Consider the following 57,671-nt stretch of genomic DNA (forward strand, 5'->3'; position numbering starts at 1 on the left):
AAATCATTGCGTCCAGCAGCGACCGGGCCAGGCAGTATGTGGCCAGTCTTTTAGAAACCTCTGTGGGTGCGGATGAAGCATTTGAAAGTGCCTCCCTGCCTGATGTGATTGATGAACTCTGCCGAAACATACAGCCTGTTGCCGAGCGCCGGAATGTCTGTCTGCAGGTACAGAACCACCTTAAGGGGACTGCAGTGATCCAGAAAAGCCACTTACTGCGCGCTTTAGGTAATGTGGTACAAAATGCCATCGAGCACACCCCGGAAGGTGGAAACGTGTATCTGGATGGCGGGATGGAAAGCCATACAAAAGACAATCAGGAAGCCAATATAGGAAATTCTAAATGGCAGATTGTTGTGCGTGATGAAGGGCCGGGATTTAGCAAGGCGGCTTTATACCACGCAACAGAACGCCTGTGGCGCGATGATTCCTCTCGCGGCAGTGACGGGCATAACGGCCTGGGTCTCTGGTTTGCGGCGCAAGTCGTTCAAAACCATGGCGGAGAGCTTGAACTGCACAGCCTGGAATCCGGCGGGATGGTAACGATCCGGTTTCCGATGACTTCGACTTGACGCAGAGCAAAATAAATATGACATTCGTCCAGATGCTAAAATATTTTCGGGATTAGAAAGGGGCTGTAAAAAAACAGCCCCTTTCTAATCCCGTATTCTTTACGCTTCATCAATCGCTTTCCCGATGTCATGACGCATATATTTATTCTCAAACTGCACCCACTCGGTTGCTGCATAAGCATTCGCGCGTGCTTCTTTTAAGTCTTTTCCTTTTGCGGTCACGCCAAGAACGCGTCCGCCATTGGTCACGATCTGATCTCCATCGAACTTCGTTCCGGCATGGAAGCAGTAATATCCCTCATGCTTCTTGAACTCTTCCAGTCCCTTGATCGGGAATCCCTTCTCGTACTTCACCGGATATCCGTCCGAAGCCAGGACAACGCAGACTGCCGCATTATCTTCAAACTGCAGATCTACCTGATCCAGAGTTCCGTCGATGCATGCCTCCACGACCTCGATTAAGTCGTTCTTCATACGCGGCAGCACCACCTGTGCCTCCGGGTCGCCGAAGCGGGCATTGTATTCCAGTACCTTCGGCCCGTCTTCGGTCAGCATCAGTCCGAAGAAGATGATTCCCTTGAATTCTCTTCCCTCTGCTGCCATGGCATCCACTGTAGCCTGGTACACATATTTATTGCAGAAGTCTTCCACTTCCTTTGTATAGAACGGACTTGGAGAAAAAGTTCCCATGCCGCCTGTATTCAGCCCGGTATCTCCGTCCCCTGCACGTTTATGATCCTGTGCGGAGGTCATCGTCTTGATGGTCTTTCCGTCTACGAAAGACAGAACAGAAACCTCACGTCCGGTCATGAATTCCTCAATGACCATCTCGTTTCCCGCGCTGCCGAACTTCTTATCCAGCATGATCGTCTTGACGCCGTCTTTTGCCTCCTCAAGGGTATTACAGATCAACACACCTTTTCCCAGAGCCAGGCCGTCAGCCTTCAGTACGATCGGGAACTTTGCTGTTTCCAGATATTGAAGTGCCGCATCCGGGTCCGTAAAGTTTTCATAGCCTGCTGTCGGTATATTGTATTTTTTCATCAGATCCTTAGAAAATGCCTTGGAGCCTTCCAGGATCGCCGCATTCCTGCGCGGTCCGAAGGTACGGATGCCTGCTGCCTCCATCTCATCGACCAGGCCTCCCACCAACGGGTCGTCCATGCCCACGATCACGAGGTCGATTTCCTTTTCCTTTGCAAAAGCAACCAGCTTTTCAAACTCCATTGCCCCGATCTCTACGCATTCTGCATATTCTGCGATCCCCGCATTCCCGGGTGCACAGTACATCTTCTCAACCTTGTCACTCTTTGCAGCGCTCTCTGCGATCGCATGTTCTCTTCCGCCGCTTCCTACAATTAATACCTTCATGGCAGCCTCCTCTACTTTTTATCTTTATTCTGTAATTTTCGCTTTTCCATCTTCCACCGTAACTTTCCTGTTCGCGATCAGGTCAATGGCACGGGGCAGGATCTTCCACTCCGCCTGTTCCATGACTCTTCGCTGTAAGACTTCCGGGGTATCCCCCGCTTCTACTTCCACAGCCTTCTGCAGGATGATCGGTCCTGTATCAGTCCCCTCATCCACAAAATGTACGGTCGCGCCGACCACCTTCACACCGCGTGCAAGAGCCGCCTCATGCACCTTTAATCCATAGTATCCTTTCCCGCAGAAGGAAGGGATCAGGGATGGGTGGATGTTGATCATACGGTTCCTGTATTTCTCTATCATAGCCGGAGGGATCACAACAAGAAATCCAGCTAAAACGATCAGGTCCGGCGCATAGGCATCCACAGCCTCCAAAAACTTCTCGTTAAAGATCTCTCTGGATTCATAATCCTTCGGTGAGACACAGACTCCCGGAATTCCATTCTCCTTCGCACGCTCAAGTGCATAAGCATTCTTATTGTTACTGATGACTCCTGCGATCTCGGTGTTGGAAATAGTTCCTGCCTTTACACCGTCGATGATTGCCTGCAGGTTCGTGCCTCCTCCGGAAACAAGAACGACTATTCTTAGCATAAGGTTACTCCTTTTTCACCTGCTTCGATCTGTCCGACTACATATGGTTCCTCACCGGCCTCTTTGATCGCAGCCATGGTCTTCTCTACATCCGCTTCGTCAACTGCAAGGATCATTCCCAGTCCCATATTAAATGTGTTGTACATCATCTGCTCCTCGATGTCTCCGTCTACAGATAACATCTTGAAGATCGGCGGGATCGGGTAGCTGTCCTTCTTGATCACAGCATGTGTGCCGTCCTTGAGCATACGAGGTACATTCTCATAGAAACCGCCGCCTGTGATATGGCTGCAGGCTTTAATCGTAACACCAGCCTCTTTTACGCTGCGAAGAGCTTTCACGTAGATCTTCGTCGGCGCCAGGAGTGCCTCTCCTAATGTGCAGCCTAAGCTGTCATAATATGTATCGAGTGCTTCTCTCTTCATGTTGAATACTTTTCTGACAAGGGAGAAACCGTTGCTGTGTACACCGGAGGAAGCCATACCGATCAGCACGTCTCCTGCCTTTAAGTCTTTTCCTGTGATCAGGTCTTTCTCATCCACTACACCGACTGCAAATCCGGCAAGGTCATACTCGTCCACCGGATAGAATCCCGGCATCTCTGCTGTCTCGCCGCCGATCAGGGCCGCATTGGACTGCTTACATCCGTCTGCAACACCGCTTACGATGGTAGCGATCTTCTCCGGCTCATTCTTTCCGCATGCGATGTAGTCGAGGAAGAATAAAGGTTCCCCGCCTGCACATGCGATATCATTGACACACATTGCAACACAGTCAATACCGATGGTATCATGCTTGTCCAGAATGAATGCCAGCTTTAACTTTGTGCCCACACCGTCTGTTCCTGATACCAGGGTAGGCTTCTCCATCCCTTTGAACTTCTCCATAGAAAATGCACCGGAAAATCCTCCCAGATTCGTCAGTACCTCCGGTCTCATGGTCTCCTGTACATGCTTCTTCATCAATTCTACTGATTTATAACCTGCTTCTATATCAACGCCTGCGTTCTTATAATCCATACCTGTTCTCCCATTCACTCTTATTTCTGTGCAAGATAAGCTTCGTATCCGATTTCCTCTAATTTTGCTGCTTTGCCCTGAACCGTCTCCTTCATCTCTACAGAGTATGCTTTTAACTTTTCTAAAAGCTCTGCATCAGATGTTGCCAGGATCTTTGCTGCCAGGATCGCAGCATTCATGCCTCCGTCGATGGCAACTGTTGCTACAGGGATTCCAGGCGGCATCTGTACGATTGAAAACAGTGCATCTTCACCGGCCAGGTTCTTACCTGACATCGGTACGCCCACGACCGGCATCGGGAACAATGCTGCACACATTCCCGGCAGATGTGCTGCCATACCGGCTCCCGCGATGATTACCTTAATTCCTTTTCCTTCTGCTGCCTTTGCCCACTCGAAAAATACGTCCGGCTCACGGTGTGCGGAGATGATCGTCATCTCATAGTCGATCCCCAGTTTTTCCAGCATGCTTGCGGCTTTGCTCATAACCTTAAGGTCAGAGTCGCTTCCCATTACAATTCCTACTCTTGGCATGTTTTATCCACCTTTCTCTTTTGGTCATTCTTTACACACCAGTACAGCGCCGTTTGACGCTGCACTGATTCTTCATTTACAAGTAATGTCTGTTACGCTATTCATGGAAAGGTTCATTCAGGACTTCTGTCCCTTCTAATACAAACCTTCCGTCCTTCAATAGTATAATATTTTTTCCCTCTTTTGTCACTACACTTATTTCTTCTAACTCTTCATAAGGTATGGTTATATCTGTATGGCACTGGAAGTATGCTTTTGCCACATCTTCCTTCCGTAAAATGGACACAGAGTTGTCTCTTGCCACGATTTCTTTTCCGTTCGGATTATAGACCTTAATGTCCTCACTCCAGCTGTAACAGGTATCTCCCACCGCAAAGTGGGGGCCCATCTTCTCCGCGATCAGGATCGGCATCTTATCCTCGATCCCGTATTTCTTTGCTGTTACATAAGCCGTCGTGTTCGTTCCGATGGCAAATTCTCCGAGAGGAAGTGTCGGATGGTTATGGAGTACATTTTCATAGACGTACTTCCGGTTGTCCTCCTCCTGTTCGAAATTGGTACAGGTATAATCCTCGATCATCCCGTCTTTGAATACGATCTTTAAATTCTGATACTGCAGTTCATTGAGATAGACCTTACTCACATGCAGCACGCCATCTGTCCCCTCCAGAACCGGTGAAGTAAATACCTCGCCCACCGGAATATTGACATCTGCCACACAGTTCTCAAAGATCGTCTCCTTCTCAGGGTCTCTCAAACGGTACAGCTGCACCTTTAAGTCCGTCTGGTTCTCTCCTTTTCCGAGGATGTGCACATAGTCCCCCTGATCCAGTGCATCAATGATCGTCTGCTGGACCTTCTCGTAAAGCTTTGCGTCCAGCGTGTTGATACGGATCACCTCGTCAAAAATAGCGGCATAATCGTCTCCGATCTCCGGCACCGGATAGGCAATGATCGTAAAGCTGCGCTCCTCGCCTTTGATATACTGGTTGGTCAGCTGTCCCGACTTACTGTCATAAAGAAGTGATAAGGAACGCTGTGCCTCACTGTAAGAAACAGCTTCCGGCTTTACCTTTGGTGAAAACGGACGCTCCCCGAAAATCTCCATCACAGCCGGTCCTGCAAATAAAGCCGCCTGCTCTTTATTTTTCTCATAGACATTGCGAAGTACATCCAGCTTCCGCTCAATATAGCGTTTGTCCATGAACAATGCCTGGTCCGATCGGTGGTCATACTCATACTGCTTATTCGCTATGGCACCGTAATATCCGACCTTGTACTGCTCCCTCTTTGTGATGACGCTGGAAGCGGCCCGGTAGATCACCGGCTTTAGTCCCATTTTTTCAAAATTCTCGATCGCCAGCTTTACGACTCTTTCAAAGCCAAGGCAGTAGCGGATATTGACGACCGATTTTTTCGACAGATCCTTTCCGGTATTGATAAAGCCGATCCGGTAGCCTTCTGTATAGACATCCGCCATCTTCTGGATCGTCTCCTTGGGAAGACTTCTCAGATGTCTTGCCGTGTGAAGCTCATTCTGCGTGATATATTCTCCGAAACGATACAGGTACCTGTCATCCTCAAGATCTGCACTGCAGATCAATTCTGCCGCAAAGGAATCCTCAGGATAGAGCTGCTCCTCGATCCTGTCTGCTAAAAACACATCGCAGTAATCACTGGCATACCAGTAGACGATCTCCTTTAATGCCTTGTACTCCGGCACTGTCTCCGCCTCAAAACAGTTGTAGATCTCGATAAATAACTCGTTTAAAATCGTCAGATAGTCCACCCTGTTTTCAAAAACATACGGGATCCCGCTCCGCATCTCCGCATAGAGAAAGCTCAGAAGCCGTCCATACTCTTCCCCGAGCAGCTTCACTGCATAAGCCGGGTTAGCGTAGCTTGTTTCATAATGCTCATCCAGGATATCCAAATAGAGGATATAATTAAATTCCTCCATCTCCTTTCTCTTAAGCCGTTCCCAGTCCCCGTTTTCCACTTTTCTGCGCACGGCTTCCAGTTCCAGCAAAAAAGCCGATACAGCCTGGAAAAATGGCTGAAATCTTTCTTCAACCGTATCCTCTGTTGCAATCCTCTTGATCCTGTCTACGGAAAGCTCATGCCTTTCCTGATACTGCTCATTTCTTTCTGACTGCCATTCTTGAAACGCCATCTACTTAAGACCTCCTATGAATATTGTCAGCAGCCCCAGCAGAAGGATGATGTTTCCTGCCAGCCCTGCCTTACAGGTAATATAATTTTTTTCTCTCTCCCGCATCCCTTTTACAGATGCCCGAATTCCAAGTACCGCAAAAACGACCGACAGAAGTCCCATGCCGCCGACAAATCCCCATGTATTTCCCCGCAGGACAAATGCGATCAGGATACAGGTGAGGATCAGTGCAAAAGCGCAGCCTGCGTATACGCAGGAGTAGATTCCCATCCGGGAGTGTTTCATCTTCGCCTGGCCGTATTTTCTGGAACCGCGCTTCTTACGTTCCTTTTCAAGCTCTTTCTGCCTTTGCTTAGCGTCTTTTTTTCCTGCGCCCATTATGCCGTCTCCTTATCATATTGCAAATTGAGAATAAAATATACCCCAGCACGCCTCCGATCGTGTTTAAAAGAAGGTCATCCACGTCAAAGCTCCCCACTTTTGTCAGGATCTGGAATACCTCCACGCAGAGGCTCAAACCAAAGCTGTAAAATAGTGTCATGAAGAATCCCCTGGCCGTACTCGCCATGGAGATAAAAAAACCAAATGGCACAAAAATCAGGATATTCCCGAATAAATTAGTGAATACCGCGAAGGCTCCCAGATCTTCCCGGTATTCTATGAATCGCTTTATCTCTTTAAACAGTACTAGATTATACCGGTATTCTGAAGAAACACCGGTGCGCCCGTACCAGTCTGAAAATATCAGGAAATACAGGAGGAAGAAAATGTAAAGTACAAACATGATCTTCCCCATGGTACGGAGCTTTTTTACTTCTCTCTGGCTCAAATTACTACCCCTTTTTACTCACCCTGGAATGTACCAAAGTTTCTTTCATTCAAATACGCTGCACGCAGTCTACAGCCGCTCCGGTTAAAATGTGATCTCGTGTTTATGTCTGAGCAGACGCGCTCCGTTGATGACTGTGATGATACCGGCAGCGATACCGGTCACAATCATGATGATCCCCAGCACAATGTTTGCCGCTCCGGCACTTGACATTGTCTTATATGCCTTTTCCATTTGACTTTCCCCCTATTTTACGCCGTATTGTTCGTAATATGCATCAATCGCTGCTTTTAATGTATCGTCAATGATCACCTTTCCTTTGTATGGTCTGTTATACAGATGTTCTACAACCTCTGCCATCGTAACGATCGCAGTGGTTTCAAGGCCGTACTTCTCCTGGATCTCGCTCAATGCACTCTTCTCGCCCTGCCCGCGTTCCATTCTGTCTACTGATACGACCAGTCCGATCGGGGACACATCTCCCTGCGCCTTGATGATCGGCAGAGTCTCCTGGATCGAGGTTCCTGCTGTCGTTACGTCTTCGATGATGACTACCTTATCACCGTCCTGGATCGGACTTCCAAGAAGGATTCCCTTGTCTCCGTGATCCTTCACTTCTTTTCTGTTAGAGCAGTACCTGATGTCTTTTCCGTAGAATTCGCTGATCGCCATTGTTGCTGCTACAGTCAGCGGGATTCCCTTGTATGCCGGTCCGAATAAAACGTCAAAATCAAATCCGAATTTCTGGTCGATCGCTTTGGCATAATATTCTCCCAGTTTCCTAAGCTGTGCACCTGTGCGGTAGAAACCTGTGTTTACAAAAAACGGGGTCTTTCTTCCGCTTTTTGTCACGAAATCTCCAAATTTTAAAACCTCGCAGTCGATCATAAATTCAATAAATTCCTGTTTATACTGTTCCATGATAATCCTCCTTCTGTTGTTCCTGTAAATATCCATCCAAACCATTCGGCCCGAGAGCCACCTGATATCTCCGCTTTCACGGCATATCTGCAGCCTTCACTTACTTTACGAGTCCGACCATGTCCTGTATGTTCTCAAAATGGTATCTTTCCATGTATTTTTCAATTCCTTCAACGATCTCTACTGTTGCTGCGGGATTGAAGAAGTTTGCCGTGCCAACGGAAACCGCTGTTGCACCGGCAAGAATAAACTCAACTGCATCCTCATAGGTTGAAATACCGCCCATACCGATGATCGGCAGATTCACTGCATTTGCCACCTGATATACCATACGCACCGCGATCGGTTTTACCGCAGGGCCGGATACCCCGCCTGTTTTATTCGCCAGTGCAAAGGTCTGTCTGTTGATGTCGATCTTCATCCCCGTCAGTGTGTTGATCAGGGACAACACATCTGCACCGCCGGCTTCGGCTGCTTTTGCAGTCTCTGTGATATCTGTAACATTCGGACTTAACTTCATGATAACCGGCTGCCTGGCGTGCTTTTTGATCTCCCTTGTGATATCTTCCACAGCCTTCGGATTCTGGCCGAATGCGATCCCGCCCTCTTTGACATTCGGACAGGAAATATTGATCTCAAGCAGGTCGACCGGTTCGTCTGCCAGGCGGTCGACCACCTCACAGTACTCCTCTGTTGTCTTTCCGCAGACATTTACGATGATCTTCGTATCATACTTTTTCAAAAATGGGATGTCCCGTTCACAAAAAACATCGATCCCCGGATTCTGCAGACCGATGGCATTCATCATCCCGCCGTAAGTCTCTGCGATCCTCGGGGTCGGATTGCCGGGCCATGGGATGTTCGCCACGCCTTTTGTCACGACCGCACCCAGACGGTTTAAGTCTACAAATTCACTGTACTCTTCACCGGAGCCAAATGTCCCGGAGGCTGTCATGACCGGGTTCTTTAATTCTACACCCGCCAAATTTACTGTTGTATTCATTAGATCTCCACCTCCGTTGACAGAAATACCGGACCGTCCTTGCAGACACGTTTATTGTGTACATGACTGTGTCCGTCCACCTCTTTGGACTGACAGACACAAGCCAGGCACGCACCGATCCCACAGGCCATCCGCTCTTCCATAGATATATAGCATACAATATTTTTTTCTTCGGCATACTGCTTGATAGCACGGAGCATTGGAGCCGGACCGCAGGCATAGATAAGGTCTACTGTTAACCCGTTTGCAGCGATCGCATCCATGACATTCCCTTTCGTTCCTGCACTGCCGTCTTCCGTTGCAACATAGAGATCGCCCTGTGCACCAAGCTCCTCTGAGAGGAACTGCTCATCACGGTAGCCCATCACAAGTACCTTCTTAGTGTCAAGCTGCTTTGCCAGCTCCAGCATCGGAGGGACACCGATCCCGCCGCCTATCAGCATTGCCTTCTTTCCCTTGGCAGCATCCAGCGGGAAGCCATTTCCCAGAGGTCCTAAGATATCGATCCAGTCCCCTTTTGTCAGTTCAGAAAACTGCTCTGTCCCGGTTCCTTCTCCTGTGACACGGTATACGACACGGATCAGCTTCTTTTCTCTATTGATCTCACACAGGCTGATCGGGCGCGGAAGCAGCTTGCTGCCATCCTTTGTATACATGGAAATAAACTGTCCCGGCACTGCCAGGGATGCAATCTTTTCTGTCTGGATCCACATACTATAGATATCAGCTGCGATACATTCCTGGGATACGATCATCGCAGATTCTTTTCGCTTATTAGACATGGTCTTTCTCCTTTTTCCTATGTTCTCTTTATCTTCCCTCTAATGCCCCGCGGATGTCGCTGACCATGGCTTCCACAGCCGCCCTGGATGCATCTGCGAAATTCTCCGGTCCAAACTGTGCATAGGCATCCTGCTTGTATGCTGCAATAATACCTCTGGAAGAATTTACGATGGCACCGAGTCCGTCTTCATTAAAGAAATGGACAAGATCTTTTCCTTTTCCTCCCTGGGCGCCATAACCCGGAACCAAGATGTAAGACTTCGGCATTACCTTACGGAGTACTTTTCCCATCTCAGGATAGGTCGCACCGACTACCGCTCCGATATAGCTGTATTCCTCGCCCATGCATGTTTCTCCCCACTGGGCAACCTTCTCGCCGACCAGCTCATAGAGCGGCCTGCCGTCGATCAGCTGATCCTGGAACTCACCGCTTGACGGATTGGAGGTCTTCACAAGGATGAACAGACCTTTCTTCTCAGCCTTACACACATCGATAAATGGATTCACGCCGTCAGAACCGAGATACGGGTTTACAGTTGCAAAGTCTTCATCGAAAGGAATATACTCCTTGCTTCCTACCTTCACCTTTCCAAGATGACCTACTGCATAAGCAGCAGATGTGGAACCGATATCCCCTCTCTTGATATCACCGATCACAACCAGGTCTTTCTCCTTACAGTAATCAACTGTCTTCTTAAATGCCATCAGCCCAGGTACGCCAAACTGCTCGTACATCGCGATCTGCGGCTTCACAGCCGGGATCAGATCATATGTCTTATCCACGATTTCCTTATTAAACTGCCAGATAGCCTCTGCTGCTCCCTCCAGAGTCTCCCCAAATTCTCCGTAAGCCTTCTGCTGGATATGCTCCGGAATATAGTTCAGCATCGGGTCCAAACCTACAACGATCGGCGCCCCTGTCTTCTTAATCTTATTTACTAATTTGTTGATCATAAAAAACCTCCTCAATTATCTGAATGTTCTGACAATGGTTTGCAAAAGGGTCAGACCCCTTTGCAAACCATTTTTTATCTTGTATATACAATTCGCCCATCTACGATGGTACAGCATACTTCCCCTTTGACCGGATAACCGTCAAATGGTGTGTTCTTTCCTTTAGAAAGGAATGTGTTCTTATCGATCCTGTATTCTTTTGATGGATCAAATATCATCAGGTCAGCAGTCTTGCCCTCTGATACGGAGCCTTTGTCATCCAGTCCCAGGATCCGGGCAGGATTATAACTCATCTTTTCTGCCATCTGCATCGGGGTCAGTACCCCTTTCTCTACCAGCTGTGTATATGTCAGGCTGGCGGATGTCTCCAGGCCGACGATCCCGAAGGCTGCCTGCTCCATTGGAAGATTTTTTTCCTCCTCGGCATGCGGAGCATGGTCGGTTGAGATCACATCCATAATACCGCTCTTTAAGCCCTCTCTGAGCGCTTCCACATCCGCCTTCGAGCGAAGCGGCGGATTCATCTTATACTGTCCGTTATTCTCATTGATATCCTCATCGGACAGGATAAAGTGGTGAGGACACACTTCCCCGGTCACCGGAAGTCCTGCCTTTTTGGCAGCCTCGATCATCCTCACGCTGTCTGCGGTGGAACAGTGGCACAGATGCAGCCTCACCCCGGTCTCCTTTGCAAGCAGGATGTCCCTTGCTACAATGACATCCTCCACAGAATTCGTGATTCCCTTCACTCCAAGAGCTTCTGCCTTAGCCCCCGCGTTCATCACGCCTCCCTCTACCATATTGATATCTTCACAGTGTGCAAACACAGAAATATTACATTCCTTCGCAAGCTTCATCCCTTTCCGGTACAAAGCCGCATTCATCACTGACTTTCCATCCTCGCTGATGGCATGGCAGCCTGCCTTGGCCATCCCTCTGATATCAGCCAGCTCCTCTCCCTTTTCACCTTTCGTAACGGCTCCAAGCTGGATCACATGGATCGGGGATTCCACGGCTGCCCTTCTGTGCAGCTTATCCACCATCTCCGCTGTATCCGTGACCGGCTTAGTATTTGGCATCGCACAGACGGTTGTCACACCTCCGCGTGCCGCAGCTCTGCCGCCGCTTTCCAGCGTCTCTTTATGGGTCAGGCCCGGATCACGCAGATGCACGTGCAGATCGATCAGTCCCGGCATTACATAGCAGCCGGCGGCATCGATGGTCTGGTCCGCCTCCTCGTGAATCTCTTTTGCAACCTTCACGATCTTAGTCCCCTCCACCAGGACATCGCTGATATCATCCAGCCCTGTCAGTGGATCTAACACATGTCCGTTTTGTATTAAAAGCTTCATATTGTTAATCCTTCCTCTTTCAGATTACATGCCTTCTAAAAAGGGCATGCCAGAAGTAGTATACATAGAATTATAATACCACAAACAGTACAGGTAATACAATCCAAAATCAAAGCCCTAAATCGGCCGATTTCCGTCAAAAAATATATAAAAAACCCTTATACATGGAACTTTTTATGCATCTCTTCCCTGAACTCTTTTCCCTTAAATATCACCAGTGCAGCCAGGAATAAAAAGCACACCACCACACACAGGGTACTCAATGGCATAAACTTCACAACACCTGTTAAAAGCAGGATCAGCGGCAGGATCACTCCATACCCGCCCGCCATCACAAAATAGATCATATATTCACGGGCCGTATTCTTCTGTACCTTTGTGATGATAATCATAGAAAGCAGGATCACCATGCAGACGGCCGGCAGCACAAAATCTACAGACCAGCCCCGCCATCCGGTAAAAATATCCCATAGGATACACCCTGCCGTCACGATGATCAGCTGCCACATAGCATTTTTCATCAGATTATACCGTTTGACAAATCCAATGGCCAGTGCCAGCCACATGCTGCCGATCCCCGCCGCAGTAAATAAGGTCCAGCGTATCTTCGGATGCAGGTTAAAATCTGCAGCCACAAAGCCGGCCACTGCTGCAAGACATAAAAAGGAAACAAACTTAAATACTTTTATTTCCAGTTCACTGGGCACATCCGGCTCCGGGAATTCCGGTTCGATCTTCTCCACCTGGACCCCCTGCTGTTTCAGGATCCGGTAAAAGTTTCTCTGGATATTCACTGTATCAAACCTGGACGTAAATCCAAGGGAAAGCTTATCCCCAAAGGAACACATGCACAGCTCCATCTTGGGAGTACTCGTGTAGACTCCAAAACGCTCGATATAAGGCTCATACTCCGCAGGCATCTTCACTGCACTCATATTAGAAAAAATCGCAGTCACATCCCGCTCCGCATATCTTGCCCCGGCCTTTATCCCCAGATTCTTAAGCTCCAGCGGAGCGAGTCTTAAGATCGGATGCATCTCCAGCTCGATCAATTCATTCATATGCTCCGCTACACGTTCCGTTGTCAGCTCTTCCGCAAAATATTCCTTCACATGCTCCAGGACATCCCCGAAGCTTCCATCACCTTTTCCAAAATGATAACCAGGCTCGATCCAGTTAAAGAAATTCAGCATAGACTCTGACGGGAAGAACTTTCTCAGATTGACCGGCACCATCAAAACCACCGGATGCTTTTCCTGCTGCTTTGTCATTTCCTGATGGATCGCCAAAAGATACACGGTTGTTAAAAATACGGTCATGGATACCCCCAGCTCCCTGGAGCGTGCCAGTACCTCCTTAACAGACAGGACCGCCTCATTCACCTGCAGCCTCCCGATCTCCTTGCGCGGCTTCCTGAGCTGAAATGCCTTCGGCTTCTTTTTCTTTTTCTTCTTCACTTTCGTATAATACTGAGAAAAACTGTCATTCTCCTGATCCTGTATCGTCACATTTTCATCCAGCAGTGCCACATCTGTAAGGCCCTCGTCTCTATGGACCAGAAACAGGTAATTCTTTACCAGCTCACGCAGGAATTCTGTGGCTCCTGTTCCGTCCGTCAGCGCATGGAATACTTCAAAATTAATCCTTCTCCCATAATACGTGACTTCAAACAAAAGCTCCTTCTTATCTCTGATATACAGAGTACTGCACGGCTCCTTACATTCGCGGCGCACCACCGGACGCAGCCTGCTCTTCTCCAGATAATGCCAGAACAGACCTTTTCTCATCACAGATAAGAATACCGGATATGTGACCACCGTTTTATCCAGGGCTTCCTGAAGCACCTCTGGGTCTACTTCCTCTTTTAGTACACAAAAAAAACGAAAAACTCTCGTATCTTTTTTATTGCTGGTCGCTGAAAACAGCTTGGCCGCATTATCCAGTTTTCTCCAATATGCTCTCTTCTGCTGCAAAACTTACACCTCCTGAACAAACTCTTTTTCCAGGAATTTATTAATATGATCGAAGCTCTCCTGCACATAAAAGTTCTTGATCCCCAATGCAAAATATCCGTGTAATGCATCCTTGATCCGGCAGATCTCTACTTTATTTCCTGCCTCTTTCAATCTTTCCCCATATGCCTCCCCTTCATCCCTTAAAGGATCATATTCCGCAGTAAGGATCAGTGTATCCGGCTGGTTTGACAGATCCTTCGCAAGGATCGGTGCAAAATAAGGATTCTGTTTATCCTCCTCACAGCTGGCATAGAGCTCGATATAATCCCGCATCTTTCCCGCGGTGAGAAGATAATCCGTCCCATTCTCCCGTACAGAGGCAAAGGGAGAGTTCTCCGTATAGTCACTGCTGACAGCCGGATAGATCAGGATCTGCCGTTTGGGAAGAAATTCCCCTCTGTCCCTGGCCATAAGTGACAGCGCTGCCGCCAGGTTCCCCCCCGCACTGTCACCGATCAGAGTGATATCCTCCGGCTCCACATTCAGGATAAAACGGTTCATGAAAAGTGCCTTTGCCGCCGCGTAACAATCCTCCAGCCCGCTTGGAAACTTATTCTCCGGTGCAAGCCTGTAGTCGATGGCAACCACAACGTGTTCCGTTGCATTAGCCAGACGTGCGCAGATCCTCTCATAGTTGTCCACACTCTCAGTCACCCAGCCGCCTCCGTGAATGAGCAGCATCACCCGGTGCTGGTTTGGTCCCCGGTTCTCAAACGCCTTCTCATTGGGGAAAAATATCCTCGTGGGTACCTCGTGCTCCTCATTATATATCTTATAATCAATCGTTTTGTGAAAAATCTTCATCGGGTCCAGTCTCTTTAAATCTGCCAGATGCCGGGATGCCTCCACTTCTATCCCGTCAAAAGAAAGTGCTTTCAGTATCATCCTGGTCGTACTATTAATTGCCATAAATTCTCCTATCTCATGAATCGGATCTGGTTTATATTCATATCCTTCCACTTCATTGTTGGTCTCCAGGGCACATAAATTATGTGTCCTTACTCATGATACCATAAATACGAACCTCATGAAAACTAAAAGATGCCTCTTTTAGAATGCTTTTTGGACATTTCAGTCTGTCTGCATATCTAAAAGGGCATCTTTCTTATGATAATTCAAAGGCGCCTGTATAAAGCTGATAGTATTTTCCACGTTTTGCTATCAGGTCCTCATGACTTCCTCTTTCAATGATCTCCCCTAATTCCAGGACCATGATCACATCTGAGTTCTGCACGGTGGAAAGCCTGTGTGCAATAACAAAAACAGTTCTTCCCTTCATCAAAGCATCCATGCCGCGCTGTACGATGGACTCTGTCCTTGTATCAATGGAGGAGGTTGCCTCATCCAGTATCATAACAGGCGGGTCCGCTACCGCAGCCCTGGCAATCGAGATCAGCTGCCGCTGCCCCTGTGAAAGGCCGCTGCCGTCTCCTGAAAGGACAGTTTCATAGCCATCCGGCAGCATTCGGATAAATCCATCTGCATTGGCACGTTTCGCCGCCGCAATGCACTCCTCATCTGTCGCGTCTAACTTCCCGTATCTTAAATTTTCCATTACTGTCCCGGTGAACAGATTGACATCCTGAAGCACGATTCCCAAAGAACGCCGCAGATCCGCTTTCTTGATCTTGTTGATATTGATCCCGTCGTAACGGATCTTTCCGTCCGCAATATCGTAAAATCGGTTGATCAAATTCGTGATCGTAGTTTTCCCTGCCCCCGTAGCACCCACAAAAGCAACCTTCTGTCCCGGCTCTGCGTAAAGCGTGATGTTATGAAGCACCACCTTATCCTCCTCATAGCCGAAGTCCACGTCAAACATGCGCACCTCGCCTTTCAACTTAGTATAGGTCACAGTCCCATCCTCATGGGGGTGTTTCCATGCCCACAGCCCGGTGCGTTCCGGTGTTTCTGTCAGCACATCGTTCTCATATTTTGCATTGACCAGGGTGACATATCCTTCGTCCGTCTCGCTTTGCTCATCGATCAGTCCGAAAATCCGCTTTGCTCCGGCAAGAGCCATGATGATCGCACTTAACTGCTGCGATACCTGTCCCAGCGGCTGGATAAAGCTTCTGGAAAGCTGCAAAAAGGAGGCGATCATCCCCAGGGAAATAACATCTACCCCGGTCAGACTGATATTGGTCACTCCGCTGATGGCAAGCCCCCCGCCGACGATGGCTACCAGGACATACAGGACATATCCGAAGTTATTCATAACCGGCATGAGCACATTGGCAAAGGTATTCGCCTGTGCCGCTTCGTTGAATAGTTTCTCATTCTTTTTATCAAAGTTCTCTTTTGCCTTCTCTTCATGGCAGAATACCTTAACGACCTTTTGTCCGTTGATCATCTCCTCAATATATCCGTTCACATCACCGATGGAGGCCTGCTGTCTGACAAAATATTTTCCGCTGTTGCCGGCGATCTTTTTTACCACCTGCAGGATTAGGACAATAAAAATCAGTACAAACAGGGTCAGCCACACGCTGAGTGAAAGCATTGCAAAGAAGACTGACACGATCGTCACGATCGAGGAAAACAGCTGCGGGATACTCTGGGAGATCATCTGCCTCAGGGTATCCGTATCATTGGTATAGTGGCTCATGATGTCTCCATGGGAGTGGGTGTCAAAATATTTGATCGGAAGGGTCTGCATGTGGGAAAACATCTCATCCCTGATCCTTTTCAGTGTTCCCTGTGAAATCACAGCCATCGTCCGGTTATAGAGTAAGGTTGCCATGACGCCGATCAGATACACTCCCGCAAGCAGAATGACTGCCCGGAGCAGTCCGCTAAAATCCGGAACCGACTGCACAAGCAGCGGAGTGATATAATCGTCGATCAGCACCTGCAAAAATAAGGATGCCATGACACTTGCACCTGCACTTAACAGAATACAGATCAGAACAAAGATAAAACGGCCCTTATATTCTTCCAGGTATTTTATGATACGCTTTAAGGTCTGCATATCAAGCTTCTGCATCTTCTTTGTTTCATTCATTTTATTCATCTTCACTGCCTCCCTTCTTCTGGGATTCATATACTTCTCTGTAGATTGCATTTGTCTTCAATAATTCTTCATGGGTTCCGATCCCGTTGATCTTCCCATCGTCCAGGACGATCACCTGGTCTGCATCCTCTACAGACGAAACTCTCTGTGCGATAATGATTTTTGTTGTATCTGGTATCGCCTCACGAAATGCCTTCCGGATCATTGCATCGGTCCTTGTATCGACTGCACTTGTGGAATCATCCAAGATCAGGATCTTTGGCTTTTTCAAAAGTGCCCGGGCTATACACAGTCTCTGCTTCTGCCCCCCTGACACATTGCTGCCGCCCTGTTCGATGTAAGTATCATATCCCTTTGGAAAACGCTGTACAAAATCGTCTGCCTGTGCCAGCTCACATGCATGGACCAGCTCCTCATCCGATGCCTGCTCATTCCCCCAGCGCAGATTCTCCTTGATGGTGCCGGAGAACAGCTCATTCTTTTGAAGCACCATTGCCACCTGGTTACGGAGCACCTCAATATCATAATCCCGGACATCAATACCGCCCACCTTTAAGGAACCTTCTGTTACATCATAGAGCCTTGGGATCAGCTGTACTAATGTGGACTTTGAAGAACCGGTTCCTCCGATGATACCGATCGTCTCCCCGGAACGGATATCCAGATTCACATGATCCAGACACTTTTTATGCGCTTTATCAGAATAGCTAAAAGAAACGTCCTCAAAACGGATGGACCCATCCGGCACCTCCATCACCGGGTCTTCGCCGTCCTTAAGATCACTGACTTCCGTCAGCACTTCATAGATACGTTCCACAGATGCCTTTGACATCGTGATCATGACAAAGACCATGGACAGCATCATCAGACTCATCAACACCTGCATAACATAGGTGATCAGACTCATCAGTTCTCCCGTTGTAAAACCGCTTCCCGGACTGCCGCCGCTTAACACGATGGCTCTTGCCCCAAACCAGGAAAAGAAAAGCATACAGCCATACATACAGAACTGCATAAGTGGCATATTAAATGCAAGCGTCTTTTCCGCTTTTGAAAAATCCTTGTAGATCATTTGGGAAATATTTTGAAACTTTTTCCGTTCATAATCCTCCCTTACGAATGATTTGACAACCCGGATTCCCCGCACATTCTCCTGTACAACATTATTCAACTTATCGTAGGTCTTAAAAACTCTCCGAAAGATCGGATGTACTTTTGACATGATCACAAAGAGCCCGATCCCCAGAACCGGCACACATAGTAAGAAAATCATAGACAAACGTGCATTCACCCGGAATGCGCAAACCAAAGAAAAGATCAGCATCAGAGGGGATCTCATGGCTGTACGGATGATCATCTGGTAGGCATTCTGCACATTTGTCACATCTGTTGTCATTCTCGTCACAAGGCTGGATGTGGAGAACTTATCAATATTCGAAAAAGAGAAATTCTGTACATTATAATACATATCTTTTCTCAGGTTCTTCGCAAGCCCTGCCGATGCATATGCCGCTGTTTTTCCTGCAGCTGCACCGAAAAACAGGGAAAGAAATGCCGCGATCAAAAGGACAACGCCCACCTTCCAGATATGTTCCATATTTCCTTTATCAATACCATAATCGATCAGATTTGCCATCATCAGTGGGATCAGGACTTCCATTATGACCTCCAGTGAAACCAGGATGGGCGTCAAAATGGAGTCTTTTTTATACTCTCTGATACTTTTTGCTAACGTTTTTACCATCTCTTAACCTCCTTCTGTTTTTGTCCGACATCAAACAAATTGGAGAAAATTGAAGCCGGCATTCCGCCGGCTTACCCTTCACTTACATTTTTCTTGATCCGTTCTATATAGGAATAAAACTGTTCCAGCTCTTCTTCTGTAAAGCCTTTCACGATCCGTGCTTCCACGATCTCTCTGTTACGCTCCATTTCTTTCCCCAGCTCAACTGCTTTAGGTGTCAATGTCAGCTTTTTAAGCCTCGCATCCTCCGGCACACTCTCACGTCTTATCAGACCCTTTTCTTCCATCAGATTGACTACCTTGGAGGCTGTAGAGCGGGTGATATTGAACTCCGCTTCCAGATCCTTCTGATACACCGGCCTGCTTGAATGATCTCTTAGATAACCAATGATCCATCCGTTCGAGCCTGTGATCCTATTGATCTTAGTTGAATTCATCTGATTATCAATAAAACGCTTGATCAGATTATCCAATACCCGAAGCTCTCTTCCTACATACCGTTTTTTTTCCATTTCCGCCCCTCTGTTTGTTTGATACCTTATTGTTGTACATCCAACTGTTTGACATCTAACATTTTAACATTTGGTTTTTATCTTGTCAATACAAACCAGGAACATTTCTCTATATCCGCTTTTCCAGCGCCTTGAACGCTCCATTGATGACCAGCGCCAGTCCGGCAGACAATACACTCCCGGCGATGATCTTATAGATATTCATGGTCCTAAGTCCGTCAAACAGGATCTTTCCCAGTCCTCCGGCATTGATCATCGCTGCGATCGTCGCTATCCCGATCGTGGATATGACTGACAGCTGAATCCCCGTAAAGAATGCCTTTTTAGACAAAGGCAGACGTACTTTCCAAAGGACCTGCATCCTTCGCATCCCCATCCCTTCTGCTGCTTCGATCACTGCAGAATCCACCTGATACAAACCAGAAATAAAATTGCGCAGAAGAAGATACTGATTATAGGCGACCAGCACGATCTCTGCTGTCGTCGTCCCCAGCCCGGTAACCGGGATCAATAAGGCAAACAGGGCTAAACTCGGTACAGAATACAACACCGAAAATACATGGATCATGACTTCTCCTGCTTTCCTTGAGTACACACCCAGCACAGTCAGTATCGCTGCTATCAACAGGGAAAAGACCAAAGTGACCGCCACCAGTTCCAAATGCTGCAGAAGTGCCTCCAGCAGGTCATCATAATGTTTGCCCAGATATGCTGTCATACCACTCATACATATCCCTCCCAAAGCTTCTCCTGCTCCCTGGCTGACCGGATCAAAGCAGAGGTAAACTCATCTGCCGGATCATGGATGATATTCGCCGGTGTGTCAAACTGGCAGATCCTTCCCTCATTCATGATCATGACCTTTGTTCCCAGTTTAAACGCCTCATGAATATCATGAGTAACAAGCAGAAAGGTTCTCTTAAGCCCGCTGTGTATCCGTAAAAGCTCCTCCTGCAGCCCGATCCTGGTAATCGCATCCACTGCCCCGAAGGGCTCATCCATCAGCATGATCTTCGGTTCTACTGCTAACGCTCTTGCCAGACCTACTCTCTGCTGCTGCCCGCCTGAAAGCTGGGATGGATAACGCTTCTTGAATTCCTCTGGCTTTAGGCCTACCATCTTAAGCAGCTCGTCCACCCTGGCATCGATTTTTGCCTTCTCCCACTTTAAGAGCTTCGGGACGGTTGCGACATTATCAGCAATTGTCATATGGGGAAACAGCCCGGTCTGCTGGATCACATACCCGATCCGCCTCCGGAGCTTTACCACATCCACGGTGGAGGTATCTTCCCCGAACAGGAGGATGCTGCCTTCGTCAGGCTCATACAGACGGTTAACCATCTTTAACAGCGTGGTCTTACCGCAGCCGGATGATCCTAAGATCGTAATGAACTCACCCTCTTCTATAGAAAAGGAAACATGGTCCACCGCATAATATCCGGATCCGTTAAATGTCTTGCTCACTTCCCTGAACTCTATTGCCGGCACTGACATTGATGTGCCCTCCTTCCTGCCTTAACCTTCCAGTCTCACTCCCTATGTCTAAACTGCTTTGTACCCATATCCCCGACTGGATCTTCATCTCTTTCTTACTTAATGGAATCGTAATATTCCTTAGCAACATCCTCGTACTCTTCTTTATCTACATCTACCTTTGCATTCAAAGCCGTGATTGACTCGGTATCCATCTTGGCACTGATTCCATTCAGGATATCTGCAATATCCGGATGAGCTTCTAATACATTGTCGCGTACGACCGGTGCCAGATTATACGGAGGCCATACCTGCTTGTCATCCTCAAGAAGCGTGAACTTCTCCTTGTCAGCAAGGGGCCCTTCAGTCGTATAAGCCGGTGTCACGTCAGCCTCATCATTGGAGAGGACCTCATATTTTAGTCCGCCGTCGTAGACCTTGGAAGACTTCCAGTCAAACTTCCCATACGCCTTTTCCAGGGCCGGGATGCCGTCTTCTCTCTCATTGAACTCTCCCTGTGAAGCAAATCTGAGCTCTGAGGCATGCTTCTGCAGATCAGAAATCGTCTTGATCCCCAGCTTTTCTGACAGATCGGTACGGATAACCAGCCCCTGTCCGTCATTCGCCTGAGAATAATCAAGCCATGTAAGCTGAAACTGCTTTTCATATTCATCCTTAACCGTATCATAGACCTCCTGAGGGTCTGTAATCAGATCCATCCCTAAAACAGAGAGAAGACCTGTGCCTGTATATTCCGGATACAGATCGATCTCATCATTCACGATGGATGTGTGGATCACAGAACCTGCAATATCAAACACACGCTCTACCTCATACCCTGCATCCTCCAGCGCAAGAGCATAGATCTCGGATACGATCATCCCTTCCGTAAAATCCTTGGATCCAACACGTATCACACTGCCTGCAGCATCCCCTGACTTTCCTTTTTCATCCTTCTTACCTCCGCACGCCGTAAGCGAAACAAGCATCACTGCACACAGACACGCTGCTGCGATTCTCTTCATCTTTGATCTCATCTTCTTTTCTCCTTTTCCTGTATACTTATACTTCATGAATATCCTTTCCAGCAGATTAAAAATCACACCTGTCAGGATCGACAAAAGTGCAACTGAGACCCCGCCTGCCAAAAGCAGGTCCGTCCTGTTCAGGCCCAAACCGGTAAAAATGATCCCGCCCAGACCTCCTGCACCGATCTTTGCCGCGATCGTCGCACTGGCTATGATCTCGATCATAGCCGTCCTTGCTCCGGTCAAAATGGATGGGGCCGCAAGCGGCACCTTTACCTTCCAAAATATCTGTCTTAGTGTCATCCCCATCCCGGCTGCCGTCTCCAGCATAAACTCCGGGACCGCCTCGAAACCATCCGCCGTATTCATCAGGATCGCAGGCACAGCAAGCAGTATAAGCGCAGTCATTGCCGGCCTGACGCCCGTCCCCATAATGGGAATCAAAAGGATCAGGACCGCCAGGCTTGGAATGATCCTCAGCACTTGAAAGATCCCGACGATCCATCTCTTCGTCTTTCCATACCTAACACACAGATACCCGAGAGGAATCCCGATCAGAGCAGCCACAAGCAGTGATAAAAGACTGATACTGATATGTTCACCCAGGCTGGTCAGATACTCATCCATACTGTTGGCAAAATACGACTGCATCTTGATCAAAACTTCATTCATTGACCTCTCCCATTCCTCTCTCTTTCTTTTGTCTTAACACCGACATGATTATTATGTGTATTAATATCAGTATAATGCAAAACCGCCCTGAAAGCAAGAACGTTTTCGAATATATGTTCGTTTTTACCTTTCTATTGTAGTTTAAGAACAGCATCTACAGGACAGACATCCCTGCATGCCCCGCAGTGCAGACAGTGCTCTGCCTGTATAATAAATGGTGAACCTTCTGTGATGCATTCCTGCGGACAGACCTTTCTGCATTCACCGCAGCCTATACAGGAGTCCCTGATCAAAAATCCTGCTTTTTCTTCTTCCGTCCCATAGGAAAAAGCTTCCCTGTTAATAGGATGGTGAAGCAGGTCGAACCATTCTCCGCACCCCTCATAAATCAGAAATACATCTAATATCAACCTTGTCTCTCCCGGATAAACCTCATTCATTCCCGGGTTGTCCCTGAATACTTTTTCAAGCCATTCCTTTCCCGCCATCTTTACCTTTCCGTTAAATTTCAGTGACTGGCAGTTTGGACACATCGCACTTAATGCGATCTCTCCTGTCTCCACCAGCTGTTCATAAAACGGTTTTCCCTTTGATGTGACAATATACATTCCCTCATCAGATGCAATCATGATATTAATGATCCGGCTGTGGGGATGTCCCTCTTTATCCACCGTTGCCGCCGATGCTATCTTCACCTGCCGAAACATATCTACATATTTTCTTGCCTTTTCATTCATATGTCTTCCCACCTTTCCCAGCTTTTTATACTCTGCTTCCGGCTTCCCTGAAAACAGGCCTTCCTTATACAGATATCATATCTTCCCAGGTTCTAAACGTAAAGTACGCACAAAAAAGTGTCCTGGTATCTTTTAGAAACTATACTACTTTATTGTAACTGCTTTTCTTTTGCAGATCCAAGGTATATAATTGTCCCATAGTCACCCAAAAATATTTACTGTTTTTTGGATACCATTTCTTATTTATATGAAGTACAAGGAGGACAGCAATTATGGAAACCATAACTAGAATTCCTGAGTGCCCTGTTGAAATGACACTTCAGCTCATCGGAGACAAGTGGAAGGTTCTGATCATCCGGGATCTCCTTAGCGGAACAAAACGCTTCAACGAACTCATGCGCTCCGTCGGCGGGATCAGCCAAAAGGTGCTCACCAGTAACTTAAGGTCACTGGAGGCCTCCGGTCTGGTTAATCGGAAAGTTTACCCGGAAGTCCCTCCCAGAGTTGAATACTCACTTACAGAAACAGGGATAAGTTTAAAACCGATCCTGGATTCTATGATCGAGTGGGGTACAGCCTATAAAAAAAAGATTGGTAAATAGCCAATCTTTTTTACTTCTGCCGCACCTCCCGCGGTGAACACCCGTAGATCTCATGGAACATCCGGTTGAACAGCTTATAATTCGTAAAACCGTGCTTCTCTGCCAGCTCCATGATCCCGTCTCCGGTGTTACAGATATCATAGTAAATGTGCATCAGACGGACCTGATTCACATATCTGGAAAAGGTCACTCCCATGTTTTTCTTAAAAAAGCGGCTGAAGTATTCCCTGCTCAGGAAAAAATGCGATGCAATACTTTCCAGTGAAATACTCTCGGTATGGTGCTCTTCTATATAATCCGTGATCTCCCCCAGGCGTTCCAGGCTCGTCTCTTTCTCGGCGATCCCCGTTTCTTCTCCCCGTATGGAAAAGCTGCTGAGCATTTCAAAAAATATTTCCATTGCCACTGCCTGATTCTGCAGTTGGTATCCCAGCGGCTGTGTCACATAGAGAGGCGGCAGCCTTTTCAGCAGATTACAGACTTCCAGATACTTTCCAACCCTTTCCTTATCCAGCGTTTCCCGGGAGCACTCAAACCTGAATTCGTCAATCTCCTCAAGATAGGTCTTCATTCTGTTTCTGGAATAGTGGATGACCACCATCATGGATGCCTTGGCACATTTCAATTCATGAATCTGGTTAGAGTCCACGATCACAAACTCCCCTGCCACCATCGTATGGTCCTTCCCCTCAAAGATAACATTTCCGACTCCATTCAATATATAGATCAGCTCCACCGCAGCATGCCAGTGTGCAGGAATGTACTGGCCCTTATTGGTGTAATACTGAATATCGATTCCTGTTTTCTCCAGCTTATAAAGCGGTTCATAAAGCATTTTTCGGTTCCTCCTTCCCCTTTTTATTCTTTCTTATAAAATCAATCTAAAGGAGCATGTGTTGCGGGGTGCCCTTTGGGTATACCTTACTCCGCAGCTTATGCTGCGGACCCGCCCGGAGGGCATGTGTTGCGGGATGCCCTTTGGGTATACCTTATATCCTCTTTTCACAAATGTCAATATTGACCTAATAAAAAGTCAAAATATTATCTAAAATCTATCTTTTGCGCGTGATATCATAATAACTGTCAAAAGGAAATGTCAAAAAAGAAAGGAGAATGTACTATGAGTAATACATGTGCAGCAACAATGAAAGCTACGGCTTCTGTAAACTATGAAAAGAAGGTTTCTTTATTCGAGCGCTTCAAAAATTACATGCTTGAAAACAGCGAGGTCATCTGTGCTGGTCTGATTTCTATGAACGGCGGTACTTACATTCCGACAAAATTAAGAAACAGATAGTGTGAACGTCATGGAATACAAAGAAGTCAAGAAAGTACAGAAAGAAGAGTAAAACAGCAGGTATCCCCTATTTCAGGAACCTGCTGTTTTTGTATTATTTCCAGATGATGTCTCCCTTGCGTCTTGGTGCTGTACGCAGATATGTAACTGCTGGATATCCCAGAAGCATACAGCAGGAAACTGCCTTTTCTCCTATCCCCAGCCATTCCCTTAATGCAGGTCTTGCACTGACGATACGCATCAGATAGCCGCTGTACAGTGCTCCCAGTCCTTCTGCTGCGGCCACATTCTCTATATTGGCAGCTGCCAGCCCTCCGTCTAAGGGATTGTCTGACGCGATCACCAGAAAAGCAGGAGAATTAAAGAATAAATCATCTGCCTTTGGATCCGCCTTCCATTTCTCATAAAAGCCGCTGAAGATCCTAGCGTATACCGGCGCCGTCTTTTTCAGCTGTTTTAAAAGTTCCGGCATCTCCTCCCATAACAACTGCTTAAATACTTCCAAATCCTCCTGCACAAAGACAAAGGTACAGCCCTGCAGATTCCTGGCGGTTGCACTGTAGCGCCCCGCATCCAGGATATGCTCTGCCTTCTCCTTCTCAACCTTATCCGGCCTGTAATTACGGATACTCCTTCGAAACTTTACCGCGTGGAGCATATTTTCCGGTCTGACACAAAATGTCTCTGCATCATACTCTTCGACGTCCTCCATATCATATTCCGGGATAGATACGGCTCCTGCCGGGCATAAAGCCACGCAGTGTCCACATTCCATACAGGGCCTGGTCACCTTTGCCTTTCCATCCTCCAGAGCAAGCGCCCTGCCGAAGCAGTCCTTAATGCATGCTCCACAGCCAATACAGATATCCTGTTCTATTTTTACCATTACGATCAATACCTCCTTATCTTCCATCTGTTTTTTATTATATCACGAATTCCTATCCATTTGCTATGCTGAGCAGATACCGTTCCATTTTTCTGAATTTCTGCATTATAATAAACATTCTTTCAATAATGACAGCCTCAACAGGACAGCTGTTTCACATATATTTCCATTTAACGGACATACTATATCAGAACATTCCTACGTGGCCTTAAGGACTTTGCCTGCCACACCCTATTTTCATGGCAGTCATATCAGAAAATGATGAAACGGCAGACCGGGGAATGCAGCAATCGTAAAAAAGGAGGAGCATTTACATGAAAGCAGAAATTGACAGAGACGGATGTATCAGCTGCGGCCTGTGCATAGCAACCTGTCCGGAGGTTTTCGGCATGGCTGACGACGGACTTGCAGAGGTGATCGGAGATATCACTTCTGACACCGAAGAAATGGCACAGGAGGCGGCAGATAACTGCCCCGTAAGCGTTATAGCCGTCGAATAGCAGACCGTACAGTCAAAAAAATGCCCCATCTATTGAAGTTCTACCCTAAACCGTGCTATATTGGACTTAGCACATTTCTGGTTTGGCTGATGGGGAGGCAGATATGGATACAGTGATCGAAGTAAAAGAACTGGTAAGAGACTATGGTACGATCGAGGTACTCAAAGGGTTGGATTTCAGCGCCCATGAGGGAGAGTTTATCACAATCATGGGCCGCTCCGGCGGCGGCAAAAGTACCTTTTTAAAAGTATTAGGGCTGGTGGACCGCCCCACCTCAGGCAAGGTGTATTTCAGAGGGGAAGATTCCGAGGACCTGTGGGATTCCCAGCTGGCTGATATCCGGCGCAGAGAGATCGGTTACGTGCATCAGGATTCGCGGCTGATGGACTGCCTCACAGTAGAGCAGAACATCAAGCTCCCTATGATCCTGGACAAAAAGGATTCAAAGACCATGCAGAAGCGTACTCAAGAGATCGCCGCACGTTTTGGGATCGCTGCTCTGACAAAAAAATATCCCTCTGAGCTTTCCGGCGGGGAAAAGCAGCGGACCGCCATCTGCCGCGCACTGATCAACAATCCTGATATTCTTCTGGCGGATGAGCCCACAGGAAACCTGGACAGCCAGTCCGGTGAAGTCGTGATCCATGCGTTAGAAGAGATCAACCATGACATGGGCAAAACTGTCATCCTTGTGACTCATGACCCTAAGCTTGCAAGCTACAGCCAGAAAACAGTCCTTCTAAAGGACGGCTTGATCCTGGAAACCATCGTCCGGCCTGAAGGAAATAAAAACGAGACACAGAGAGCATACTATCAGATGATCATGGAAAAAATGGAGGAACTATAACAGTCCCTCCATTTTTTCATGTCCCTTTATTGAAAGCAGAATATCCACAAGTTTAGGATCAAACCATCGTCCGGCCTTTTCCCGGATCTCCTCCAGACTCATTCCCTCAAAGTAAGCCTCAGAAAGTGCCAGGATCCTTGACATAAGAGGGATGTCCTCTCCAGATAGTCCGGCCGGCTGCCCGCTTCCATCCCAATGCTCCGTGTAATACAAGATACAGTCGGCCTCTTCGTGATATTCATCCAGCGTAGACAAGATCCGGTATGAAATCTCCGAATGCTGCCGTATCGTACTGTCTTCCCGGCTCTGTGCCGACAGCTCCAGATCTGCAAAGGTACACATTCCCACTTTTCTAAGCTGATAACTCTTTTTCAGCAGATTTGCGGACTTGACATTAAGACTTTTCGTAAATCCCTCCAGAAGCTTCTCCTCTTCCATTGTTAAATCTCTGATCAGGCCGTTCTTTGCTGCCTGTCCCATAATATCAGACACCATGCTGTGCTTTATCTGGCTGCTTTTGCTGAGCTTCTGCGCATACATCATCTCATCCGCCGCTTTTAACGTCTCACCGATGGGCTGCAGGCAGTCTTCCTTTAATGCATATCCCATGGACACAGATACCTTCATTCCGCACACAGACGGGCGTTCAAATATCTCCTGGATCCCAAGGATTATCTCCCTCGCCTCTTCTCCTGACATTTTCGGGAAAATGATCGTAAACTCATCCCCACCGGTGCGTGCAAGGACGCCCCTGTCCCCGCAGCCTTCCTTAAGGCATTCTGCCGCCTTGCATATCAGCCGGTCACCCGCTGCGTGTCCAAATACATCATTTACAAACTTTAAACCATTCAGGTCGCAGCCCACGATACACAGAGGCAGATATTGCTTCCCATCCAGCTTCATCAGTTCCCGTTCAAAATAACGCCTGTTGAACAGCCCTGTCATGGAATCGTGGAAGCTTAAGTATTCGGCGGCTTTTCTCTTCTCCTCCCTGATCACTGCTTCATGGACGATCGCCTGGATCCCGTCCGAGATCTCATCGATCTCCTTATTCGAAAACCAGGAGGCCTCAAGCGTATCTACATCCCCCTTTGCCAGGTGCTGCACACGCTCCGCCAGCTCTATGATAGGTTCCGCAAAACGAACACTTAACACTTTGCTTAAAATAAAACTCAATACAAGCGAAACGATCAGGATCAAAAGAATAAGAGAAATAAAACTATAGTAAACAGGTTTAAAGATCTCTGCCCTGTCAATCGTCGTTCCCGCAAGAAGCCGGGTCTCCGGAATCCATTCGAAGTACGCAAGTTTCATGACCCCGTCCTTCTTAAAGTAGGCATAATTGCGCTCTCCGGCTACGATCTCATCCCAGACGTCACTGTCGATCCGCGTCTGCACCGACTCATTTATCTCTTCCTCATCCGGGTGAGCCAGGATCAGACCCTTAGTATTCACCAGAAAGCTTCTCTGTGATTCATAATGATACGTTGTACTTAGCTGCTTGTTAATACTTTCATTGGAGCAGTCAATGGCAATAACACCGGTAAATTTCCCATTTTTATTGATCAGTCTTTTGCTCTGGCTTAACAGCCATTCCCCTGTGATCATATCCTTATAGGAAGTCTGGGCAACACCGTCCTGCCTCCTGGCTGCCAAATACCACGGTCTTTCCGTCGCATCGGATTTCTCCGGCAGCGGATAACCGGCAACACAGATCTTACCATCTGTATACCCTGCATAAATATATGTTACGCGCGGAATCTCCTTCTCCACCTTTGCCATTGTCTCAATTACCTGATCATAGCTGTCTTCATTGGCATTGATCACAGCCTCATCATGTGAAAGGATCTCAATGACAGAAGAGCTCTCATAAAACATCCCTACCATATATGTCACGATCTGGCTGTTACAGTCACGCAGCTGATTCCTCACGCTTTCCTCGCTGTTGTCATACACAACCCACAGAAAGATCCCCGCAAACAATAAGGATATCAGGATAAAAAATAAAAATCCCACAAAAAATATTTCTTTTTTTATACTGAGACGGCCCTTTAGCTGTCCCTTAAAATTATTTTCCAAAAACACCACCCCATAGATATCTTTTCAGAGTCTGGTTCTTTTGATTCAAGCTGCGTATAATATATTACCATTATTTTCCAAAAAAGTATATCTTTCGAAGGCTTTTCATAAATTAATTTTGTGGTTTTTTTCGACAAAATATGCCTGACCCCCTGTAAACATAAAGCCAGGAGTCATATTCTCAGCATTCTCATATGACTCCTGGCTATCTTTTATAAGACTTTCTTTATGCCTTTCCGTTGCTTTGGCAGACGATTATTTTTTCCATTACATAGCGCTTTACCTGCTCTCTTCCGGCCGCATTATATTTTTTGGGATCGATTATATCCTGCTGGGCATGAAGGACTGATCTAAGTCCTTTTGTAAAAGCGATACGCAGATCCGTTGCATAGTTCACCTTGCAGATGCCTCGTTTGATACATTCGCGCACAGTCTCATCGGGTACTCCGGAGGTCCCATGAAGGACAAGCGGGACAGATACCCGCTTTCTGATCTCGCAAAGGCGGTCCAGGTCCAGCTTCGGAATCCCTGTGTATACACCATGTGCAGTACCGACCGCAACTGCCAGGGAATCCACCCTGGTCAATTCTACAAAACGCGCAGCCTCTTCCGGATCTGTGTAAGGATTCCCCGCTCCTGCCTCCAGATCATCCTCTTTCCCTCCGACCTTTCCAAGCTCTGCTTCCACCGGAATTCCTGCCGGATGACATGCATCTGCAACTGCCCTGCTAATAGCAACATTTTCCTCCCAGGTTCCGTGGGAGCCATCGATCATGATGGACGTATAACCAGCCCGATAGGCCTGCATGGCAAGCTCAAAGCTGCTGCCATGATCCAGATGCATAACGACAGGCACACTCACCTTCTCTGCCGCTGCTTTTACATTTGCATAAAAAAAGTCAAGATCCGCATATTTCACCGTAGACGGCGTGGTCTGCATGATGACCGGGGATTTAAGCTCCTCTGCTGCTGCGGCCACAGCCTGCACCATCTCCATATTTTCCACATTGAACGCACCCACTGCATAACCTTTTTCCTGTGCATCCAACAATAATTCCTTTGTTGTCACTAATGGCATCCTATTCCCTCTTTTCTATTCTATTTATCTCTACCTGGTTAAAGATTCTTTCCTGTACCTTACGTTCAAAATACCCGGTCCTTGGCGAAAGAGCAGCCGCTGCTGACGTTGCCACAGCAAACTTAAGTGCCTCTTTCGGAGTATACTTCCTTTCCATTGCCACGGCGAAAGCTCCTACCATGGAATCCCCGCATCCAACGGTATTAACAGCTTCAAGCCTGGGGACCTTTCCATGCCAAACGCCCTCACTGCATGCAAGCAGAGCCCCCTCCCCGCCAAGAGAAATCACAGCATAAGGAATTCCTCTCTTGTAAAGTTTCCATGCACAGCTCACCACATCCTCAAACCCTTTCACTTGAATCCCGAAAAGAGCCTCGATCTCATCCTTGTTCGGTTTTATCATGGTTGGACATGCTTTTAATCCATTCTTTAAAAGTTCCCCGCTGGTATCTAAGATCACCTGCTTCCCCATATCCATCGCGCACTGTACCAGCTGCTGGTAGATATCTTTAGAGATCCCTGCAGGCACACTCCCCGAGAGAGTTACGACACTGCTGTCTAAGATCAGCTCAGGGAAACGCTCAAGGAACGCGTTCTGCTCCTGCATCGTGACAGCTGCGCCAGGCTCCAGGTATTCTGTAGATCCGTATCCCTCATCTAAAATATTGATGCAGCTTCTCGTCTCTGCCGCAACATGGACGAACCGATGTAAGATGCCATCCTGACAAAGCAGGGATTCCAGATAAGCCCCGTTAAAACCACCCGAAAATCCTGTTGCCTGCACCTCCTCCCCACAGATCTTTATGACCCGTGCTACATTCAGCCCTTTCCCGCCTGCGCTGTTTTTACAGGAGGCAACACGCATGACCGATCCGTTCTCAATGCGGCGGTCCATGAAGTACGCCTTATCGATGGACGCATTCAATGTCACTGTTGTTATCATCGTTTTTACCTCTCACTGTCGATCAGTATCTTTCCTTTCACGTTTCCCGGTGTCTTGTACATCTCAAATGCACTCCCAATCTGGCTGAGCGGGATCTTTTTGTAGAGGAAGGAATCATCAAATTTTAACTTACCTGTTCTGAAATAGTGCGCCGTAAGCTTCCACTCTTCCCCTGGAAAGGGTGCACTGTAGGACATCCAGGAGCCTGTCAGGGTAAATTCCTTACGGTTCATATTCTCCCACTCTTTTACTGTGAAGCTTAAATCCCTTGTCGGTGTACCTACGAAGCAGACACCTGCTTTATTAGCAGCCAATTCAAATGCCATCTTCATTGTGATGGTATTTCCGGCAGTCTCATACACATAGTCAAATCCTTTTCCATCCGTCAGTGCAAGTGCCTTATCCATATAATCCGGCTCAAGCGTATTGATCCCGGCTGTGGCACCCAGCCTTTTCCCAAGCTCTAGACGTTCATCAGCGATATCGAATACTACTGCCTTTTCTGCCCCGAAGATTTTAGCCCACTGCATAACAAACATCCCGATCGTCCCGCCTCCAAGGATGGCCACTGTTCTGCCGCCCTCGTAGGACAGTCTTTTTAATCCATGCAGTGCCACTGTGGCAGGTTCAAAAAAGGCACCCTGCTCAAAGGAAACTTCATCATCAAACGGAACCGCATTCCTTTCCGGGACAACCACATACTCTGCAAAGCTTCCGAATTCGCGGGACCCGATGAAGCTATAGTGCCTGCACAGGGAATAATCCCCCCTCTGGCAGTCCTCACATTCCATGCATGGGACAAGAGGAACTCCGGCAACCCGGTCTCCCAAAGAGACTTTTGTAACCCCTTCTCCCACCTCCTCAACGACCCCGGAAAATTCATGTCCCAGTATATTCGGAAAAAAATGGCATGCGTCCCCATTTACCCTTGGCACATCAGAACCGCAGATTCCGGTATACTTTACTTTTATCAACACCTGTCCTTTTTGAGGAACAGGTTTTTCACACTCTTCATAGCGAATATCATTTTTTGCGTGGACAACTCCTGCTTTCATCATTCATCCTCTTCTTTCACTTAAGCTTCTTCTGATTCTGCTGCCCTTTTCTTAGAGCAGCGGACTGCAAATATTATGCAGAAAAGATAACCGATCAGGACAACTACCATTCCCATCAGGTTTTCTCTTGCAAAGATCTGTGTAAACACGTATGTAATAGGAGATCCTCCCTGATCCATTGCCGCCATCAGGCTGCTCCCGTCTGTAGTACCTGTTGTCACTGCCAGCTTAGTCAGCCATGGAATCGTCTGGTTTGTGATCCAGATCGTAACGAACATAATGGCACTTCCTGAGATCAAGGTACGGAATAAGTTTCCCTTATGTACTGCCACAGCAATTGCAATAAAGAAGCCAATGGTAGCCAGATCCCCAAAGGGAAGCACCTTATTTCCTGGCACAATTACTGCGATCAGCAGTGTCAGGGGGATAAAGATCAGCCCCGCTGTCACAACCTGGGAGTCTCCCAGAAGAATCGCCGGGTCCAGCCCGATATAATACTGGGAATTTCCAAATTTCTTAGACATGATCTCCTTTGCCCTCTCTGAGATCGGCATCAGCCCTTCCATGATACATTTTACGATCTTCGGCATCAGCACCATAACAGCAGACATTTTTACGCCCAAGGGAAGTGCCGCCTGGGGACCGTATCCTGCCAGGAAGCCCACTGCCGTACCCAGGATTCCTCCGATAACGATAGGCTCGCCCAGGACACCCACCTTCTCCTGCAGTGTATCGGCAGTAAGATCGATCTTATTCATGCCCGGAATCTTATCAATGACTGCATCGATCACACAAGCGATGGGGGCCATATAAGCGGAGGTTCCATGCGGTACCGTCAGACCATCTAGTTCAAAATAATCCGACATCAGTGGAGCCCAGATATCTCCTAGTTTATACGCAATGGCTGCATGTACGACTACGCCCAGGATTCCGATCCAGAATTTTCCTGTCACCGCATATGCGATGGCTCCCGTGAATGTCATATGCCAGATATTCCAGATATCAATATTGACTGTTCTTGTCAGTTTTGTCACAAGCATGACCACATTCACCAGAATCGCGACCGGTATCGCAACAGTCGCAATATTAGAAGACCAGGTAATCGGGGATGCCCCCGGCCAGCCGATATCCACAACACTTAAGGACAGCCCAAAGCGCTCTGACATTGCCTGCGCTGCCGGTCCCAGCTCTGCATTCATCATGTCTACGATCAGGCCAAGCCCCACGAAGCCAACCCCGATCATCAAGCCGGAACGGACTGCTTTTCCGACTTTGATCCCTATGCATATACTGATGACTGCTATCACGATGGGAAGCATAACAGAAGCCCCCATATCGATTATGTAATTAATTCCATTTCCTATCATTTCCAACATTTCTCATCATCCTCCAGAATGTTTTCTTAAGCATTCGATCAATCTTTCAATACATCCAGTATGGCCGCTTCTGTTTTCTCCACGCCTACACCGGAAATAAAAGGCATCCCTGTGATCAGCGGTACCCCATAGTCTCTCTTGACCTTGGATGTTGTAACGATCAGGCTCGTTCCCGGAAGATTTGACTCGATCTCTGAAATTCGGATCTGACAGATTTCTACGTCGATCCCATTCTTTTTACACAATTCTACGACTTTATTTGCTGCGATAGTTGAAGTTGCTACTGCTCCGCCACATGCTACGATTACTTTCTTTTTCATAATGAATTCTCCTTTTCTCTGATGATCTCAATGATTTCTTTTTTCTCTTTTACCTCTAATAATTTCTCTAAAACATCTGTATCCTGGATGATGGCTATGATCTGCTGCAAATTCTCTAAATGCGCATTCGGATCCTTCACCGCCAGCATAAATACAAGCCTGACTTGAGTCGTCTCATCGTCCGTCCCCATCTGGATAAAGATGACCGGATCCTCTAAAACTGCGATCGCGATCCCTGGTTTGTTCACGTGGCTGACATCCGTATGTGGAATTGCCACTCCGATCCCGTTTACATCCAGCCCCGTCGGGAATTCCCTCTCCCGTTTGATCAGGGCGTCTGCATAGGTTTCTTTACAATATCCTTCCTCTATAAAGGCTGCACCCAGCTGCCTCATGACATCGTCTGAAGTCCCAGCCCTAAGCCCTGTGAAGATCAGGGAATCTTTTAACTCCTCCCAAATCATATCTCTAACTCCTTTCGCTTTTAGCACTTAATTGATGATAAACCTTGAAAGATTTTTTGCTTGCCGGCTTCTCTCTTTCTTTACCTCTATCCTAGCATGTGTCTCCTGTGAAAAACAGTCAAAGGTATTTCACTTTTTTTGCAAAAAAATAGAACGGTCAAAATCATTTCAAACATATGGGAAAGGATTTTGACCATTCTTATGAAATTACTTTTTGCTGGTTCTTCTGTTATTATACCGGCTTTTACCGTCCCTGTTTTTCGCTTAGCTTCCTGCGAAACTGACTGTTAATATTCTGCCGTCTTGTATTCAAATTCCTCGATAATATGAGCAGCCTCAAGTGCAGTCTGGCATTTCCTGAGCCTCATTATAAATTCTCCATTCTGCAGCATATTGACCAGGTTAAAAAATGCTTTTAGATGAGTCTTATGATCCACCGCACTTAGGCAGCAGACGAATTCCACAGGATCATTCTCCTCGTCCCCAAAACACACAGGAGTCTTTAAACGGATCAGGTTCATGCCCACCTTCACACTGCCCTGCTCCAAGCCTTCATGCGGAACGGCAAATCCTCTGGCCAGGACCACATAGGGACCGTTTTCTTCTATATTATGGATCATTGCATCGATATAGCGTTCTTCAATGTATCCCTCTTCTAAAAGCTTCTCTGCCGATCTTAAAACCGCCTCCCTCCAGTCTGCACACTCTGCCCCTAGCTGGATATGGCTCTCCGGCAGAAGATGATGCAGATCCGGGGAAAAGATTTCTGCATCCGCCTCCACAGACTGTTTAAAATATCCTCGCACTACCTTCCTGACCTCTTTCATCACGTCCGGCGCAGTTTCCGGCACCATTCGATAGATGACTGGGGCAAGCTGCTCCAAAAGCCCCTTTGCGGTCATCTCCTTTGCTTCCACGCGTGAGGGAAGATGTCGGCTGTTACGAAGTGCATCGATCTTATTGCCGACCCGGATATAATCCTCGTCACTTAGCATCGGGGAGACGATCACATACTCCACCCTGCAGTCCGGCAGTGGAACCGTAGAAATGATAAAATCGGCCTGCTTCTGGGTAATATTTTTTGCCTCGTGGGAAGAAATGATGTCTACGATCTGAAAATTAAAGTGCTTCTTCAGTCTTTCCATCAAAAGCTGAGAGGTCCCGATGCCGCCATGACAGGCAACGATCACATGGAAAGCTATTTCCTTATTCTTCTTCCGTTCCAGTGCGGCACAGACATGAATCGTAATATAGGCCACCTCATCCTCTGTAAGCACTCTTCCTACATGCCGGCAGATCACGCCAAGCTGCCTCTTCACAACTTCGAATACATCCTGATTGTCCTCTAACACTTCCCTGATGAGAGGGTTTGCCGGATAAGAGGCCGGTTTTGATGTAAAGACGGATTCCAGGTGGTTGGACAGATTTTCAAAGAAATCATAATCACTGTTTAAGTTGATCTCCAATTCTTCGGAAATATTTTCAATAAACTGTCTCGTAATGAGCTGTATTCTGACGGCCTCGCGTTCATTAGACCTCTGCCTGATATAACGGGCCATCGTCAGCATTTCACTCAGGAACTGAACTTCATCCTCCGTCGTGTTGATCTGGCAGTACTGGGAGATATATCTCAGGATATCCTGTGCCATCCTGTATTTACTGTTATCTTTTTTCTTGCGGATCTCCATATACTCCCCCTGGAGATTCCGATTCACCATAATCCCAAGGTATAATATCAGCTTCTGGAAGGAATCATCTGTAAGAAAACTCTTGTGCAGATGTTCCTGCTCACTCAGGATCTTCTGGATGGTGATCTTGTTTCCAGCCCGGACACTGATATATTTAGAGGCTGCATCCTCTTCTGCCGCCCGTCCACCTGTATCTATGGTATCTGCTGCACCACCCAGCCCCATCAGGAACAGGCGTTTATCACTTTCTCTTCCCTCCACACGCAGCCCTTTGTTGGGATGAGACAAAACCTCCAGATTTCCAGAACGGATATAGGCTTTGATATCGTCCAGATCATTGATGACCGTTGCCCTGCTTACAAACAGGCTGTCTGCAATGGTAGACAGAGTGATATATTCTGAAGAGCTGATCAGCATAGCTGCTGCGATCGTTTTTCGTTCCTCTTTGGAGAGCTTGTACACATAGTAATCCTTATCAGACACCAACCCTAATATCTTCGGAAAATCTTCATTTCTATGGATCTGTCCCCCGCTTTTTAATTCAAGCTCTGTAAGGCTGTTTTCCCTCAGGATCTCATTGATCGCATTCAGATCATTCCGAATGGTCCTCTGGGAAACCTGAAATTGGTCTGCCAGATCAGAAATCTGTATCAGCCTGTCCAATTGATTTAATTCGTTTATGATAGACACAGTCCTTTTGTTCATTCAAAACCCTTCTTTCAGCTAGATCAAAGCCATCACTGCCTCTGCAATCTCACCCGCGTTTTCTACCACCCGGTCTGCAGACCGGATCTCTTCCGGTGCATATCCATAAGCACAGCCTATAACTGGAATATGGTTTTCTCCTGCCGCCTCAATATCAAACTTCCGATCCCCCACCATACAGGCAGCCTCACAGCCAAGCTGCCTAAGCAGTGTTCCCAAGACCTCTGCCTTGGTATTACCCATTTTCAGGGAACCGATCACCGGGAAATAGTCCTTAAGCTCTATCATTTCCAATACATGCTCAATGTGCTCCGGAAAAGCATTGGAGCAGACCGCCAATTCATAACCTGCCTTAAGAAGCCTATCCAGGCTCTCTTTCACTCCCGGAAAGGCCGCAGCATGTTCTTCCATCAGACGGAATTCATATTCTCTGATGTCCCTGCGCCAGTCAGACAGCTCCTTTCCTTCCAGGCTTCCGAAAAGCTTCTCTATGATCCCCGCCGGACTCAGGCCGATACAGGATAATATCTCCGTCTCCTCAGCCTCCCTTCCCCTCTTTTTCAATGCCCTTTTGTAGGCTTCCAGGGCATACAGCGCAGTCTGGTTCAATGTACCGTCAATATCGAAAATCACATATTTACTCATGATAACCTCCATGTATTATATACTTCGTCCTCTTTAGCGATTCTAATATAACATAATATGCCTCGCAGCGGAAAGTCTAAAATATTGCATGGAAGCCGGAAGAGAACTACACTAATATCTATCTTAAAAAGCTTCTGGAAAAACAGTCTATTCATTTTTACTTTCTTCTGTTTCCGTAAGCAGACGTTTATAGTAAGAACCCGCCGTGTAGAGTGCTGCCACCGGATTATGTCCCAATACCCGGTCCTTTACCACGAGTGTTGTCACCGGTGCTTCCGAATACTTATAAAACAGACTGTCATGCCCCACACAGAGTCCCATCACTATATTCAGCTCTGTGTTTTCCGCATTCAGACGTTTTGCCTGATGAATGGGATTGCACATATTCTTCCCCACTTTTTTGCAGGCTTCATCGATTCCAACACGTGTCTTATCTACTGCCCCGGCTTTGCATGCTATGCCAATCACTTCGAATCCTTTTTTCCTAAGAATGGATGCCAGTATCCTGGATTCGCTGATCAAACCCACGCATGTAGCGATTCCCAATTTTTTGAATCCCATCCTTTTGGCAAACTCTGCCGTCTCCTCGACTCTCGTCATCATACCATAGAACTCGGCCTCAACATTGGCCGCCTCGATCATGATCCTGTGATTCTCTTCCTCCTCATATAAACTCAGTGCTTCCTCCATAACAGCCTCGTCCCGGTTTTCTGTTGTCACACAAAACTTAGGATATGTCTTATTTCCCACATCGCAATTCACGGCTGCACAATCAATGCAGCTCCTTATCAGCTCTTTTTCCATGAATCTGTACCTGCCTTTTTACTTTCTCGTTATTTTTCTTCTATTATACTGTTCCTGCTGTGGTATTGCCAGATAAACATAGAAAATCAGGAGTGAATTTAAGGTCTAGAATAATCTGATCAAGGTCTGTTGCGGGGAGGATTGGGAAATTATGGTCAATTGAAAAGTACAGGGGATAGTGGTATGATAGATAGACAGGGGTATTGTGAAATCACATATAAATGAGGGGGCATCAATTTATGGAAAATTTATTTGCAAAGAGATTGAAAATACTTAGACTGTCACACCGCATGACGCAGGATCAAGTCGCAGACTACCTCGGTGCAAGCCGTCAGGCTATCGCAAATTATGAACGAGGAAAACGGGAATGTGGAATTGACTCCTTGATTTTGCTGGCAGATCTGTTCGGCGTCAGTGTGGACTTTTTGATCGGACATTCGGACTATCGGAATGGATAGTCCGTTTGCCGGTCAAAAAATAAAGATATAAAAAAACCGGTATCCCTCGTGCTTCCAAGGAACTCCGGTATCTCATCTCGGTAATCGGAGTGACAGGATTTGAACCTGCGACCTCTACGTCCCGAACGTAGCGCTCTACCAAGCTGAGCCACACTCCGATATGTATGAACTTTTGTCTCTCTTAAAGAGAAAATTAAGAATCTGCTTTCGCAGATTCTTAACTACGGATAGAGGACTCGAACCTCTACTAACAGAGTCAGAGTCTGCTGTGCTGCCATTACACCAATCCGCATCAGCATTTTGTTTTGTCTTGTCCGACGCAACATGGTTATTATAACAAACTCCCGGAAAAAATCAACCCCTTTTTTTAATTTCCATCAAAAAAAATTTTTAGGCGTTATTTTCTGAATATTCAGAAAACGGAGTGCAAAGGGGTCAGACCCCTTTGCAGACCCCTTTGCAGGTCGCTCTGTCCCCTTTTATAATGCCTTGATCCGTTCCATGGCCGCTACTGTATTCTCATAGCTGCCGAATGCAGTGAGCCGGAAATATCCTTCCCCGCTTGGCCCAAATCCAGAGCCCGGGGTTCCTACCACATTCGCTTTTTCAAGCAGGTAGTCAAAGAATTCCCAGGAATCCATTCCCTTCGGGGTTTTTAACCAGATATAAGGAGCATTGACTCCTCCAGACACACTATAGCCTGCATCCTTTAAACCATGATAGATTATTTTTGCATTATTCATATAGTATGCTATCTGTTTTTTAAGCTGTTCACGGCCTTTATTGGAATATACTGATTCACCTGCCCGCTGAACGATATAGGGAGCTCCATTATACTTTGTGCCGTGACGTCTTGCCCAAAGGGAATGCAGCGTCACGTCACCGCATTTCAAATCCTTCGGTATGATCGTAGCGCCTAAGCGGACTCCGGTAAAGCCTGCATTCTTAGAGAAGCTTCTCAGCTCTATGGCGCATGTCCTTGCACCTTCACACTCATAAATCGTATGAGGCACATCCTTCTCCGAAATATATGCTTCATATGCAGCATCATAAATAATAACGGCACCCACACGGTTTGCATAATCCACCCATTCCTGAAGCTGTGCTTTTGTCAGGGTCGATCCCGTTGGATTATTCGGGAAACACAGATAGATAATATCCGGTGTTTCTTTTGGAAGCTCCGGTGCAAAACCTGTGGCTTCTGTACACGGCATATAAATAACATCACTCCAAGTCCCGGTCCTTTCATCATAAGTGCCAGTCCTTCCTGCCATAACATTTGTGTCTACATAAACAGGGTATACCGGATCACAGACCGCGATTTTATTATCTCTACTAAAGATTTCCTGAATATTGCCTGAATCACATTTCGCACCGTCGGAAATAAATACCTCATCTGCTGCAATGTCACAGCCGCGGGAACGGTAATCATGCTCTGCCATCGCATTTCTTAAAAATTCATAGCCCAGATCCGGCGCATATCCGTGAAATGTCTCTGCATCCCCCATCTCATCTACTGCATTGTGCAGAGATTCTATAATAACCGGAGCCAGTGGCTGGGTAACATCTCCGATTCCAAGACGGATAATTGTTCTGTCCGGGTTTTCTGCCGTATATGCATTCACTTTTTTGGCAATCGTTGAAAACAAATAGCTGCCGGGTAATTTTAAATAGTTATCATTTATTTTAAACATATCCGTTCTCCTTTTTGTATACTTAGTCTCTTGGTTATTCCTGCCTGACGTTTATTCTTACCTGATATTATCCGTTCCATTCACCATCGAACACAACTTCTGCAGGTCCTGTCATATAGACTTTGTCCGCTTCTCTGTCCCACTCGATCAGAAGATCTCCACCCAGTAATTTCACCGTCACCTTATCCTCTGTCAGACCATTTAAGATACAGGAAACTGCAACAGCACATGCCCCGGTTCCGCACGCAAGTGTTTCTCCTGAACCGCGTTCCCAAACTCTCATCTGCACCGTGTTTCGGTCTAATATTTTAACAAATTCTGTGTTGACCCGTTTTGGAAAACGTTCATGCTTTTCAAACTTCGGTCCTATTTTCTCAATTTCCAGATGATCTATCTCATCCATATAAATGACTGCATGAGGATTTCCCATGGAGACACATGTCATTCTGTATTCCCGCCCATCCACAAGGATAGGGACATCCACAGCACTGCTTCCCTCTGCAGCCACAGGAATCTGCTGTGGCTCCAGGATTGGTTTCCCCATATCTACCCTGATCTGTACTGCCTTCTTGTCCTTTACTGTCAAATCAAGATATTTAATTCCTGCCAAGGTCTCAATGGATATCTGCGTCTTGTCTGTCAGACCGTAATCATAAACATACTTCGCCACACAGCGGATTCCATTTCCGCACATTTCTCCTCTTGAGCCATCCGCATTGTACATCTCCATCTCAAAATCAGCCACATTGGAAGGATTGATCAGGATCAGCCCGTCCGAGCCAATTCCAAAATGACGGTCGCTGACCTTGACCGCCGTCTCCGATGGAGCGTCCAATTTCTCCTCAAATCCATTTACATATACATAATCATTGCCTATTCCCTGCATTTTTGTGAATTTCATATTATTCCACTCCTTCATTATTATCTCGTAATCGTACCTTTATATATCTTTCAACAAAAGCTCCTCATTTCCTGATATATGGAATATATTTTACCACGAAAAACAGAATTTAAAAACATAAAAATAGGCGCCTTCTTCAACAGAAAACGCCTCTCACTATTTATCTTATAAACTTACTGATCTTAACTCTAAGTCCGTCAAAGTCCCCATTATAAGCCTGAAGTTCCATCTCCTCCTGCATATTGAGACTGCAGATTCCCAGGATTGACTTTGCATCAACCACCATTCTCCCCTGAACAAGGTCAAGGTCACCTCGGTAATCCTTAATTGTCTGCACAAATTCCTGAATCTCATTTACATTCGAAAACCCTATACGTACTGCATTTGCTGTCAATGTTAAACCTGGCATATCTGTTCCCTCCTGGATATCTTAGAGTGTCCCATCTACTGCGATGGACCTACAATAAAGTTCACGGCTTTCATCGGCCATGGTTCAATATTTTACACTAAAAGATGCCAAAAAGAAAGTGTAAAAATCCACTATTTTTTCACAAAATGCGACAATTCTTTTTACATTATTTCAAAAGGTATTTCAAAAGGGTCAGACCCTTTTGCTCGCCGTTTTCAGAATATTCTAAAGTTTTAAAGGATTCTGCCTTTCAGACACAATTAGGGCAGCACCGCAAGTGCCTGACTGCCCATTTCCTGATATCGTTTTTGGGTTACTTCTTTCTCATACTTTGTGATTCCTTCCCCATGTCTGGGGTCATTAAAATAATAGGACTGTTCATCCGCACCGACCAATAGAAGACAGTGCTCCTGTGCCTGCCAGGTATACTCCTTCCCTGTCTCCAGAAGAGTCCATTTCCTGCCGGGGTAGGCGGGTCTCATCTCCATGGTCGCCCAGATAATGACAGGAATCCCGTTTTGTATATAATTCCTGGTAAGCGCCTCCAGCGGCATACCTGTTAAGTCCTTTACATGATCTGCTCCCGCCGCCTCTACAAGTGCATCGTAGATCACTGGTGCAAAACATCCAAATCCACTGCCTGTCCTCGGGTTTCCGATAAAATAGTGATAGGGGCTGTTTCCATAATACTGCCCGTCTTCTGCGTAATATTTACCGATCTTTAAATACTGATCAATAAAATCATCAATAGTTACATCATATCCTGCATATCGAAGTGCCATAACCGAGGTCACGCTCTCACAGCCTGTCGGATACTCGCTCTGACTGATCAGTGGGACTGACAGGACTATCTTTGCAGCCACCCCGCTTCCCTTTTCAGCGTGATCCGGGCCGGCTGTTTTGCTGTGTCCTGCCTCCCCTTTTGTCTCACCGCCGCCCTCCCCGCTGTCTGTTTTCGGGTACTGTACATCTGTATTTCTCACACGTATCGTCTTGGTATATATCATACTGGCGACTGCAATACTGACATATAAGACTAACCAAAACATTTGATGTTTGTGCCTGCCGGCTCTTTTATATTCCAACATATCCACCACAGATGATACTTCTTATTTCTATTATAAGCACTACTGTTTGTACGGTATGCTGATTATTTCTTTAATTTATGCTCAAAGATCTCTACGATCGTCTTTTCTGTGCCTGTCATCCCGGGAGACGCGATCCGCCCCATATTTCTCATGGTCTCCTCCGGGGTTTCCCCGTTGATTCCGTGTACATCATAGACATAAATCCCATTCATGGCAAAATCCACCGACTTATATGCTGCATCTACTGCCGTGATCCCCTTCATAGTACAGCCCTGGTTGCCTCCGTCACAGATCATTCCGGTAATGCTGCTCGCCATGTTGTTGAGCGTATGCGCCATCATTTCCACAGTTCCTCCCCTAAGATAAACAAGTGCGCATGCCATGCCGTAGCCTGCCGCGATCGCACATCCACAGAAGGCTGACAGCCTGCCGGAATATTCCTTAATATACATGCAGACCAGATAGCTCAGCGCAGTTGCCCGAAGCAGTTTCTCCTTCGTATAACCGTTAACTTTATATGAAGCATACAGCGGCATGGTGGCAATGATCCCATGTGCCCCGGAACCGGTAATACTCATTGCCGGTTTCTCAAGCCCCAAGACTCTCGCTTCAATCGCCGCATTACACATCAGAGAGGCCGACGCCTGCTCATCTTCGGAAATCACTTTTCCGCCATTTAACTCAAGCAGATGTCTGGCAAAGGTAGTCCTTGGATTCTCAATTCCCTCCTGAAACAGCTCCAAGTTCACTCTATAGGCATCTTCTATAAAATAAAGTTCTCCAAGCTCTACCGTTGTGATATATTCATATACCTGCCGTAATGTGTACTTGTGTATGACATGCCCTTCTTCCCCAACATCCGCCGTTTCTCCTGTCTCTGTCTTCGTATCACTCTCAGCGCCCAGCTTCATCTGTCCATTGACCGCGATGCTGGTAATGTTGGTATGCGAATCACGGATTGTCACAATAACTGTGTCAAACGTTGTCTCCAAAGCAGCCTCTATGAAAATCCGGCTTGAGATCCCGCTTAATTCTACTGTGATCTTTCCCTCATCGATCAGTCTGCGCGCCTTGGCATTATCCGCTTCCTTTACATCCGCCAGGGCCTCCAGCCCTTTTTCAGCGTTCCCTGCCACATACCCCAAAGCAGCCGCAAAAACATTTCCCACCTCGATGGAATTTGGAATTCCACAGGTAAATGCATTTTTATACATCCCGCTGTTCATTGCCACGTTGAGCCGCACAAGCTCCCCTCTCGCATAGCTGCGCGCCTTGGCTGCCGCAAATGCGATCGCTCCCGGTTCTGTTACACCTAACGCCGGCTTCATGTCATTTTTTATTAGTTCTGTTAATTCATGCATTCTCTTTCCCCCTGAGTAATCCATTTGAATATAAAAATCCTATAGAAAATCTGTCTTCAAATCTTCTATAGGATTCTCTTTATAGGTCACACTTAATTATCCAATAACTTCCAGCACTTCCTGTTTCTCAGGCATCGCCCTGATCGCCCCTTTGCGGGTCGTAATCACTGCTGCCGCAGCATTTGCAAAAGTCAGCATCTCACCGAGCTGCTCTTCTGTCAGGTTATCTAATCCATGCTCCAAAATATAATTCAAAGAGCTTCCGCAGAAAGTATCCCCCGCACCGGTCGTCTCGATCGTCTTCATCGCAAACCCGCTTCTCTCCACGCGCATTCCCTTATAATATGCACGGCTTCCGTCTTTTCCCATCGTCAGAAGGATCAGCGGGATATTGTATTTCTCCTGGAGGTACTTGATTCCCTCATCATAATCTTCTTTCCCTGACACGAACTGAATCTCATTGTCAGATATCTTCAAAATATCGCAGAACTTAAATCCGTACTCCATCTGTTCCTTTGCCAGTTCCAGGGAGCTCCAGAGCGGCGGGCGTAAGTTCGGGTCAAAAGAAATAAGAAGCCCGTTCTCTTTTGCAATATCAAGCGCCTTTTTCGTCGCATTACGGACACCTTCATGGGTCATAGATAACGTACCAAAGTGGAATAGTCTTGTCTTTTTCAGAAATTCTGCATCCACCTCATTCTCGGTCAGCATCATATCTGCCCCCGGGTTCCTGTAAAATGAAAACTCGCGGTCACCGTCAGGAAACGTATGTACAAACGCCAGCGTTGTGTTCACATCCTGATCCATCATCAGATTCGATGTATCAATACCGGCTTCATCTAAAGTATCCTTTAATAATGCACCAAACTGATCTTTCCCCACTTTTCCGAGAAATGCTGTCTTCTTGCCCAGCTTATTCAGCATCGCAAGCACGTTGCATGGTGCTCCGCCAGGGCATGCCTCAAACAGGTTGTTGCCCTGCTCACTCTGGCCATTCATAGTAAAATCAATCAAGAGCTCCCCCATTGCGATTACATCAAATTGCTTTTCCATAGACTCTCTCCTTATTTCTATACCTTATTAAACATTCGTAGTTCAATAAGTATACTTTATTTTTTACAGCAAAGCTGTAAACCCGCCCGCAGGGCATGTGTTACGGGATGCCCTGCGGGTATCTATTTGTTATAATTCTAACGCACATCACTATTCAATGCAATAACTTTTTTAAATCGTTTAATTAAAGTATACCAATTCTTCGATCGGATCCGCCAGCTCGATATTCTCCGCCTCCAGCACCGGCCCCACTCCGCGGTAGATCGATACACGTCCAAACCCGATCTTTGCCCGCACCTTGACCCATTGCCCAGGTTTTAACTTCGGTGCATAAGCACTTTTGCATATATATCCAAGAAATGTGGTATCATCCGCACAGCATGTCATCGCCATACGTCCCGGCAAGAAGACCTTTGATGGAAATCCCTTGGGCTTTAACACCCTTGCCGTGAATTCGACGGTCTTTCCCTTATATCTGTCCGGGTTATCCATCACATCCACGTACCAGATCCCATAGTCCTCGCGGCGTACCTCAATGACTGGTGCATTCAGATCATATGGAACATCATCCTCAAAGATATTCTCCACTTCCCCCTGCTCATCCTCGAAGATCACCTCAGCCTGGGGACTGACTACCTTTACACTGCGGCGGTATCCCGGGAGCGGCTTCTTATCGGTACATCTGTTAAATAATACCATTTCCGAATTCCGGACCATTTCCACAAACAGCGGCTTTAGATTCGTCAGATACATCTGAAACGTGCTCGCATCCACCGTTGTCAGCTTCTGCTCGATCCCCCAGCCCTCTGGCAGCTTCATTGCCTCAAAATCACTGACCTTCCACATCCCGTTATACTCGACAACAACACGCTCCGGCTGGTGCTTACGGTTCATCTCTTCCAGCCACTCTTCTGTCAGTTCCTCCTGATCCTCCACAGTTTCGATCACAACACCATATTTTAGCATCCCGGCCGGATCATACTCCTCCTCGCCCTCCTCACAGAGGATGAGAAGCGTCTTGCCGTCTATCTGAAAATAATCCTGCTCCAGCGTAAACTTTAAAAACTGGGTCTTTCCACTGTCCAAAAACCCTGTCATCAAATACACCATAACCTCTGGTTCTGCCATTTCTACCTCTCCAATCCTGCCTTTATTTTATACCAAATAATTCTGCCAGCTTTTCTTCCTTCAAGTCAGAGCCAATGACGCAGATCCTTCCGGTATATTCAGCCGCACCGCTGCGCACCTCATGCTCTTCCGGCACCATATCAAAATAAAGCCACTCGCCGTCTCCTGCTACCATCCCTTTTGCACGCAGGATCATTCCGTAAGAATCATCAGATTCCAGCGTCTTTAAAATATGAGCGATCTCCTCTCTGGTAAAACTCTTGACCGTCTCACGGCCCCAGCTTGTAAACACCTCGTCCGCATGGTGATGACCATGGTCATGATGGTCGTGACCGCACCCGCAGCTTTCATTGTGATCATGGTGGTCATGGCCGCACCCGCAGCTTTCATTGTGATCATGGTGGTCATCGCATCCGCAGCTTTCATCGTGAACATGATCGTGATGGTGGTCGTGACCGCACCCACAGTTCTCATCGTGGGCATGATCATGATGGTGGTCGTGACCACACCCGCAGTCCTCTCCATGCTCATGGTGTCCGCCGCATTCCGGGCAGATCATCTCTGACAGAAGCTCCTCTTCCAGAGATCTACTGTGTTCCATCGTCTCAAGCAGCTTCTCACCGGAAAGCTTTGCGATCGGTGTTGTGATGATCGGAGCCTTTTCATTCAATTCCCGTAAGATCTGGTAACTCTCTTCCACCTTCTCCGGCTTTGCCTTATCGGTACGGCTCAAAATAATTGCTCCTGCATATTCTACCTGGTTGCTGAAAAACTCTCCGAAATTCTTACGGTAAAGCCTGCATTTCGTGGCATCAACAACGGTTGTAAAACTGTTGAGTACTGCATCGATCTCACCCTGTACATCCTGTACGGCCTTGATGACATCAGAAAGTTTCCCCACTCCGGAAGGCTCGATCAGGATCCGGTCGGGATGGTAAGTCTCTACCACCTCTTTCAGAGATTTTCCAAAATCTCCAACCAGTGAACAGCAGATACATCCTGAATTCATCTCACGGATCTCGATCCCGGAGTCCTTAAGGAACCCTCCGTCAATTCCGATCTCGCCGAATTCATTCTCGATCAGGACCACCTGCTCTCCCTGAAATGCCTCCTTAAGCATTTTTTTAATAAAAGTCGTCTTTCCGGCTCCGAGGAAACCGGAAATAATATCTATCTTCGTCATTTTTGACTGCCTCCTGTTTCTAAATATATATCATGATGCTGGGGTCAAAAGGTATTTTGCCCCCATGATACCTACGGATTGTTACGCACTTCGTGCTCCCACATCTGCGCTCCGCTCCGGTCGGCGTTAAACGAACATCCACTGGATGTTTTACGGGTCCCAAAGTCATGCTTTTTCATGCTCACATGAAAAGCATGACCTTTTGACCCTGGTATCATATTTCTTAATCTTACTGCAGACCTAAAGCCACAGATCTGATCTTTCTCTACTCCATCTCCAGTACGACCGGACAATGGTCTGATCCCATGACCCCGGTCAGGATCTTCGCATCCACCAGCCTGTCCTTCAATGCTTCTGATACGCAGAAATAGTCGATACGCCACCCTGCGTTCTTCTCACGGGCACGGAACCGATAAGACCACCAGGAATAGATCCCCTCCTGATCCGGATAAAAATAGCGGAACGTATCAATAAAGCCAGCATCTAACAGCTCAGTAAACTTCTGTCTTTCTTCATCAGTAAAGCCTGCATTTTTCCGGTTCGTCTTCGGATTTTTCAGGTCGATCTCCTGATGTGCCACATTCATATCCCCGGTCACGACAACCGGCTTTTTTTCTTCCAGTTTTTTCAGATATGCGCGGAAATCATCCTCCCACTTCATCCGGTAATCCAGTCTGGCAAGTTCATTCTGAGAATTGGGAGTATAGACCGTCACAAAGTAAAAATCCTCAAACTCCAGCGTGATCACGCGTCCTTCCTGGTCATGCTCCTCAATCCCGATCCCGTATGCCGCCGTAAGCGGCTCCTTCTTTGTAAATACTGCGGTGCCTGAATATCCTTTTTTCACCGCATAATTCCAGTACTGATGGTATCCCTCAAGTTCCAGTTCAAGCTGCCCTTCCTGCATCTTGGTTTCCTGGATACAGAAAATATCCGCATCGGCCTCTTTAAAAAATTCTAAGAACCCCTTCTGTACACAGGCACGGATTCCATTCACATTCCATGAAATAAACTTCATATCTGCCTCCTTTTTATCCTTGTATTTCTGATTCTGTTGAAATCAATTCTTGTGATCTGAGAGTCCTGCTCAAATACAAAGCAGGGACCGGTCTGTGGAAATCTCTGACAGACGGGTGCCGTCCGGCACCACCTATTCTGTTCCTTCTCACATCCCGCCCCCTGCCCATATCTTCATGAACATCTGTACCCTCAGACCTTACGCATAATACACTTCCTTTAAAAACAGTCCCATAGCCGGAGCAAGAAATCCCGCATATTCGCGTTTCTTCTCCTCCAGAATAGTCAGCACCTCCTCAGGCTTCTTCTGTCCTGTTCCGACATCCAGAAGTGTCCCGGTCAGAATCCGGACCATATGGTATAAGAATCCTGTCCCATAATACTCGATCCGTATCTTGCTGCCCTGTTTCTCAATGATTATATCATAAATTGTCCGAATTGTGGACTTTTCATCTTTTTTGTCTGTAAACCCTGCAAAATCATGCTTTCCGATCAGATATCCTGCTGCCTCCTCCATCGCCGCAACATTCAGCTCATACGGAAAGTGATAGCAGTATTTTCTTGCGAATACATCCGGTTTTTCCCTTGTATCGATAAAATACTCATACCGTTTCCCCTTCGCATTTAAACGGGCATGGTAACCATTCTTCATAAGGAGCATCTCCTTCACCCGGATATCTTCCGGGAGAAGCTCATTCATCCCCTTGCGAAACTGTTCCTCATCCACCTTACCCGATAAGGTCAGACTCGCTGTCTGCCCCTTGGCATGGACGCCCCCGTCAGTTCTGCCGGAGCCGTCTATCTCCACCGGGTATCCCGCTATTTTGCTGACCGCTTCCTCCACGATCCCCTGGATAGTGCACCCCGTCGTTTTCTGACGCTGCCATCCCTGGTAACGGGTGCCGTCATATACTATCGTCATTTTATAAGTCCGCATATTCCTTCACTTTCCTGTCTTTTAAAAAGAGAACACGGCTGCAGAGCATACTCACCACATCCAGATCATGGGAGACAAACAGGTAACAGATCTTCTCCTTCTCCTGCAGTTCTTTCAGCAGAGCGATGATCTGCGCCTGAACGGTCACATCCAGCGCCGACAAAGGCTCGTCCGCCAGGATAAACTTCGTCCCCGTGATCAGGGCAAGCGCAATGCTGACACGCTGTCGCTGCCCGCCGCTTAGTTCTCTTGGATAACGTTGATACACCTGAGCAGAAAGATGCACCCTTTGAAGCATCTCCTCCGCCTTTTTCCTGCGCTCTTCCCGGGAAAAGCCGCCCTGTATTTTCAAAGGTTCTTCCAGGATCCACCCGATGGTCTTTTTGGGATTCAGGGAACGAAACGGATCCTGAAAAATCATCTGCGGTGATTTTGTATAATGGACTACCTCACCCTCGTAATCCTTAAGAAGTCCGAGGACACACTTGCACAGCGTTGATTTTCCGCTGCCGCTTTCCCCCACCAGACCTACGATCTCACCCTCGTGCAGGGTGAATGACACGTCCTCCAATACCTGTTTCCTGTGTCTTCCTTCTCTATAATATGCATTTACATGGCTCAGTTCAAGCACCTTCTCAGGCATTCTTCTCACCCGCCTTTTCTCTCAGCAGATCATAGAACCTGCTGTCCTTTGTCCGTCCCGGAATCGCAGCGATCAGTTCCTTCGTATATTCCGTCTGCGGATTCTGAAAGATCTCTTTTGCGGCTCCCCGCTCAAGGATCTGCCCGTCCTTCATCACCAGTACATGGCTGCAGAGCTCATTGACCACTCTCAGGTTATGGGAAATAAAGAGAATTCCCATCCCGTACTTTAAGTTCAGCTTCTTAAGCAGCTTCAAAATGCTCTCCTGCGTCCCCACATCCAGCGCCGTAGTCGGTTCATCCGCGATCAAAAGCTTCGGCCGGCACACGATCGCCGAGGCGATCATCACCCGCTGGCGCATCCCGCCTGACAGCTCATGGGGATACTTCCCGCACAATAGCTCCGGCTGGTCAAGCTCCACATCCTCCAGTGCCTTTCGCACCTTCTGCCTGCGCTCCTCTTTTGAAAGTCTGGTGTGCAAAAGCAGGGCCTCCTCCACCTGTTTTCCAATTCTCATAGTCGGATTCAGGGCCGTCATAGGCTCCTGGAAAATCATACTGATATCTCTGCCCTGGACCTCACGCATTTCTTTTGCAGAAAGTGAAAGGAGCTCCCGCTCATCCAGCCAGATCTTCCCGCTGTCCAAGACTGCCGCATCTTTTAAAAGTCCTGCTATCGTGAGTGCTGTCATCGTCTTGCCGGACCCGGATTCCCCCACGATCCCCAGGATCTCAGAGTCTTTCAGCTCAAAGGAGACATCCCGCACCACCTCCTGGTTTGTCCCACGGTCTTCAAAATGGATGGATAAATTCTCTACTCTCAGCATTATCTTCCACCTCCAAATCTGTCCAGGATTCCTTCCCCGAGCATCCCCACGCCCAGGATCAAAAGTACCAGGAATATTCCCGGGAAGATCGCGCACCACGGCCCGCTTGCCAGATAGGTCTGGGATTCCGAAAGCATCCGGCCCAGACTCGCATCTGGCGGCTGCACGCCGATCCCTAAGTAACTCATCCCCGCCTCCTGGATCACCGCATTGTTAAATCCAATGGTCAAAGAAGAAAGCAGGGTGGGTAAAATATTCGGCAGTATGTGTACGAATAAGATCCGCGGCGCTCTCACCCCGATCAGCTTCGCGCTGGTCACATAATCCTCTTCCCGGCACCGCATGAACTCTCCCCGCACGATCCTCGCAAAGCTGGGGATAAATGCGATCCCCAGAGCCAGCATGACCTTATATTTGCCGGTGCCCCAGATACTGATGATGACCAGGGCTAAAAGCACGCTTGGAAATGCTGCAACCGCATCGTTGATACGCATCAGACCCTCGTCGAGCCATCCGCCCACATATCCGGTCACCGCACCGACTAAGATCCCGATCCCTCCGCCGATCACAACCGTCCCTACGGCGATCATAAACGTACTGCCTGCCCCTGCAAGCACCCGGCTGAATACATCACGCCCGAACTGATCCGTTCCGAAAATGTGCGCAAGAGAGGGTGCATTTAACTTCAATGATCCCTGCATGGCCTCTGTGTCATACGGTGTCCAGAAAAATCCCAGTATGATCAGCCCGGCCATGATCACGGTCAGTGTCACTCCAAATATAAAATTGTAGCTTCCGGGCTTCCTTCCTGCCCGATTACGCCCGAATCTTTTGACAACAGCAAGGTTACTGGAAGTTTTTCCCTTTTTTGTTCCGTTTATACTTTTCCTGTCCAAATCCATACCTCTATATTTCAATCCGCTTGTCCAGTTTCCGATATAATAGATCCACGATCACATTGATGACCAGAATCACCACTGCGACCAGCACGATCACAGCCTCCACTACCGGGTAATCCCGCTTAGATATGGAAGAGATCAAGGTCCTTCCAAGCCCCGGGATCCCGAAAACCTGCTCGATCACGATACTGTTTGCAATCATATCCGCGATCGCCATCGCTAAAAAGGTAATGATCGGCAGAATCCCGTTTTTAAGCGCATGTCTCACCAGTACCCTCCAGGGACTGTTTCCCCGGCTTAATGCTGTGCGCACGTAATCCTGCCTCATTTCCGTAATCAGCGAATTGCGGAACATTTTTGTGGTCATCGCTGCCTTGGGCAGTGCGATCGCAATGGATGGCAGGACTAGATATCCCAGGAATCCGCTTACGCTCTCCGTATAAGATACATATCCCCCGGGTGTGAATAACTGGAATACCAACCCGAACAAAAATGTAAAAACGATGCCGATAAAAAACGGAGGGATCGACATGGTCACCTGATTCAGGATCAGGAAAAACTTGTCCACGAACCGGTTTTCATACCGCACACTCAATAAACTGACAGGAACGGAAAACAGCAGGATAAAGAAAAATGCCATCACTGCCAGAGTGATCGTGATCGGCACCTTATCCCCGATCATTTCCCTCACCGGAACCTGATAGGAATAGGAAGTCCCCATATCCCCTGTCACAAAATCCTTCACCCACTGTCCATAACGCTGCGGCAGGGGACGGTTTAAGCCCATCTCCTCCCGCAGAGCCTGGACCTTCGCCTCGGTTGCCTCCGTACCCAGGATCGATCTGGCCGGATCTCCGGGGATCACCTCAAAGGCAAGGAAGGCAAGTATGCTGACAATTAATAATGCGATTATAAGACCTGTTAATTTTTTCAAAACAAATTTCATACTTACCTCCCTGTTCTCCTTACTCTACCATATATATTGTAGACATATCCTGTACATAAAGCGGATAGAATGTATATCCGTCGTACTTATCACTGACTGCCACCAGGTTCGCCAGATCCTGGATATAGACATTGGCAGCCTTCTTGGCAAGAATGCCTTCTGCCTCTTTATAAAGCTTGATCTGCTCCTGTTCATCCGTTGACGCGATCGCCTTTTTGAACACCTCATCATACTCTTTATCCTTGAAATTGATGAAATTTCCCGGTGCATCACTTGTAAAACGCTCCAGCATCGCACGGGCGGAAAGGTTGGATGCATCCACACCGACTACCGTTGACTGGTACTCGCGGTTCGCATATACATCCTCCAGCCATGCCTCCCACTCGATCGGCTTGATCGTTACATTGACACCGATATTTTTAAGCTCCTCTGCGATGACCTGGGCAGTGTCTATATGGGGCTGGTCCGCAGAGCTTACCGTAATCTCCAGATCGAATCCCTCCTCATAGCCTGCCTCTTTCAGCAGTGCCTTTGCCTTTTCAAAATCCTGCTCATAATAATGTACATACTCATCGTCATAATACTTTTTCAGCCCCGGATACATGCTGGTTCCGATGCGGACTCCTTTACCGTCCGCCATCATACCCATGATCTCATCGGGATTGATGGCATAGCAGAGCGCCTGCCTTACCTTCTCATTGTTCAAAGGCTCCACGTCATTGTTCAGATATAGTGCCTGCACAAGGTTCATGGTCCCCTCTTCAATATGGAAGCCCTTTGTAAGCTCCGCTGCCTGGCTGGATGTCAGACGCATCGCCATGTCAATGGAGCCGCCTTTTAAGTTCGTCACGACCATATCTGCATCTGCCACGATCTTAAACTCCACCTGATCCAGGTGTGCCTTCTCTCCCCAGTAGTCCCCGTTCTTCTCAAGGATCACATTCTCCTGCGGGCTTCGTGACACATACTTAAACGGCCCCGTCCCCACCGGCTTCGTATCCAGCTGGTCATAATCCTTCGGGATAACTGCAGTCGTCATATAGGCTAAAAACTCTGTATTTGGCTCCGTCAAGCGTATCTCTACTGTCTTCTCATCCAGAATGTTCACACTCTCAATAATAGAATACGCTGATACCAATGGTTCCCCATTAGAAGTATCAGCGCATCTGTCTATTGAATATTTTACATCCTCTGCCGTCACGGCATTCCCGTTATGGAACTTCACCCCATCACGCAAGGTAAATGTATATACCTTCGCGTCATCTGAAACTTTATACTCGCTCGCTACGGCTGCGATCAAATTACCATCCTTATCCGGCTTCACTAAGCCCTCATAAATGTTAAATAAAACCTCTTTTGTTCCTGCCGCAACTGCTTTGTGTGGGTCAAGACTGTCCAAATCCTGGGAAATACCTACCTTGATACTTCCGCCTTCGACTGGTTTTCCTGAAAGTTTATTCTCCGTGGTCGACTCCTGCTTTTCCTTATCACCTGAACATCCGCTCAGTGCAATAGTTACAGCCATTGTGAGCATCAAAAGAATACTCATTCCTCTTCTTTTCATGTCTGTCTCCTTCTTCAAATAACCTTCATTATTAAATTGTCCCTTTTATTGTAAAGTTTTTGTCACAGTTTGGCAAGTATTTAATGAGATACAACAAAACTATATGTTAAAAATACAATCGTTCTAATCATCCGCCCGGCGTATACAGAAGCAGCGCACTGCTTTACTCCGCTTTTTTAACCGCATCTTTAAAAAACATGACCGCAGTATAGAGCATGACCACAATGATGATCCAGGTCAGTATCTCTAAAGGAAGAGAACGTACAATACAGAAGGCCACAAAAATACCTACAGCGCCGCCGATCGTCAGCCAGGCTGCTGCCGCCCTGTCATAGGTTCCCTTCTTAATAAATGCAAAGCCGCAGGATGGCATTAAAAATGCACAGGATCCAAACATCACAGGAAAGGCAATCCTCACGTTCAGCCCTAAAGCACTGCAGAGGGCGATACATGGTGTGTAAAGTCCGACACCGATCGTCATAAGCGCACCCAGCAGGAAGTTCACGCCTACTGCCACTGCCAGTTTCCATCCCCCAAGACCGATCGCCATTCCCGCTGTACCAAACGGTCCGATCTCCATCAGGCGGCATCCCATCATGACTGCAAGAAACACCAACGCGCCGCCCAGCGCATATCTTACCACTGTTACAGACCATTTTGATACAATATTCGCCCCGATCAGCGATCCAACGATGGCCCCCACGATCATAGAAACCAATGTCAGAGGCGCCACCTCCACAAGGCCGAGAAACAGCAGGAATTCTGTCATAACAGGAATACAGTCTCCTACATTCAGTGTCCCCGGCATGATCCTGTCTGAGCTGGATTTTGTAAGCTTAAATGCAGCCTGCGTTGTCGCAAAGCTTCCAATTCCAAGTGTATCGAAAAAATTAGTGATCACCCCGATCAAAAATAGAGTCACATGCTTTCTTCCTTTGAAATCCTCCTTATGGTTCAGGCAGTCTTTTATAAACACAACTGCAAAAACCAATGCATAAACTACGATAGCAACGCGCAGAATAATTGTTACAATATTCAAAGTTATTCTCCTTTCTTTCCCTTATTTTTCATAGGTCTATTTGTGTTTTAATAGAATAAAGTCTATACTATATTCTAGACCGCATTCTACTAAATATTTGTTTATAATTATGCAGTTTTATAATCCAAATGTCAACTTTTTCCAATCATTTTATATGATTTAGGTAAAACTGCATAAAGATAGGGATTCTAATTTATTCGGAATGACTAAGAAAATACCAAGAAAATAAGATGAAAGCTGTAGAATAGTTATGTTAATCGTGGTACACTAAAAACAATCAAGAAAGGGGACAGGAATTATGGGAATATATCTGAATCCTACAAATGATAAATTCTTCAAGGCTGTGAATTCTGAAATATATATTGATAAAACCGACTTAATTCGGTATACAAACAAAGTTCTGAACACAACACAGCAAAATCTCTGTGTCAGCCGCCCCCGCCGTTTCGGTAAATCTATGGCAGCCGATATGCTGTCTGCTTATTACAGCCGCGGCTGCGATTCCAGAACGATGTTTGAACAATTAAGTATCGGTCAAGATAAGGCTTTTTCCAAATATTTGAACCAGTATGACACTATCTTTCTGAATATACAGGAATTTCTGAGCCGCAGCCAAACAGTTCATGATCTCATCCAAAGAATCAAGCAATTGGTAATACGGGATTTAAAAATACAATATCCTGACATTCAATATTATGACGAAACTGATCTGGCTGAAAGTATGCAGGACGTATATCAGATCACGCACTGCCCCTTTGTGGTCATTATAGATGAGTGGGATTGTATTTTCCGAGAATTCAAAGAGGATAAAGAAGCACAGGAACAGTATCTGGATTTTTTACGGGATCTCCTCAAGGACAAAGGATATATCCACCTTGCCTATATGACTGGAATCCTGCCGATCAAAAAATACGGTACACATTCCGCATTGAATATGTTTTCAGAATTCTCCATGACAAATCCAAGGCAGCTGGCGGAATTCGTTGGATTTACAGAAAAAGAAGTAGAGGGATTATGCCAGCACTACAGCATGAATGTGACAGAAATGAAGGAATGGTATGATGGCTATCGTTTTACTCTTGCGCACTCCATCTACAGTCCAAAGTCAGTGATCGAGGCTGTGACATCAGGCATCTGTGACAACTATTGGAATCAGACTGAAACGTTTGAAGCGCTGCGTATGTATATTGATCTTAACTACGAAGGGCTGAAGGACTGTGTTTTGAGTATGATTGCCGGTGAAAATATTTTTGTTAATACAGGTAGTTTTTCAAATGATATGACAACCTTCCACAATGCAGATGATGTTCTGACTCTTTTAATCCACCTGGGCTATCTGGGTTATAATCTGGAACAGAAATGTGTTTTCATACCAAACAATGAGGTCCGAAATGAATTCGTCAATGCCGTTTCTGTCTCTAAATGGGGTGAAATCTCGAATGCATTACAGAATTCTTCTGATACTTTGAATGCAATATGGCAGAACCGCCCTGACCGAGTTGCACTCGGAATAGAGCAGGCTCATTTTGAAACCACTCATATACAGTATAATGATGAAAACGCCTTAAGCTATACCATTTCATTGGCCTTATATGCTGCACGAAATTTTTATACAGTTTATCGTGAACTGCCTGCTGGAAAAGGCTTCGCTGATATGGTCTTCCTTCCCAGACATAAATTCCCGGACAAGCCCGCCCTGGTAGTGGAATTAAAATGGGATAAATCCGCGGAGGGCGCCATCACCCAGATAAAAGAAAAAAAATACTGCCGCAGCCTGTCAGAGTATCATGGTAAAGTTTTAATGGTCGGGATTAATTATGATAAAAAGACAAAAGAACATCAATGTATGATCGAAGAATTGATGAAATAGAAGAAAAACGT

General features: G+C 47.0%; 57 protein-coding genes, 2 tRNA genes and 1 pseudogene (1 of these 60 only partly in view). 7 read left to right on the forward strand and 53 right to left on the reverse strand.

Annotated elements, in window-relative coordinates; translation table 11 throughout:
• Positions 1–572, forward strand: the 3' portion of a protein-coding gene (locus AC4OGX_RS16695; RefSeq protein WP_493331787.1) for a sensor histidine kinase. It extends 808 nt beyond the left edge of the window; the window shows 572 of its 1,380 coding nt (coding positions 809–1,380); the start codon falls outside the window, past its left edge; its stop codon occupies positions 570–572.
• Positions 573–671: 99 nt separating this feature from the next.
• On the opposite strand, the gene purD is transcribed toward AC4OGX_RS16695, so the two are convergent.
• The 23 genes and pseudogenes from purD to AC4OGX_RS16810 form a co-directional block, all read right to left on the reverse strand.
• Positions 672–1,943, reverse strand: a complete 1,272-nt coding sequence (purD, locus tag AC4OGX_RS16700) for a phosphoribosylamine--glycine ligase (RefSeq protein ID WP_493331788.1) — start codon at positions 1,941–1,943, stop codon at positions 672–674.
• A 24-nt stretch (positions 1,944–1,967) separates the two neighbouring features.
• Positions 1,968–2,594: a phosphoribosylglycinamide formyltransferase gene (gene purN / locus AC4OGX_RS16705; protein ID WP_493331789.1), complete on the reverse strand. Its 627-nt coding sequence runs from the start codon at positions 2,592–2,594 to the stop codon at positions 1,968–1,970.
• Entirely contained in the window at positions 2,588–3,613 is a 1,026-nt protein-coding gene (purM, locus tag AC4OGX_RS16710; RefSeq protein WP_493331790.1) for a phosphoribosylformylglycinamidine cyclo-ligase, read from the reverse strand. Before purM ends, purN begins: the two co-directional genes overlap by 7 nt.
• 20 nt (positions 3,614–3,633) lie before the next feature.
• Entirely contained in the window at positions 3,634–4,146 is a 513-nt protein-coding gene (purE, locus tag AC4OGX_RS16715; RefSeq protein WP_216238944.1) for a 5-(carboxyamino)imidazole ribonucleotide mutase, read from the reverse strand.
• A gap of 97 nt (positions 4,147–4,243) precedes the next feature.
• Complete coding sequence (locus AC4OGX_RS16720; protein ID WP_493331791.1) at positions 4,244–6,319, reverse strand: aminopeptidase; 2,076 nt, start codon at positions 6,317–6,319, stop codon at positions 4,244–4,246.
• Positions 6,320–6,697, reverse strand: a complete 378-nt coding sequence (locus tag AC4OGX_RS16725) for a DUF6142 family protein (protein ID WP_493331792.1) — start codon at positions 6,695–6,697, stop codon at positions 6,320–6,322. It lies immediately after the preceding gene.
• Entirely contained in the window at positions 6,672–7,115 is a 444-nt protein-coding gene (locus AC4OGX_RS16730) for a VanZ family protein (RefSeq protein WP_493331841.1), read from the reverse strand. The genes AC4OGX_RS16725 and AC4OGX_RS16730 overlap by 26 nt, the downstream gene beginning before the upstream one ends.
• Positions 7,116–7,232: 117 nt before the next feature.
• Positions 7,233–7,382 (reverse strand): hypothetical protein, encoded by a 150-nt coding sequence (locus tag AC4OGX_RS16735; RefSeq protein ID WP_493331793.1) that lies wholly within the window; start codon positions 7,380–7,382, stop codon positions 7,233–7,235.
• A 12-nt stretch (positions 7,383–7,394) separates the two neighbouring features.
• Positions 7,395–8,069: an orotate phosphoribosyltransferase gene (pyrE, locus tag AC4OGX_RS16740; RefSeq protein WP_493331794.1), complete on the reverse strand. Its 675-nt coding sequence runs from the start codon at positions 8,067–8,069 to the stop codon at positions 7,395–7,397.
• A gap of 100 nt (positions 8,070–8,169) precedes the next feature.
• The gene (locus AC4OGX_RS16745; RefSeq protein ID WP_493331795.1) at positions 8,170–9,072 is read right to left on the reverse strand and encodes a dihydroorotate dehydrogenase; all 903 of its coding nucleotides are present in this window, start codon (positions 9,070–9,072) and stop codon (positions 8,170–8,172) included.
• Positions 9,072–9,854, reverse strand: a complete 783-nt coding sequence (locus tag AC4OGX_RS16750) for a dihydroorotate dehydrogenase electron transfer subunit (RefSeq protein WP_493331796.1) — start codon at positions 9,852–9,854, stop codon at positions 9,072–9,074. The genes AC4OGX_RS16745 and AC4OGX_RS16750 overlap by 1 nt, the downstream gene beginning before the upstream one ends.
• Before the next feature lie 28 nt (positions 9,855–9,882).
• Positions 9,883–10,809 (reverse strand): orotidine-5'-phosphate decarboxylase, encoded by a 927-nt coding sequence (gene pyrF / locus AC4OGX_RS16755; RefSeq protein ID WP_493331797.1) that lies wholly within the window; start codon positions 10,807–10,809, stop codon positions 9,883–9,885.
• 74 nt (positions 10,810–10,883) lie between these two features.
• Positions 10,884–12,161 (reverse strand): dihydroorotase, encoded by a 1,278-nt coding sequence (locus tag AC4OGX_RS16760; protein WP_493331798.1) that lies wholly within the window; start codon positions 12,159–12,161, stop codon positions 10,884–10,886.
• 158 nt (positions 12,162–12,319) lie between these two features.
• Positions 12,320–14,134: a DUF6320 domain-containing protein gene (locus tag AC4OGX_RS16765; RefSeq protein ID WP_493331799.1), complete on the reverse strand. Its 1,815-nt coding sequence runs from the start codon at positions 14,132–14,134 to the stop codon at positions 12,320–12,322.
• Positions 14,135–14,137: 3 nt separating this feature from the next.
• Positions 14,138–15,085 (reverse strand): alpha/beta hydrolase, encoded by a 948-nt coding sequence (locus AC4OGX_RS16770; protein WP_493331800.1) that lies wholly within the window; start codon positions 15,083–15,085, stop codon positions 14,138–14,140.
• Between the two features lie 196 nt (positions 15,086–15,281).
• Positions 15,282–17,189, reverse strand: a complete 1,908-nt coding sequence (locus tag AC4OGX_RS16775) for an ABC transporter ATP-binding protein (protein ID WP_493331801.1) — start codon at positions 17,187–17,189, stop codon at positions 15,282–15,284.
• Positions 17,182–18,933: an ABC transporter ATP-binding protein gene (locus AC4OGX_RS16780; RefSeq protein ID WP_493331802.1), complete on the reverse strand. Its 1,752-nt coding sequence runs from the start codon at positions 18,931–18,933 to the stop codon at positions 17,182–17,184. The genes AC4OGX_RS16775 and AC4OGX_RS16780 overlap by 8 nt, the downstream gene beginning before the upstream one ends.
• A gap of 71 nt (positions 18,934–19,004) precedes the next feature.
• Positions 19,005–19,445, reverse strand: a complete 441-nt coding sequence (locus tag AC4OGX_RS16785; protein WP_493331803.1) for a MarR family winged helix-turn-helix transcriptional regulator — start codon at positions 19,443–19,445, stop codon at positions 19,005–19,007.
• A gap of 109 nt (positions 19,446–19,554) precedes the next feature.
• Positions 19,555–20,172 carry an ABC transporter permease gene (locus AC4OGX_RS16790; RefSeq protein WP_493331804.1) on the reverse strand — a complete coding sequence of 206 codons (618 nt, stop codon included), beginning with the start codon at positions 20,170–20,172 and terminating at the stop codon, positions 19,555–19,557.
• On the reverse strand, positions 20,169–20,939 hold the full coding sequence (locus tag AC4OGX_RS16795; protein WP_493331805.1) for an ABC transporter ATP-binding protein: 771 nt from the start codon (positions 20,937–20,939) through the stop codon (positions 20,169–20,171). Before AC4OGX_RS16795 ends, AC4OGX_RS16790 begins: the two co-directional genes overlap by 4 nt.
• A gap of 95 nt (positions 20,940–21,034) precedes the next feature.
• Positions 21,035–21,991, reverse strand: coding sequence for a glycine betaine ABC transporter substrate-binding protein (locus AC4OGX_RS16800; protein ID WP_493331842.1), 957 nt, complete (start codon positions 21,989–21,991; stop codon positions 21,035–21,037).
• 66 nt (positions 21,992–22,057) lie between these two features.
• A pseudogene (locus AC4OGX_RS16805) lies at positions 22,058–22,618 on the reverse strand (ABC transporter permease); the annotation flags it as partial.
• Between the two features lie 131 nt (positions 22,619–22,749).
• On the reverse strand, positions 22,750–23,355 hold the full coding sequence (locus tag AC4OGX_RS16810) for a 4Fe-4S binding protein (protein WP_493331806.1): 606 nt from the start codon (positions 23,353–23,355) through the stop codon (positions 22,750–22,752).
• Between the two features lie 272 nt (positions 23,356–23,627).
• Between AC4OGX_RS16810 and AC4OGX_RS16815 the strand changes: the two genes are divergently transcribed.
• Complete coding sequence (locus AC4OGX_RS16815) at positions 23,628–23,957, forward strand: winged helix-turn-helix transcriptional regulator (RefSeq protein ID WP_493331807.1); 330 nt, start codon at positions 23,628–23,630, stop codon at positions 23,955–23,957.
• A gap of 10 nt (positions 23,958–23,967) precedes the next feature.
• Here the strand turns inward: AC4OGX_RS16815 and AC4OGX_RS16820 are convergent, their stop codons facing one another.
• Complete coding sequence (locus AC4OGX_RS16820) at positions 23,968–24,792, reverse strand: AraC family transcriptional regulator (protein WP_493331808.1); 825 nt, start codon at positions 24,790–24,792, stop codon at positions 23,968–23,970.
• 285 nt (positions 24,793–25,077) lie between these two features.
• On the opposite strand from AC4OGX_RS16820, the gene AC4OGX_RS16825 reads away from it, so the two are divergent.
• Positions 25,078–25,254 carry a hypothetical protein gene (locus AC4OGX_RS16825; RefSeq protein ID WP_493331809.1) on the forward strand — a complete coding sequence of 59 codons (177 nt, stop codon included), beginning with the start codon at positions 25,078–25,080 and terminating at the stop codon, positions 25,252–25,254.
• A gap of 94 nt (positions 25,255–25,348) precedes the next feature.
• Here the strand turns inward: AC4OGX_RS16825 and AC4OGX_RS16830 are convergent, their stop codons facing one another.
• The gene (locus AC4OGX_RS16830) at positions 25,349–26,167 is read right to left on the reverse strand and encodes a nitroreductase family protein (protein WP_493331810.1); all 819 of its coding nucleotides are present in this window, start codon (positions 26,165–26,167) and stop codon (positions 25,349–25,351) included.
• A 287-nt stretch (positions 26,168–26,454) separates the two neighbouring features.
• On the opposite strand from AC4OGX_RS16830, the gene AC4OGX_RS16835 reads away from it, so the two are divergent.
• Together AC4OGX_RS16835 and AC4OGX_RS16840 are read left to right on the forward strand one after the other, a co-directional pair.
• The gene (locus AC4OGX_RS16835) at positions 26,455–26,640 is read left to right on the forward strand and encodes a ferredoxin (RefSeq protein ID WP_493331811.1); all 186 of its coding nucleotides are present in this window, start codon (positions 26,455–26,457) and stop codon (positions 26,638–26,640) included.
• 103 nt (positions 26,641–26,743) lie between these two features.
• Positions 26,744–27,487 (forward strand): ABC transporter ATP-binding protein, encoded by a 744-nt coding sequence (locus tag AC4OGX_RS16840; RefSeq protein ID WP_493331812.1) that lies wholly within the window; start codon positions 26,744–26,746, stop codon positions 27,485–27,487.
• On the opposite strand, the gene AC4OGX_RS16845 is transcribed toward AC4OGX_RS16840, so the two are convergent.
• From AC4OGX_RS16845 to AC4OGX_RS16890, 10 genes are all read right to left on the reverse strand, one after another.
• Positions 27,482–29,503: a diguanylate cyclase domain-containing protein gene (locus AC4OGX_RS16845; protein WP_493331813.1), complete on the reverse strand. Its 2,022-nt coding sequence runs from the start codon at positions 29,501–29,503 to the stop codon at positions 27,482–27,484. The two genes, AC4OGX_RS16840 and AC4OGX_RS16845, sit on opposite strands and share 6 nt — an antisense overlap.
• 289 nt (positions 29,504–29,792) lie before the next feature.
• Complete coding sequence (locus AC4OGX_RS16850) at positions 29,793–30,644, reverse strand: class II fructose-bisphosphate aldolase (RefSeq protein WP_493331814.1); 852 nt, start codon at positions 30,642–30,644, stop codon at positions 29,793–29,795.
• Position 30,645: 1 nt separating this feature from the next.
• Positions 30,646–31,587 carry a 1-phosphofructokinase gene (pfkB, locus tag AC4OGX_RS16855; RefSeq protein WP_493331815.1) on the reverse strand — a complete coding sequence of 314 codons (942 nt, stop codon included), beginning with the start codon at positions 31,585–31,587 and terminating at the stop codon, positions 30,646–30,648.
• A 5-nt stretch (positions 31,588–31,592) separates the two neighbouring features.
• On the reverse strand, positions 31,593–32,642 hold the full coding sequence (locus AC4OGX_RS16860; protein ID WP_493331843.1) for a galactitol-1-phosphate 5-dehydrogenase: 1,050 nt from the start codon (positions 32,640–32,642) through the stop codon (positions 31,593–31,595).
• A gap of 20 nt (positions 32,643–32,662) precedes the next feature.
• Positions 32,663–34,018 carry a PTS galactitol transporter subunit IIC gene (locus tag AC4OGX_RS16865; RefSeq protein ID WP_493331816.1) on the reverse strand — a complete coding sequence of 452 codons (1,356 nt, stop codon included), beginning with the start codon at positions 34,016–34,018 and terminating at the stop codon, positions 32,663–32,665.
• Between the two features lie 38 nt (positions 34,019–34,056).
• Positions 34,057–34,338, reverse strand: a complete 282-nt coding sequence (gene gatB / locus AC4OGX_RS16870) for a PTS galactitol transporter subunit IIB (protein ID WP_493331817.1) — start codon at positions 34,336–34,338, stop codon at positions 34,057–34,059.
• A complete protein-coding gene (locus AC4OGX_RS16875) occupies positions 34,335–34,802 on the reverse strand; it encodes a PTS sugar transporter subunit IIA (RefSeq protein WP_493331818.1) in 468 nt (155 codons plus the stop codon). Before AC4OGX_RS16875 ends, gatB begins: the two co-directional genes overlap by 4 nt.
• A 287-nt stretch (positions 34,803–35,089) precedes the next feature.
• A complete protein-coding gene (locus AC4OGX_RS16880) occupies positions 35,090–37,195 on the reverse strand; it encodes a BglG family transcription antiterminator (protein ID WP_493331819.1) in 2,106 nt (701 codons plus the stop codon).
• An 18-nt stretch (positions 37,196–37,213) separates the two neighbouring features.
• A complete protein-coding gene (locus AC4OGX_RS16885) occupies positions 37,214–37,840 on the reverse strand; it encodes an HAD family hydrolase (RefSeq protein ID WP_493331820.1) in 627 nt (208 codons plus the stop codon).
• A 147-nt stretch (positions 37,841–37,987) separates the two neighbouring features.
• Complete coding sequence (locus AC4OGX_RS16890; RefSeq protein WP_493331821.1) at positions 37,988–38,644, reverse strand: DUF1847 domain-containing protein; 657 nt, start codon at positions 38,642–38,644, stop codon at positions 37,988–37,990.
• A gap of 239 nt (positions 38,645–38,883) precedes the next feature.
• Between AC4OGX_RS16890 and AC4OGX_RS16895 the strand changes: the two genes are divergently transcribed.
• Positions 38,884–39,102, forward strand: a complete 219-nt coding sequence (locus tag AC4OGX_RS16895; RefSeq protein ID WP_493331822.1) for a helix-turn-helix transcriptional regulator — start codon at positions 38,884–38,886, stop codon at positions 39,100–39,102.
• A gap of 84 nt (positions 39,103–39,186) precedes the next feature.
• On the opposite strand, the gene AC4OGX_RS16900 is transcribed toward AC4OGX_RS16895, so the two are convergent.
• The 18 genes from AC4OGX_RS16900 to AC4OGX_RS16985 form a co-directional block, all read right to left on the reverse strand.
• Positions 39,187–39,260: transfer RNA gene (locus AC4OGX_RS16900), tRNA-Pro, on the reverse strand.
• A 63-nt stretch (positions 39,261–39,323) separates the two neighbouring features.
• Positions 39,324–39,394 (reverse strand) — tRNA-Gln (locus AC4OGX_RS16905).
• Positions 39,395–39,581: 187 nt separating this feature from the next.
• Entirely contained in the window at positions 39,582–40,796 is a 1,215-nt protein-coding gene (locus tag AC4OGX_RS16910; protein ID WP_493331823.1) for an LL-diaminopimelate aminotransferase, read from the reverse strand.
• Positions 40,797–40,863: 67 nt separating this feature from the next.
• Positions 40,864–41,697 (reverse strand): diaminopimelate epimerase, encoded by an 834-nt coding sequence (gene dapF, locus AC4OGX_RS16915; protein ID WP_493331824.1) that lies wholly within the window; start codon positions 41,695–41,697, stop codon positions 40,864–40,866.
• Positions 41,698–41,857: 160 nt separating this feature from the next.
• Positions 41,858–42,106, reverse strand: a complete 249-nt coding sequence (locus AC4OGX_RS16920; protein WP_493331826.1) for an HPr family phosphocarrier protein — start codon at positions 42,104–42,106, stop codon at positions 41,858–41,860.
• 260 nt (positions 42,107–42,366) lie between these two features.
• Positions 42,367–43,155: a C39 family peptidase gene (locus AC4OGX_RS16925; protein WP_493331827.1), complete on the reverse strand. Its 789-nt coding sequence runs from the start codon at positions 43,153–43,155 to the stop codon at positions 42,367–42,369.
• Positions 43,156–43,256: 101 nt separating this feature from the next.
• Entirely contained in the window at positions 43,257–44,555 is a 1,299-nt protein-coding gene (locus AC4OGX_RS16930; protein ID WP_493331828.1) for an L-cysteine desulfidase family protein, read from the reverse strand.
• A 96-nt stretch (positions 44,556–44,651) separates the two neighbouring features.
• Complete coding sequence (locus AC4OGX_RS16935) at positions 44,652–45,608, reverse strand: carbohydrate kinase family protein (RefSeq protein ID WP_493331829.1); 957 nt, start codon at positions 45,606–45,608, stop codon at positions 44,652–44,654.
• Between the two features lie 180 nt (positions 45,609–45,788).
• Complete coding sequence (locus AC4OGX_RS16940) at positions 45,789–46,736, reverse strand: TIGR03943 family putative permease subunit (protein WP_493331830.1); 948 nt, start codon at positions 46,734–46,736, stop codon at positions 45,789–45,791.
• A 22-nt stretch (positions 46,737–46,758) separates the two neighbouring features.
• Complete coding sequence (locus tag AC4OGX_RS16945) at positions 46,759–47,919, reverse strand: CobW family GTP-binding protein (RefSeq protein ID WP_493331831.1); 1,161 nt, start codon at positions 47,917–47,919, stop codon at positions 46,759–46,761.
• A gap of 265 nt (positions 47,920–48,184) precedes the next feature.
• The gene (locus tag AC4OGX_RS16950; RefSeq protein ID WP_493331832.1) at positions 48,185–48,937 is read right to left on the reverse strand and encodes an exodeoxyribonuclease III; all 753 of its coding nucleotides are present in this window, start codon (positions 48,935–48,937) and stop codon (positions 48,185–48,187) included.
• 198 nt (positions 48,938–49,135) lie between these two features.
• The gene (truA, locus tag AC4OGX_RS16955; RefSeq protein WP_493331833.1) at positions 49,136–49,873 is read right to left on the reverse strand and encodes a tRNA pseudouridine(38-40) synthase TruA; all 738 of its coding nucleotides are present in this window, start codon (positions 49,871–49,873) and stop codon (positions 49,136–49,138) included.
• Complete coding sequence (locus AC4OGX_RS16960; RefSeq protein ID WP_493331834.1) at positions 49,860–50,516, reverse strand: ABC transporter ATP-binding protein; 657 nt, start codon at positions 50,514–50,516, stop codon at positions 49,860–49,862. Before AC4OGX_RS16960 ends, truA begins: the two co-directional genes overlap by 14 nt.
• A complete protein-coding gene (locus AC4OGX_RS16965) occupies positions 50,509–51,342 on the reverse strand; it encodes an ABC transporter ATP-binding protein (protein WP_493331835.1) in 834 nt (277 codons plus the stop codon). Before AC4OGX_RS16965 ends, AC4OGX_RS16960 begins: the two co-directional genes overlap by 8 nt.
• A complete protein-coding gene (locus AC4OGX_RS16970) occupies positions 51,342–52,097 on the reverse strand; it encodes an ABC transporter permease (RefSeq protein ID WP_493331844.1) in 756 nt (251 codons plus the stop codon). The genes AC4OGX_RS16965 and AC4OGX_RS16970 overlap by 1 nt, the downstream gene beginning before the upstream one ends.
• 151 nt (positions 52,098–52,248) lie before the next feature.
• Positions 52,249–53,187, reverse strand: a complete 939-nt coding sequence (locus AC4OGX_RS16975) for an ABC transporter permease (RefSeq protein ID WP_493331836.1) — start codon at positions 53,185–53,187, stop codon at positions 52,249–52,251.
• 19 nt (positions 53,188–53,206) lie between these two features.
• On the reverse strand, positions 53,207–54,751 hold the full coding sequence (locus AC4OGX_RS16980; protein WP_493331837.1) for an ABC transporter substrate-binding protein: 1,545 nt from the start codon (positions 54,749–54,751) through the stop codon (positions 53,207–53,209).
• A gap of 163 nt (positions 54,752–54,914) precedes the next feature.
• Positions 54,915–55,790: a permease gene (locus AC4OGX_RS16985; RefSeq protein ID WP_493331838.1), complete on the reverse strand. Its 876-nt coding sequence runs from the start codon at positions 55,788–55,790 to the stop codon at positions 54,915–54,917.
• Between the two features lie 298 nt (positions 55,791–56,088).
• Between AC4OGX_RS16985 and AC4OGX_RS16990 the strand changes: the two genes are divergently transcribed.
• The gene (locus tag AC4OGX_RS16990; protein ID WP_493331840.1) at positions 56,089–57,660 is read left to right on the forward strand and encodes an AAA family ATPase; all 1,572 of its coding nucleotides are present in this window, start codon (positions 56,089–56,091) and stop codon (positions 57,658–57,660) included.
• The last annotated feature ends 11 nt before the right edge of the window (positions 57,661–57,671 follow it).

The sequence above is a fragment of the Faecalicatena sp. genome (assembly GCF_058819085.1).

Coding starts and splice junctions, on each gene's coding strand:
- purD (WP_493331788.1), bottom strand. CDS start 1,943: ATGAAGGTATTAATTGTAGGAAGCGGCGGAAGAGAACATGCGATCGCA.
- purN (WP_493331789.1), bottom strand. CDS start 2,594: ATGCTAAGAATAGTCGTTCTTGTTTCCGGAGGAGGCACGAACCTGCAG.
- purM (WP_493331790.1), bottom strand. CDS start 3,613: ATGGATTATAAGAACGCAGGCGTTGATATAGAAGCAGGTTATAAATCA.
- purE (WP_216238944.1), bottom strand. CDS start 4,146: ATGCCAAGAGTAGGAATTGTAATGGGAAGCGACTCTGACCTTAAGGTT.
- AC4OGX_RS16720 (WP_493331791.1), bottom strand. CDS start 6,319: ATGGCGTTTCAAGAATGGCAGTCAGAAAGAAATGAGCAGTATCAGGAA.
- AC4OGX_RS16725 (WP_493331792.1), bottom strand. CDS start 6,697: ATGGGCGCAGGAAAAAAAGACGCTAAGCAAAGGCAGAAAGAGCTTGAA.
- AC4OGX_RS16730 (WP_493331841.1), bottom strand. CDS start 7,115: ATGGGGAAGATCATGTTTGTACTTTACATTTTCTTCCTCCTGTATTTC.
- AC4OGX_RS16735 (WP_493331793.1), bottom strand. CDS start 7,382: ATGGAAAAGGCATATAAGACAATGTCAAGTGCCGGAGCGGCAAACATT.
- pyrE (WP_493331794.1), bottom strand. CDS start 8,069: ATGGAACAGTATAAACAGGAATTTATTGAATTTATGATCGACTGCGAG.
- AC4OGX_RS16745 (WP_493331795.1), bottom strand. CDS start 9,072: ATGAATACAACAGTAAATTTGGCGGGTGTAGAATTAAAGAACCCGGTC.
- AC4OGX_RS16750 (WP_493331796.1), bottom strand. CDS start 9,854: ATGTCTAATAAGCGAAAAGAATCTGCGATGATCGTATCCCAGGAATGT.
- pyrF (WP_493331797.1), bottom strand. CDS start 10,809: ATGATCAACAAATTAGTAAATAAGATTAAGAAGACAGGGGCGCCGATC.
- AC4OGX_RS16760 (WP_493331798.1), bottom strand. CDS start 12,161: ATGAAGCTTTTAATACAAAACGGACATGTGTTAGATCCACTGACAGGG.
- AC4OGX_RS16770 (WP_493331800.1), bottom strand. CDS start 15,085: ATGGCAATTAATAGTACGACCAGGATGATACTGAAAGCACTTTCTTTT.
- AC4OGX_RS16775 (WP_493331801.1), bottom strand. CDS start 17,189: ATGAATAAAATGAATGAAACAAAGAAGATGCAGAAGCTTGATATGCAG.
- AC4OGX_RS16780 (WP_493331802.1), bottom strand. CDS start 18,933: ATGGTAAAAACGTTAGCAAAAAGTATCAGAGAGTATAAAAAAGACTCC.
- AC4OGX_RS16785 (WP_493331803.1), bottom strand. CDS start 19,445: ATGGAAAAAAAACGGTATGTAGGAAGAGAGCTTCGGGTATTGGATAAT.
- AC4OGX_RS16790 (WP_493331804.1), bottom strand. CDS start 20,172: ATGAGTGGTATGACAGCATATCTGGGCAAACATTATGATGACCTGCTG.
- AC4OGX_RS16795 (WP_493331805.1), bottom strand. CDS start 20,939: ATGTCAGTGCCGGCAATAGAGTTCAGGGAAGTGAGCAAGACATTTAAC.
- AC4OGX_RS16800 (WP_493331842.1), bottom strand. CDS start 21,991: ATGAAGTATAAGTATACAGGAAAAGGAGAAAAGAAGATGAGATCAAAG.
- AC4OGX_RS16810 (WP_493331806.1), bottom strand. CDS start 23,355: ATGAATGAAAAGGCAAGAAAATATGTAGATATGTTTCGGCAGGTGAAG.
- AC4OGX_RS16815 (WP_493331807.1), top strand. CDS start 23,628: ATGGAAACCATAACTAGAATTCCTGAGTGCCCTGTTGAAATGACACTT.
- AC4OGX_RS16820 (WP_493331808.1), bottom strand. CDS start 24,792: ATGCTTTATGAACCGCTTTATAAGCTGGAGAAAACAGGAATCGATATT.
- AC4OGX_RS16825 (WP_493331809.1), top strand. CDS start 25,078: ATGAGTAATACATGTGCAGCAACAATGAAAGCTACGGCTTCTGTAAAC.
- AC4OGX_RS16830 (WP_493331810.1), bottom strand. CDS start 26,167: ATGGAAGATAAGGAGGTATTGATCGTAATGGTAAAAATAGAACAGGAT.
- AC4OGX_RS16835 (WP_493331811.1), top strand. CDS start 26,455: ATGAAAGCAGAAATTGACAGAGACGGATGTATCAGCTGCGGCCTGTGC.
- AC4OGX_RS16840 (WP_493331812.1), top strand. CDS start 26,744: ATGGATACAGTGATCGAAGTAAAAGAACTGGTAAGAGACTATGGTACG.
- AC4OGX_RS16850 (WP_493331814.1), bottom strand. CDS start 30,644: ATGCCATTAGTGACAACAAAGGAATTATTGTTGGATGCACAGGAAAAA.
- pfkB (WP_493331815.1), bottom strand. CDS start 31,587: ATGATAACAACAGTGACATTGAATGCGTCCATCGATAAGGCGTACTTC.
- AC4OGX_RS16860 (WP_493331843.1), bottom strand. CDS start 32,642: ATGAAAGCAGGAGTTGTCCACGCAAAAAATGATATTCGCTATGAAGAG.
- AC4OGX_RS16865 (WP_493331816.1), bottom strand. CDS start 34,018: ATGTTGGAAATGATAGGAAATGGAATTAATTACATAATCGATATGGGG.
- gatB (WP_493331817.1), bottom strand. CDS start 34,338: ATGAAAAAGAAAGTAATCGTAGCATGTGGCGGAGCAGTAGCAACTTCA.
- AC4OGX_RS16875 (WP_493331818.1), bottom strand. CDS start 34,802: ATGATTTGGGAGGAGTTAAAAGATTCCCTGATCTTCACAGGGCTTAGG.
- AC4OGX_RS16880 (WP_493331819.1), bottom strand. CDS start 37,195: ATGAACAAAAGGACTGTGTCTATCATAAACGAATTAAATCAATTGGAC.
- AC4OGX_RS16885 (WP_493331820.1), bottom strand. CDS start 37,840: ATGAGTAAATATGTGATTTTCGATATTGACGGTACATTGAACCAGACT.
- AC4OGX_RS16890 (WP_493331821.1), bottom strand. CDS start 38,644: ATGGAAAAAGAGCTGATAAGGAGCTGCATTGATTGTGCAGCCGTGAAT.
- AC4OGX_RS16895 (WP_493331822.1), top strand. CDS start 38,884: ATGGAAAATTTATTTGCAAAGAGATTGAAAATACTTAGACTGTCACAC.
- AC4OGX_RS16910 (WP_493331823.1), bottom strand. CDS start 40,796: ATGTTTAAAATAAATGATAACTATTTAAAATTACCCGGCAGCTATTTG.
- dapF (WP_493331824.1), bottom strand. CDS start 41,697: ATGAAATTCACAAAAATGCAGGGAATAGGCAATGATTATGTATATGTA.
- AC4OGX_RS16920 (WP_493331826.1), bottom strand. CDS start 42,106: ATGCCAGGTTTAACATTGACAGCAAATGCAGTACGTATAGGGTTTTCG.
- AC4OGX_RS16925 (WP_493331827.1), bottom strand. CDS start 43,155: ATGTTTTGGTTAGTCTTATATGTCAGTATTGCAGTCGCCAGTATGATA.
- AC4OGX_RS16930 (WP_493331828.1), bottom strand. CDS start 44,555: ATGCATGAATTAACAGAACTAATAAAAAATGACATGAAGCCGGCGTTA.
- AC4OGX_RS16935 (WP_493331829.1), bottom strand. CDS start 45,608: ATGGAAAAGCAATTTGATGTAATCGCAATGGGGGAGCTCTTGATTGAT.
- AC4OGX_RS16940 (WP_493331830.1), bottom strand. CDS start 46,736: ATGGCAGAACCAGAGGTTATGGTGTATTTGATGACAGGGTTTTTGGAC.
- AC4OGX_RS16945 (WP_493331831.1), bottom strand. CDS start 47,919: ATGACGAAGATAGATATTATTTCCGGTTTCCTCGGAGCCGGAAAGACG.
- AC4OGX_RS16950 (WP_493331832.1), bottom strand. CDS start 48,937: ATGAAGTTTATTTCATGGAATGTGAATGGAATCCGTGCCTGTGTACAG.
- truA (WP_493331833.1), bottom strand. CDS start 49,873: ATGCGGACTTATAAAATGACGATAGTATATGACGGCACCCGTTACCAG.
- AC4OGX_RS16960 (WP_493331834.1), bottom strand. CDS start 50,516: ATGCCTGAGAAGGTGCTTGAACTGAGCCATGTAAATGCATATTATAGA.
- AC4OGX_RS16965 (WP_493331835.1), bottom strand. CDS start 51,342: ATGCTGAGAGTAGAGAATTTATCCATCCATTTTGAAGACCGTGGGACA.
- AC4OGX_RS16970 (WP_493331844.1), bottom strand. CDS start 52,097: ATGGCCGGGCTGATCATACTGGGATTTTTCTGGACACCGTATGACACA.
- AC4OGX_RS16975 (WP_493331836.1), bottom strand. CDS start 53,187: ATGAAATTTGTTTTGAAAAAATTAACAGGTCTTATAATCGCATTATTA.
- AC4OGX_RS16980 (WP_493331837.1), bottom strand. CDS start 54,751: ATGAAAAGAAGAGGAATGAGTATTCTTTTGATGCTCACAATGGCTGTA.
- AC4OGX_RS16990 (WP_493331840.1), top strand. CDS start 56,089: ATGGGAATATATCTGAATCCTACAAATGATAAATTCTTCAAGGCTGTG.